The organism is Nonomuraea muscovyensis (genome assembly GCF_014207745.1).
In the GTDB taxonomy this organism is placed as follows: Bacteria; Actinomycetota; Actinomycetes; order Streptosporangiales; family Streptosporangiaceae; genus Nonomuraea; species Nonomuraea muscovyensis.
Genome location: NZ_JACHJB010000002.1, coordinates 958,588 through 1,016,258, shown reverse-complemented (window position 1 = coordinate 1,016,258; position 57,671 = coordinate 958,588). Strand labels below are relative to the sequence as shown.

The window sequence follows — 57,671 nt, the reverse complement described above, 5'->3', positions numbered from 1 at the left end:
ACCGGCGTCGAGGTCATGCGGGAGCTGGCCCGGGCCGACCCCGACGCCGGGCCCGTCGCGCCCGTCGTGTTCACCACCGCGATCAACCTCGGCGAGCTCTTCACCCAGGAGTTCCGCGACAGCTTCGGCACCCCCGGCTACACCATGTCCACCACCCCGCAGGTGTGGTTGGACTGTCAGGTGACTGAGCGTGGTGGTGGGTTGTTCGTGAACTGGGATGCGGTGGAGGAGTTGTTCCCGGCGGGTGTGTTGGATGGGATGTTCGAGGCGTATGTCGGGATCGTGCGCAAGTTGGTGGCGGGTGAGTGGTCGGAGCCGGTCGGGGGGCTGGTTCCGGCGGGTCAGTTGGCGGTGCGTGCGGGGGTGAATGCGACGGCTGGTGCGGTGTCGGGTCGGTTGTTGCATGCGGGGTTCTTCGAGTGGGCGGGGCGGGAGCCTGGGCGGGTGGCGTTGCTGTGGGATGGCGGTTCGCTGTCGTATGGCGAGTTGGCGGGTCGGGCGTTGGCGGTGGCGGGGTGGTTGCGCGGGGGTGGTGTGGCTCCTGGCGGGTTGGTGGGGGTGTCGGTTCGGCGGGGTCCGGATCAGGTGGCGGCTGTGTTGGGGGTGTTGGCGGCGGGGGCGGCGTATGTGCCGGTGGGGGTGGACCAGCCGGAGGTGCGGCGTGAGCGGATCTTCGCTTCGGCGGGTGTGTCGTGTGTGCTGACGGATGAGGTGATGGCCGAGGCGCTGGCGGCTTCGCCGGTTGGCGTTCCCGTGTGGGCTGACGGGCTGGCGTATGTGATTTATACGTCGGGGTCGACGGGGGAGCCGAAGGGTGTGGAGATCACGCATGCGGCGGCGGTGAACACGGTCGAGGACGTGGTGGGGCGGTTCGGGGTGTCGGGTGGGGATCGGGTGCTGGCGGTGTCGGCGCTGGATTTCGATCTGTCGGTGTTCGATGTGTTCGGGTTGTTGTCGGTGGGCGGTTCGCTGGTGCTGATCGGTGAGGAGGATCGGCGGGAGGCGGGTCGGTGGGCGCAGCTGTGTGAGCGGTTCGGGGTGTCGGTGTGGAATTCGGTGCCGGCGTTGCTGGACATGTTGTTGACGGTGGGTGGTGGCGGCGGGTTGCGGTTGGCGTTGGTGTCGGGCGATTGGGTGGGGTTGGATCTGTCTGCTCGGCTGGCTGCGGTGGCTCCGGGGGCTGAGTTGGTGGCGTTGGGTGGGGCGACGGAGGCGGCGATCTGGTCGAACTTCATGCCGGTGCCGGTGCGGGTGCCGCGGGGGTGGGTGTCGGTGCCGTATGGGCGGCCGCTGCGGAATCAGCGGTTCCGGGTGGTGGATGGTCGGGGTCGGGATTGTCCGGATTGGGTGCCGGGTGAGTTGTGGATTGGTGGGGCCGGGGTGGCCTTGGGGTATCGCAATGATCCGGAGCGGACGGCGGCGCAGTTCGTGACGGTGGGTGGGGAGCGCTGGTATCGGACTGGGGATGTGGGCCGGTATTGGCCGGATGGGGTGTTGGAGTTCCTGGGTCGGCGTGATTTCCAGGTGAAGGTGCGGGGGCATCGGATCGAGCTGGGTGAGGTGGAGGCGGTTTTGGAGGCCTGCCCGGGGGTGTCGCGGGCGGTGGCGGCTGCGGTGGAGGCGTCTGGGGGTCGTTCGCGCAGGTTGGCTGCTTTGGTGGTGGGCGGGCAGGCCGAGCGGGTGCGGGAGTTCGCGGCGTCGCGGTTGCCGGGGTACATGGTGCCTGAGCGGGTGGTGGTGGTGGAGGCGTTGCCGTTGAGTGGCAACGGCAAGATCGATCGGGCGGCGGCGTTGCGGTTGCTGGCCGAGGCGGACACGGGCGAGGCCGGTGGTGGTTCGTCGCCGCCGCGCGGGCCGGTGGAGACCGTGCTGGCCGGTTTGTGGGCCGACCTGCTGAGCGTGGCCGTGATCTCCCGGGAGGACAACTTCTTCGCCCTGGGCGGAGACAGCCTCCTCGCCACCAGACTGCTGGCCAAGCTCAGAGCCGCAGGGTACGAGGGCGCCAGCATGCGCTCCCTCTTCGCCAACCCCGTGCTCCAGGACTTCGCCGCCCTCCTCACCGCCGGCACGGCCGAGACCGCCGTCGTGCTCCGGCCCGATCCGGCGCACCGCCACGAGCCGTTCCCGCCGACGGACGTGCAACGCGCCTACTGGGTCGGCCGGACCGACACCTTCACCCTCGGCGGCGTCGGCTCGCACTGGTACTGGGAGGTCGACGGCACCGGCGTCGACCTGCCCGGGCTCGAAACGGCGTGGAACAGGCTCGTCGCCCGGCACGAGATGCTGCGCGCCGTCTTCGACGACGACGGTGACCAGCGCATCCTTCCTGAGGTGCCGCACACCGTCATCCAGGTCACCGACACCGCGGAACAGGACTACGAGCGGGAGCTCGACCGGCTCCGCGAGGACCTCTCCCACCGCATCGCCGACCCCGGCAGGTGGCCGCTGGTCGAGGTGCGCGCCGTACGCTCGGGCGGGCGCACCCGCCTGGCGTTCAGCTTCGACTACATGGTGCTCGACGCACTCAGCATCGTCACCGTCTTCAAGGAGCTGGCCGCCCTCTACCGCGAACCCGAGCTGGAACTGCCCGCCCTCGAGGTCTCCTTCCGCGACTACCTGTGCCAGGCCGTCCCCGGCGAGGCGGAACGGCGGGCGGCGGAGGACTACTGGCGCGAGCGGGCCGCGGCGCTGCCGCCCGCCCCCCGGCTCCCGCTCGCCAAGGACCCCGCGAAAGTCACCTCCCCGCGTTTCACCAGACGTGAGGCCAAGCTGGAGCCGCACGAGTGGGCCGCGCTCGTCGAGCAGGCCAGGGCACACGGGCTCACCCCGGCGGCGGTCCTGGCCACCGCCTACGCCGAGGTTCTCAGCGCGTGGTCGCAGGGCGACGGGCTCACGCTCAACCTGACCCTGTTCGACCGTCGAGAAGTCCACCCCCAGATCAACGAGGTCCTCGGCGACTTCACCTCGTTGCTGCTCGCCGCTTACGAACCGGGGCCCGGCGAGGACTTCGCCGCCGCCGCCCGCCGCTACCAGGAACGCATGTGGGCGGACATGGAGCACCGCGCCGTGTCGGCCATCTGGGTGCTGCGCGAGCGCGCACGCCAGACCGGAGCCGCCGACGTCTCCATGCCGGTCGTCTTCACCAGCGCGCTCGGCCTGCCCGCCGAGTTGGTCGAGCTCGACCTGCCGTTCGGCCGGCCCGGCTGGGGACTCTCCCAGACCCCGCAGGTGTGGTTGGACTGTCAGGTGACTGAGCGTGGTGGTGGGTTGTTCGTGAACTGGGATGCGGTGGAGGAGTTGTTCCCGGCGGGTGTGTTGGATGGGATGTTCGAGGCGTATGTCGGGATCGTGCGCAAGTTGGTGGCGGGTGAGTGGTCGGAGCCGGTCGGGGGGCTGGTTCCGGCGGGTCAGTTGGCGGTGCGTGCGGGGGTGAATGCGACGGCTGGTGCGGTGTCGGGTCGGTTGTTGCATGCGGGGTTCTTCGAGTGGGCGGGGCGGGAGCCTGGGCGGGTGGCGTTGCTGTGGGATGGCGGTTCGCTGTCGTATGGCGAGTTGGCGGGTCGGGCGTTGGCGGTGGCGGGGTGGTTGCGCGGGGGTGGTGTGGCTCCTGGCGGGTTGGTGGGGGTGTCGGTTCGGCGGGGTCCGGATCAGGTGGCGGCTGTGTTGGGGGTGTTGGCGGCGGGGGCGGCGTATGTGCCGGTGGGGGTGGACCAGCCGGAGGTGCGGCGTGAGCGGATCTTCGCTTCGGCGGGTGTGTCGTGTGTGCTGACGGATGAGGTGATGGCCGAGGCGCTGGCGGCTTCGCCGGTTGGCGTTCCCGTGTGGGCTGACGGGCTGGCGTATGTGATTTATACGTCGGGGTCGACGGGGGAGCCGAAGGGTGTGGAGATCACGCATGCGGCGGCGGTGAACACGGTCGAGGACGTGGTGGGGCGGTTCGGGGTGTCGGGTGGGGATCGGGTGCTGGCGGTGTCGGCGCTGGATTTCGATCTGTCGGTGTTCGATGTGTTCGGGTTGTTGTCGGTGGGCGGTTCGCTGGTGCTGATCGGTGAGGAGGATCGGCGGGAGGCGGGTCGGTGGGCGCAGCTGTGTGAGCGGTTCGGGGTGTCGGTGTGGAATTCGGTGCCGGCGTTGCTGGACATGTTGTTGACGGTGGGTGGTGGCGGCGGGTTGCGGTTGGCGTTGGTGTCGGGCGATTGGGTGGGGTTGGATCTGTCTGCTCGGCTGGCTGCGGTGGCTCCGGGGGCTGAGTTGGTGGCGTTGGGTGGGGCGACGGAGGCGGCGATCTGGTCGAACTTCATGCCGGTGCCGGTGCGGGTGCCGCGGGGGTGGGTGTCGGTGCCGTATGGGCGGCCGCTGCGGAATCAGCGGTTCCGGGTGGTGGATGGTCGGGGTCGGGATTGTCCGGATTGGGTGCCGGGTGAGTTGTGGATTGGTGGGGCCGGGGTGGCCTTGGGGTATCGCAATGATCCGGAGCGGACGGCGGCGCAGTTCGTGACGGTGGGTGGGGAGCGCTGGTATCGGACTGGGGATGTGGGCCGGTATTGGCCGGATGGGGTGTTGGAGTTCCTGGGTCGGCGTGATTTCCAGGTGAAGGTGCGGGGGCATCGGATCGAGCTGGGTGAGGTGGAGGCGGTTTTGGAGGCCTGCCCGGGGGTGTCGCGGGCGGTGGCGGCTGCGGTGGAGGCGTCTGGGGGTCGTTCGCGCAGGTTGGCTGCTTTGGTGGTGGGCGGGCAGGCCGAGCGGGTGCGGGAGTTCGCGGCGTCGCGGTTGCCGGGGTACATGGTGCCTGAGCGGGTGGTGGTGGTGGAGGCGTTGCCGTTGAGTGGCAACGGCAAGATCGATCGGGCGGCGGCGTTGCGGTTGCTGGCCGAGGCGGATACGGGCGAGGCCGGTGGTGGTTCGTCGCCGCCGCGCGGGCCGGTGGAGACCGTGCTGGCCGGTTTGTGGGCCGACCTGCTGAGCGTGGCCGTGATCTCCCGGGAGGACAACTTCTTCGCCCTGGGCGGAGACAGCCTCCTCGCCACCAGGCTCGTGGAGGCCGTCCGCCGGGAGTTCGGCGTGGTGATGACCCTGCGGCTCCTGCTCGGCGTGCCGACGCTCGCCGAGCTCGCCGCCCTGATCGAGGCACAGACGGCGGACGCCGTGGAGGAGGGCGAAGTATGAGTGCAGGTCGCCTGGTCGGCGAGCTGGAGAGTGCGGGGGTCACCCTCTGGGAGGACGACGGGCGACTCCGCTTCCGCGCCCCCAAGGGCACGATGACGGAGGAGCGCATCGCCGCCCTGCGCGAGCACCGCGACGAGGTGCTCGCCTACCTGCGCGACACCGCCGAGAACGCGCTCGTCCCGGCGCCCGGCGATCGCTACGAGCCGTTCCCCGTGACCGACGTGCAGTCCGCCTACCTGCTGGGCCGGCGCGACGTCTTCGCCTACGGCGGCGTCGGCTGCCACGGGTACGGCGAGCTCACCTATCCCGAACTCGACCCCGCCAGGCTCGAAGCGGCCTGGCGGCGGCTGATCGAGCGGCACGACATGCTGCGCGCCGTCGTCACCGTGGACGGCGCCCAGCAGGTACGGCCCTCCGTCCCCGACTACCACATCCACGTGGCCGACCTGCGAGGCAGCCCGCCCGAGCAGGTGGCGGCGGCCCTCGGCACCGCCCGGGAGGAGATGGGCCACAAGGTCTACCCGACCGACCAGTGGCCGCTGTTCGAGCTGCGGGTGACCCTCTCCGACCAGGCAGCGACCCTGCACTTCTCCATCGACTTCCTCATCGCCGACTTCGTCAGCCTCGAAGTCCTGCTCGACGAGCTGCACCGGCTCTACGCCGAGCCGAAGCGCCCGCTCCCGCCGCTCGAGGTCACCTACCGGGACTACCGCCTGGCCGAGCAGCGCATGCGCAGCGGTCCCCGCTACGAGCGCGACAAGGCGTACTGGCTGGACCGGATCGACGACCTGCCGGCCGCCCCCGATCTGCCGCTGCTCACCCGGCCGGCCGGGCAGGCCCGCTTCCGCCGCCTGGAGACCAGGCTCGACCCCGCCACGTGGGCCGCGCTGAAGGAACAGGCCGGACGGCACGGCCTCAGCCCCTCCACCGCCGTGCTCGCCGCGTACGCCGAGGTCATCGGCTCCTGGAGCCGCGCCGCCCGGTTCAGCCTCGACATCACCCTGCTCAACCGCCTGCCCGTCCACCCGCAGATCGGCAACCTCGTCGGCGACTTCACCTCGGTGAGCCTGCTCGCCGTGGACAAGGGCGCGGGCACGACCTTCGCCGAGCGCGCCGCCGCCGTACAGGCCCAGCTCTGGCAGGACCTCGACCACCGGCTCTTCACCGGCGTGGAGGTGATGCGCGAGCTCGGCCGCCGGCGCGGCCCGGACGCGGCGCTCATGCCGGTCGTGTTCACCAGCGCGATCGGGCTCGCCGACGAGGAGGAGGGGACGGGCCGGGGCGAGTTCACCCACGGCATCAGCCAGACCCCGCAGGTGTGGATCGACTGCCAGAACATCGAGCGGCGCGGCGGGCTGTCCACGAACTGGGACGTCCGTGAGGGCGTGCTCGCCGACGAGATGGTCGACGACGCCTTCGCCGCCTACGAGGAGCTGCTGCGCCGCCTGGCCGGCGACCCGGGGGCCTGGGCCGAACAGCGGCCCGTCGGCCTGCCGGCCGCCCAGCTCGCCCGCCGCGAGCAGGCCAACGCCACGGCGGGACCGCTGCCCGACAGCCTGCTCCAGGACGGCTTCCTGGAGCAGGCCGCGCGCCACCCCGGCAGGACCGCCGTCATCTCCGGCGACGACGTCCTCACCTACGCGGACCTCGCCGCCCGCTCGGCCACGGTGGCCGCACGGCTGGCCGAGCTCGGCCTGGCGGCGGGCGACCGGGTCGCCGTCGTGATGGACAAGGGCTGGGAACAGGTCGTCGCGGTCATCGCGGTGCTCCGGGCCGGAGGTGTCTACCTGCCGATCGACACCAACCAGCCGCAGGCCCGCCGCGAGCGCATCCTCGCCGACGCGGACGTGCGGCTCACGCTCACCCAGTCGTGGCTCCTGCCCGAACTCGGCGGAGCCAAGGCGCTGGCCGTCGACGAGATCCCGCCCGCCGCCGAGGCGGCCGGCCCACCCCCCACCCGTCCCGACGACCTCGCGTACGTGATCTACACCTCCGGTTCCACCGGATCGCCCAAGGGCGTCATGATCAGTCACCGCGCGGCGCGCAACACGATCGACGACATCAACGCCCGCTTCCAGGTCGGGCCGGACGACCGTGTGCTCGGCCTGGCCGCGCTCGGCTTCGACCTGTCCGTCTACGACCTGTTCGGGTTGCTCGCCGCCGGTGGTGCCCTCGTGCTGCCCGCCCCGGCGCGCCGGGGCGACCCCTCGCACTGGGCGGCGCTCGTCGCCCAGCACGGCGTGACGATCTGGAATTCCGTCCCGGCGCAGCTGCAGATGCTGAGCGACTACCTCGGGCAGGGGCAGCAGGACGCGCTCGGGTCGCTGCGGCTCGCCCTGCTGTCCGGCGACTGGATCCCCGTGGCGCTGCCCGACCAGGTCCGGCAGCAGCTGCCGGGCCTGCGGACGGTCAGCCTCGGCGGCGCGACAGAGGCCGCGATCTGGTCGATCTACCACGACATCGGCGAGGTGCCCGGCGACTGGCGGAGCATCCCGTACGGGCGCCCGCTGACCAACCAGACCTTCCACGTCCTGGACGCCGCGATGCGGCCGTGCCCCGACGGCGTCGCGGGAGAGCTTTACATCGGCGGCGCGGGGCTGGCCGCCGGATACCTCAACGACGAGCAACGCACCGCCGAGCGGTTCGTCCGGCACCCGGAGACCGGCGAACGCCTCTACCGCACCGGCGACCTGGGCAGGTACCTCCCCAACGGGGAGATCGAGTTCCTCGGCCGCGAAGACGCCCAGGTGAAGGTGCGCGGCCACCGGATCGAGCTGGCGGAGGTCGAGACCGTCCTCGCCGAGCACCCGGCCGTGGACGTCGCCGTGTGCGTGGCCGACGGGACGGGGCTGGAGCGCCGCCTGATCGGCTTCGTCGAACCGGCCGGACGCGCCGAGCCGGCCGAGGCGGCGAGCGGCGTGCTCGCGGAGGCGACCCGGTCGGGCGCCGCCGTGCTCGACGGCGTCGACCGCGAGCGCTACCTCGCCTACACCCGGGGGCTGGACGACATCGCCCTCACCACCATGCTCGCCGTCCTGACCGAGTCCGGGCTGTTCGCGCCGGGCAGCGGGCACACCGCGGAGGACGTGGCGGCCGTCGCGGGAGTCGCCGAACGGCACCACCGCCTCGTCCGCCGCTGGCTGCACGCGCTGACCGGCGCCGGCGTGCTCGCCGTGGACGGCGCGGGCGTGCACCGGCTGACCGGCACGGGGACGGCCCGCCTCCACACCGACCTGACCGCGGCCTGGCAGGAGGTGGTCGACCTCGGGACGGACGTGGACGACGTCCGGTTGATCGACTACTTCCGCACCTGCAGCGCCCGCCTCGGCGAACTGGTCAGAGGCGAGGCCGATCCGCTGGAGCTGCTGTTCCCCGAGGGCCGGGTCGACCTGTCGGACGACCTCTACTCCAAGGCGCTGTTCAACCGGTGGGCCAACGCCGTGACGGCGGCGGCCGTGCGGCGGATCGCCGGAGCCCACGACGGTCACGGACCGCTGCGCGTGCTGGAGGTCGGCGCGGGCGCGGGCGGCACCAGCGCGGGCGTGCTGGACGCCCTCACCGCGACGGGCGTGGACGTCGACTACCTCTACACCGACCTGTCGCAGTACTTCCTCAACGCCGCCCAGGACCGGTTCGCCGTTCACGAATGGCTCAGGTTCGGCGTGTTCGACCTAGACCGCGATCACCGGGCCCAGAGCCTGTCCGCGAACTCCTTCGACCTCATCATCGCCGGGGACGTTCTGCACGCCACCACCGACGTGAGCGCGACGCTGACCCGCCTGGCCGAGCTGGCCGCGCCCGGCGGCTGGCTGCTCGTGCAGGAGATGACCCGCGACCACTTCCAGATCATGACCTCGCTGGAACTGATGGTCCGGCTCGACGACACGGGTGACTTCGCCGACCTGCGGCGCGGCGCGCACCAGACGTTCCTGTCAGCCGAGCAGTGGCGCGACCTGCTCAGTCGCGCAGGGGCGCGCGAGGTGTGCGCCACGCACGGCGAGGATCTGCTCGAAGAGGTGGGGATGCGGGTCATGCTGGCCAGGTTCAAGACCGACCGCGCCAGGGTGACACCGGCCGAGCTGGCCCGCTTCGCCGCCCGGCGGCTGCCCGACTACATGGTGCCACCGGTCATCGAGGTGATCGACGCGGTGCCCGTCACCGGGAACGCCAAGGTCGACCGGGCCGGGCTACTGGCCCTGCTCCCCACCAGGGGCGGCGTGGAGGCGACGGCGCCGGACGAGGGCGGCAGCGACCTGGAGCGCAGGCTCGCCGAGATCTGGGCCCAGGTGCTCAAGCTCGACGCGGTCGGCCGGCACCAGAACTTCTACGACCTCGGCGGCGACTCCCTGCTGGCCGCGCAGCTCGCCGGGCGCGTCACCGAGGAGGTCCCCGAGGCCGGCCTGTTCTTCGACGAGCTGCTGCGGCTCATCCTCGAGCAGCCCACCATCGCCGCGGTGGCCGCCGCGCTGTCCGGCGGAACGGGAGGACAGACCGCCACGAGCGGCGGTGCGGCGTCCTCGGTCGTACCGCTCGGCGAGCAGGCGGGGCAGGCCGACGGGCCGGCCCTGATCGTGGTCCACGACGGCCACGGGCCGCTCCCCGCGCCGCCGGCGGACGTCCCCTCGTTCGCCCTGACCGGCGCAGCCGGGCTGGCGGTGGACGAGCTGGAGCCCGAGATACTCGTCGAGCGTCTCGCCGACCGCTACTGCGCCGAGCTCGCCGACCTCGGCCTGGCCGAGGTCCGGATGACCGGCTCCGGCGCCGCCGCCCTGCTCGCCATGGCCGTCGCCAGGCGGCTGGTCGAGATCGGCGTCCATGTCGACCGGCTCACCCTGGTCGGCCCGCTGACCCCCGGAGCCGAGGAGCCGCCCCCAGGCGCCGACGGTCTCCATCGCGCGCTGCTGGCGGCGGGAGACGCCGGCGACGAGCTCTACCTGGGCGACCTGACCCTGGTCGTGCCCGAGGGGACGCCGGTGGACTTCTGGACCGACCGCTGCCTCGGCGAGGTCACCGTCGAGGCAGCCGCCGAGCCCGGCGTCGGGCCCGACGCCGGGCCGGAGGTTGGGCCGGGCGCCGGGGGCAGGTCCTGATGGGTGACCTGACCGGCGGCCTGGTCGGCGTCGTCGGCGGATACGGAGGGGTGGGCGCCGTCGCCGCCGCGAGGCTGTCGGCCTGGGGCGTTGCACCGCTGCGGGTGGGCGGCCGCGACACGCGCCGTACCGCCGAGGCCGCCGCCCGGCTGGGCGCCCATGCCTGCCCGGTGGACGTGTCCAACCCCGAGAGCCTGGCGGCGTTCGTGCGCGGCTGCCGCGTCGTGATCAACTGCGCCGGCCCCGCCGTCGTCGTCGGCGACCTGGTGGCCAGGGCGGCCAGGGATGCGGGCGCCCGCTACGTCGACGCGGCGGGCGACGAGGAGTTCCACCGCCGGCTGGAGGCGCTGGACTGGCCGGGCACGGCTGTGATCTCCGCGGGGATGATGCCCGGGCTGACCGGCCTGCTGCCCCGGCTGCTGATCGACGGCGTCGAACGACCGCTGCGGCTCACCGGCTGGGTGGGCGGACGCGACCGGTTCACCGTGACGGCCGCGCTGGACTACCTGGCCGCCTTCGACCGTTTCGGCGAGACGTTCGCCGCCTGGCGCGGCGGGCGCCGGGTGTCGCGCGCCGCCGCGGTCGACCCCGCCGCCGGGGTGCCGTTCTTCCCCGGCCCGGTGGCGGCCACGCCGTACCTGAGCACCGAGACCGAGGCCCTGGCCCGCGGCCTCGGCGTGGCCGACGTGACCTGGTTCAGCGTCTTCGACGGCGAGCACCTGTGGCAGGCGCTCACCCGGCAGCCGGGAGGAGCGACGGTGGAGGAGCGCGCGGCCCGGCTGTCCAGGGCGGCCGAGCTGGACCTGTTCGGCCACGACCCGTACCAGCTGATCGTGGCCGAGCTGGCCGGGCCGTCCGCGGCCCGCACCCTCGTGGTCAGGGGTGCGGGCGCGAACGAGCTCACCGGCGCCACGGCGGCGATGGCCGCCATGGCCGTGCTGTCCGGCGACGTCCCGGCGGGCGTGCACCACGCGGCGGACGTGCTCGACCCGCGGTGGGCGGCCGGCCTGCTCGCCGGCGTCGAGGTGCTCGATGGGCCCGCCTGGGAGGCCGCCGTCGTGGAGGAGGGAGTCCTGTGAACCGCTGCACGGACACCGGCGAGGGGAGAGCGCCGTGAGCGAGCGCACGCGGGTCGTGGTCTGCGGCGCGCTCTTCGGTCAGGTGTACCTGCGCGCCTTCGCGCTGCCCGGCCTGCCGCTGGAGCTCGCCGGGATCCTGGCCCGGGGCAGCGACCGGTCCCGCGCCGTCGCCGCCCACCACGGCGTCCCCCTGTTCACCGACATCGACCAGATCCCCGGCGACGTGCGGATGGCCGCCGTCGTCGTGCGCGGCGGCCTGCTCGGCGGTCCCGGGGTGGAGCTCGCCAAGGCCCTCATGGCGCGCGGCATCCACGTCCTGCAGGAGCACCCGCTCCACCACGACGAGCTGGCCGACTGCCTGCGCGAGGCGCGCAGGAACAAGGTCACCTACCACCTCAACCCCTTCTACACCAACACCGCTCCGGTCAGGCGGTTCGTCGGCACCGTCGCCGAGCTGCTGCGCCGCCAGCGGCCGCGCTACGTCGACGCCGCCTGCGGCTTCCAGGTGGCCTACTCGTTGCTCGACATCCTCGGTCAGGCGCTCGGCGGGGTGCGGCCGTGGGCGCTGGGCGACCTGGCCGCCCCGCCGACCGGCCTCGGCGCGGCGACCAGCCTGGACGTGCCCTTCCGCAGCCTCGACGGGGTCATCGGCGGCGTGCCCGTCACCTTGCGCATCCAGAACCAGATGGACCCCGCCGACCCCGACAACTACGCCCACCTCATGCACCGGGTCGTCATCGGCACGGAGGCCGGAAACCTGGAGCTCGTCGGCACCCACGGCCCGGTCGTCTGGAGCCCCCGGCCCGACTTCCCGCGCGCCGTCCGCGACCCGGCCGCCCGGCCGCACTTCGACTACAGCGACACGGACGCCGAGGCGCTCCGCAGCCACCTCGACGTGCCCAGCGCCGGCGTGCTCGGGCCGGCGCAGGCGCCGAGCTACCGCCAGATCTTCGAGGAGGTGTGGCCGGCCGGAGTCGCGCACGCCCTGATGCGGCTGCGCCGCGACGCGCTGGCGGGCGACCCCGCGGCCAGGCGCGGCCAGTACCACCTGACGCTGTGCAAGCTCTGGCAGGAGATCACCACCCGGCTCGGCCCGCCTGAGCTGCTGAGTGCGCCGCCGCCGCGGCTGCTGGACGGCGCCGAGATCGCCGAGCTGGACAAGGCCGGACGCGAGGCGGAACAGGAGGCGCCATGACGGTGATCGCGGACACCACGACGTGGTTACGGAGGTTGCGGCCCGTGTCGGCGCCGTGGGTGCGCCTGCTGTGCTTTCCCCACGCCGGCGGCAACGCCTACTTCTACAACGCCTGGCGGGCCGAGCTGCCGCCCGACGTCGAGCTGTACGCCGTGCAGTACCCCGGACGCCTCGACCGGCTGGGCGACCCGTTCATGGAGGACATGGAACGCATGGCCGACGCGGTCGCGCAGGCCGCGTACCTGCTGACCGGCGTGCCGGTGGCGCTGTTCGGGCACAGCCTCGGCGCGGCCGTCGCCTACGAGACGGCACGCCGCATGCGCAGGCCGCCCGCCCACCTGTTCGTCTCCGGCCAGCCGGCGCCCGACCGGCACCGCGGCGGCACCAGACACCTGGTCGGCGACGAGGTGTTGTGGCAGGAGCTCTCCCGGCTCGGCGGTGCGTCGCCCGAGGTGATCGGCAACGCCGAGCTGCGGGAGGAGTTCCTGCCCGTGATGCGCAGCGACTACCGACTCGCCGAGACCTACCGGGCCAGGCCCGGCCCGCCGCTCGACTGCCCGGTGACCGCGGTGATCGGCGACCGGGACAGCGAGGTGGACGAGGACGAGGCGCGGTCCTGGGAGCGGTACACCAGCGCCTCCTTCGCTCTGCGGGTGTTCCCCGGCGGCCACTTCTACCTCAACCCGCCGGGCCCGCGGCTCATCGACGCGATCGTCACCCGGCTCGCGGAGGGCGCCCCGCCGCGCCGGATGGGATGGGCCGGGCCGTGATCCACAACGGTTTCACGCTTCACAGCCCCGCGACCCTCGCCGAGGCGCTGGCTCTGCTGGGGGACGGGGCCGTGGCCCTGGCCGGCGGCCAGTCCCTGATCCCGGAGCTCAAGACGGGTAGGGTACGGCCCGGGTCCGTCATCGACATCGGCGCGCTGGCCGAGCTCGACGGCGTCCGCGACGAGGGAGACGTACTCGCCGTCGGCGCGCTCACCCGCCACCACCGGCTCCACACGGCGCCGGCCGTACGCGCGAAGGCCCCGCTGCTCGCGCACGCCGCCGGCCGGATCGCCGACCCTCAGGTACGCCACATGGGCACCATCGGCGGTTCCATCGCCCACGCCGACCCCGCGGCCGACCTTCCGGTGGCGCTGCTCGCGCTCGACGCCCGCGTCGTCCTGGCCGGTCCGGACGGCCGCCGGGAGGAGCCGCTGGCACGTTTCGCCGGACCTGCCGATGGCGAGCTCATCACCGAAGTGCGAGTCCCCGACCAGCGCGGCCGCCCGTGGAGCTACCAGAAGTTCCACCGCGACGCGCTCGAATGGGCGGTCGTCGCTGTCGCCGCGGCCGGCGACAGGGTGGCCCTGGCCGGCATGGCGGACCGCCCGGTCCTGGCCGAGGCGGTGATGGCGGCCCTGCCGGACGACGGCGCCGCGCTGCTGGCCGACCAGGGCTGCGACCCGCCGGACGACCATCGGGCCTCCGCCGCCTACCGCAGGCACCTGGCACGGGTGCTGACCGCGCGCGCCCTGCGCGAGCTGAGGGGAGAGACATGCGCGTAGAGCTGACCGTCAACGGCGCCCGGCACGAGGCGGAGGTGCCCGACCACACCCTGCTCGTGGAGCTCGTCAGGGATGTCGCCGGGCTCACCGGCACGAACGTCGGCTGCGACACCACCTCGTGCGGCGCGTGCACTGTCCTGCTCGACGGCAGGTCGGTCAAATCGTGCACGGTCCTGGCCGCCCAGGCGCGGGGCCGCGACGTCGTCACCATCGAGGGGCTGGCCGGCGCCGACGGGCTGCACCCGGTGCAGCGGGAGTTCGCCCGGCACCACGCCGTGCAGTGCGGATTCTGCACGCCCGGCATGGTGCTCGCCGCCGTCTCGCTCATCGAGGAGTCGGCCGAGCTCGACGAGGAGGCCGTACGGCAGGGCCTCAAGGGCAACCTGTGCCGATGCACCGGCTATCACAACATCGTCAAGGCCGTCCTGGCCGCCGCTGAAGGGGATCGTCGATGACACGGTACGTGCTCGGGCTCAACATCGGCTTCCACGACGCCTCCGCGGCGCTGGTACGCGATGGCGAACTGGTCTTCCTCGTGGAGGAGGAACGGCTCACCCGGCGCAAGCACGCGCTCGCCCAGCCGCCGGTCATGGCCATCCAGGCCTGCCTCGACGCGGAGGGCGTCTCGATCGACTCCATCGACGAGATCGCGATCGGCTGGGACTTCAGGGGCACGCCGCTGGGCAACAACCGCCGCTTCACCGAGGCCGGACTGCGCCGCATGCTCTTTCCCGCCTCGCCGCCGGAGCGGATGCCGCCGGTCACGTGGGTGCCCCACCACGTCGCCCACGCCGCCAGCGCCTACTACAGCTGCGGCCGGGACGACGTGGCGATCCTGGTGGTGGACGGCGCGGGCGAGGACCAGTCCGCGACGATCGCCAGGGGCAGGGACGGCGAGATCGACATCCTCAGGCAGTGGCCGGTCTCCCAGTCGCTCGGCTTCTTCTACACGGCCGCCTCCAAGTGGGCCGGCTTCGGCGACTGGGGCACCGGCAAGCTGATGGGCCTGGCCGCCTACGGCCGCCCGAACCCGTCGGGGGTCGGTCTGCGCCGCAGCGCCGGCGGTTACGACTTCGCCTTCCCCGAGGCCGAGCTGCCGGAACTGGGCGACAGCCGGGCCGTCGCCGCGCTGGGGCCGCTGGCGGCCTACTACCCGACCTTCGAACGCAACATCACCCCCGCCTTCTGCGGCCACTTCCCCTACATGGCGCGGGAGGGGGAGGAGCCCATCGCCTACGCCGACTTCGCGGCCACCGTCCAGGAGGCGCTGGAGGAGGCCATGTTCGGGCTGGTCGAGCTGGCGAGGCAGGAGTACGGCCTGCCGTCCCTGGTGCTCGCCGGCGGCGTGGCGATGAACTGCACGATGGTCGGCCGGCTGGCCCGCAGCGGGCTTTTCGAGCACGTCTACGTCCCGCCCGTGCCGACCGACGCCGGCGTGTCCCTTGGCGCCGCCCTGGTCGCCGCGCGCAGGGGCGGTCACTTCGCGCCCATCACCATCGAGCACGCCTACTGGGGCCAGGACACCCCGCTCGACCCCGCCGTGGAGGCCGTGCGCGCCGAAGGGCTGGCCTTCCGGCGGCTGTCGGACGAGGAGCTGACCAAGCACGTCTCCCAGGCCCTGGCCGACGGGCGGATCGTCGGCTGGGCCCGCGGCCGGGGCGAGATCGGCCAGCGGGCGCTCGGCACCCGCAGCATCCTGGCCGACCCGCGTGACCGCCGGAACCTCGAACGCCTCAACCTGCTCAAGGGCAGGGAGATGTGGCGGCCCGTGGCCCCCAGCGTCCTCGGCGAGCATGTCGACGACGTGATGGCCACCCACGTCGGACATCCCGCGCGGTTCATGCTGGCGGCCGGCCAGGTGCGCGCCGGCCTGCGCACCCGCGTGCCCGCCGTCACGCACGTGGACGGCTCCGCCCGGCCGCAGTACGTGGACCGGGCCACCAACCCCGCCTACTGGTCGCTGATCGACGCCTTCCGCCAGGCCACCGGGGTGCCGCTGGTGGTCAACACCTCCTTCAACCTGGCCGGCGAGCCGATCGTGAACACCCCGGCCGAGGCGGTCTCCACCTACGTGCGCGGCGCGGCCATGGACCTGCTGGTGCTCGGCGACCTGGTGGTGGCGCGCAGCGAGGAGGCGCTGCCCTAGCGGGCCGCCCCGCACGCCGGGCGGTCCTAACGTTCCACGGGAGGCGCGGCCAGGAAGGAGGTCCAGTCGGACCTGCCGGCCCGGCGGGCCTCCCGCCAGCGCTGGCGCAGCCGATCGGCGAAGAAGCTCCGGTTCACCCAGTAGAACTCGATCCAGATGTTGTCGGGGTCGCGCAGCCACACCTGGGCGCCGGCTTCGTGGTTGGAGACGGTGATGCCGGAGTGCTCGACGCCGATGCCGTCGAGGTGCGCCGCCCACTCGTCCAGGTCGGCCCGCTCGGGCACGTGGTAGCCGAGGTGGTGCAGCCCCACCCGGTGCTCGTCGAAGACGTCTGGGCCGGCCCCCGCCGGCTGGCCGAGCACCACCGAGGCGAACGACTGCGGGTGCACCAGCGTCCGGAAGCGGAAGTCGTAGTCGGGCGGGGCGACGTCGTTGACCACGACGAAGCCGAACACCCTGGCGTACCACTCGGTGCTGCGTTCCAGGTCGGTCACCGTCAGGTTGATGTGGGTACTGCCGTCCAGTCGTGGCACGTGTCCGTTTCCCTCTCTCGGGCCGTCAGGCGGCGCGCAGGCGCACGGGCAGCGACTCGTGCGCGCGGAAGTTGGGGTGGTCGAGGCGGACCGCCGGGCCGGCGGGTTCGATGGCGGCGCAGCGGGACAGCACGCGGGCCACGACGGCCTCGCCCTCGACCCGGGCGAGGGCCCAGCCCGTGCAGTGGTGGGCGCCGCCGCCGAAGCTCACGTGCGGGTTGGGGTGGCGGCTCACGTCCAGCCGGTCCGGCTCGGCGAAGCGCCGCTCGTCGCGGTTGGCCGAGCCGAGCACGAGCAGCAGCAACCGGCCCGGCCGCAACACCCGGCCGCCCAGCTCGATCGGCTCGCGCACGATCCGCATCGTGTACTGGGTCGGCGCGTCGTAGCGCAGGAACTCCTCCACCGCCGTGCTCGTCAGGGAGGGGTCGGCGGCCAGCCGGGCCTGCTCCCCGGGGTGGGCGAGCAGGGCGGACAGGCCGTTGGCCACCATGTTCATGGTCGGCTCGAACCCGGCGAACAGCAGGAACACCAGGTTGTCGACGAGGTCGGCGCGGTCGAGCCCGTCGCGGCCCAGCCCGGACGCCAGGTGCGAGATCAGGTCGTCGCGCGGGTCGCGGGCCCGCTCGTCGAACCAACCGCTCACGCACTCGCGCAGGTGGGCCACGGCCCGGTCGGCCGCCGCCGCGGCCTCGGGGGTGGGCAAGCGGTAGGGGATGAAGGCGCGGCCCAGGTCGACGGCGGCGGGCCAGATCCGCTCCCGCTCGGCGGGAGGCAGGCCGAGCAGCTCGCACACGATCCTGGCCTGCAGAGGGAAGGCGAGGTCGGCGACCACGTCGAAGGGAGCGCCGTCCAGACCGGGCTCCAGGAGCTCGTCCACCAGCTCCTCCACCCGCGGCCGCCACCCCCGCGAGCGGGCGGCGGCCAGCGAGCGGGTGAGCAGGCCGCGCAGCGTCACGTGGTCCGGCCCCTCGCGGCCCGCGATGATCCGCTGCGACAGGGTGCCCGACGGCCCGGCGCCGAACAGCGGCGTGCTGCCGTCCTCGCCCGCCCTGCGGTTGCCCAGCCGCTTGTCGTTGAGCAGCGCCGACACGTCGGCGTAGCGCAGCACCATCCAGGTGCCGACCCCTGCCCGGCAGACCGGTCCCGCCTGCCGCAGGCGGGCGTAGAATGGGTAGGGGTCGGCGATCACCTCGGGATCGAGCGGGTCGAAGCGCGGCGGCAGCACGCCCGGGGGCCGGGACATCAGCGCCGCCCGGCCGCGGTCGTGCCGGCCAGCCAGCCCCACGTCATCGCGAAGCTCAGATGCATGCCGTTGGCGATCGCCCCGGGGCCGAACAGCGCCGCGGCGGCCGTGCCCGCCGCGAAGCAGCCGGGAACGGGCGTGTCGTCCCAGCGCAGCACCCGGGCCGCCCCGTCGGTCCTGGCGCCGCCCTTGGTGGCGATGGTGCCCCGGTGCAGCGGCAGAGCGAAGAATGGCGGCACCTCGACGGTGCCGAGCGTCGGATGCGGCGCCATCGGGTCGCCGGTGTAACGGTCGTAGACGCTCTCGCCCCTGCCGAAGTCCGGGTCGTGGCCCTCGCGCGCGCCCGCGTTGAACCTGGCGGCCGTCTCCTCCAGCGCCTTGGCGTCGACGCCCAGCAGGCCGGCCAGCTCGGCGAGGCTGTCGGCGGTGATCAGCCAGTCGGGGGCGGGCTGGCCGGGAGCCACGCCCGCCACGGCGTACCGCTCGCGGAACTGCGCGTCGCCGACGGCCCAGGCCGGGCCGTTGCGCGGCTGGTGGGTGCTCGGATCCGTCTCGGCCAGGGCCAGGCAGCAGTTGTGCGTGGCCTCGTTGACGAAGCGCCGGCCGTGCTGGTTGACCCAGAGGACGTGCGGCATGGTGCGTTCGCTGACGACCATGCGGGGGCGCGGTACCCCAGGCGCGAGCTCCCACGTCTCACCGGGCACCTGGACGGCCGGCCAGCACCAGCTCTCGCCCAGGTGGGCGGGCTCGGCGCCCGCGGCCAGCGCCATGCGCAGCGCGTCGCCGTCGTTGACCGGCGGCGCCAGCGGCACCGGCGCGGGGGAGCCGAGCTGCCGGCGGGACAGGCCGGTGTCGGCCTCGAAACCGCCGTTGGCCAGGACCACGCCCCGCCTGGCGGCGATCTCGCGCCGCTCGCCGCCGACCTCGGCGACCACGCCGGTGACGGTCCCGTCGGACGACTGGACGAGCTCACGGACCCGGGCCCCGCGCACCAGCTCGACGCCCGCCGCACGGCAGCCGTGCAGCAGCCCGACGACCAGGCCGAGGCCCATCGTCACCTCGTCGGCCGCCATCCGCCGCTGCAGCAGCTCGTACGGCAGCGCGCCGCCGCCGTGGACGCCGCCGCCGAAGACCTCGTCGTTGGTGAGGACCGAGGGGTAGGGCATGGGCCAGACCAGCTCGTTCCACGGCCCCAGCGCGCCGACCTTGAGCGGGGCGACCTCGAGGTGGCGGCCCGCGGCCCGGCCGCCGGGGGTCTCGGCGAAGGTGTCGGGATAGCGCATCGCGGTGAAGGTGATCGGGCTGTGCTCCTCGACGAACCGGGCCATCCGCGGCGCGGCCTCGACGAACGCCCTGACCAGCTCGGGATCGCGGCCGGGCGCGTGACGGGCGCAGTACGCGAGCGCGTCGTCGGCGCTGTCGCCGGCGGAGCGGTGGTTGACCGGCACCCAGACGGCGCCGCCGGAGATCCCGCTGGTGCCTCCCCACCGGTCGGCGGCCTCGAGCACCACTACGGACGCGCCCCCGGCGGCGGCCGCCAGGGCGGCGGTCAGCCCCGCCGCCCCCGAACCGGCGACGACGATGTCGTATGCGTTGTTGATGGTCATTTACCGTCGATCTCCAGGATCGGGAACATGGGCGTCGGGACGAGGCGGAGCAGCCGCAGGTCGGCCTCGTCCAGCAGGGCTTCGAGCTGCTCGATGGTGCGCAGGGCGCCGCCGGTGAACACCAGCATGATGACGTCGGTCAACCGGGCGACGTCGAAACGGTCGCCGGGGCGGCTGGTCGGCTCGAAGATGAGCAGGCGGCTGCCGGGCCGCATGGCCTGCCGCACCGACCGCAGGATGCGCACCGCCGACTCGGCGTCCCAGTTGTAGAGCGTGCGCTTGAGCAGGTAGGCGTCGTGGCCGGCGGGCACGCCATCGAAGAAGCTGCCGCCGACCACCTCGCACCGGTCGGCGACGCCGTGCTCGGCCAGGACCGGCTCCGACAGCTCGACCACGAACGGCAGGTCGAACAGCACGCCCCGGAGCCCGGGATGGCGTTGCAGAACCCCGGCGAGGAACGTGCCGTTGCCGCCGCCCACGTCCACGAGCGTGCCGAGAGCGCCCCAGTCGTAGCCTCGCAGCGCCGCCCGCAGCTCCAGCTGGGTCGCGCCCTGCTGGGAGGCGTCGAAGCGGGCGCTCTCCGCCGGCCTGCGCGCCAGGTACTCGTAGTAGGTCTCGCCGTGGACCCGGGGGAAGGCGGGCTCACCCGTCGCCAGCGTGTGGTCGAGCGCCGCCCACGCCTGCAGGTCGGCCTGCATCAGCGGCAGGCAGCCCTGGAGCGAGTGCGGCCGGTCCGCCCGCATGAGGTCGGACATGTCGCTGTTGGCGAACCGGCCCGGCGCCACCTCCGTGAAGACCCCGAGCGCCGCCAGGCCGCGCATCGCCCGCAGCAGCGAAGGCGCGTGGGCGCCCACGGCCTCGGCCAGCTCCTCGACGGTACGGTCGCCGTCGGCCAGCCGGTCGGCGACGCGCAGCTCGGCCAGCGCCCTGATGGTGGTGGGCACCGTGTAGTCGGCCAGCTCGGCCAGTCTGCGCAGGGAGTCGACGTCGATCGTGCCCTCGGTCATGCCCAGTCCTTTCCGCGGGCCTCGATGACGGTGAGCGTCGGCGTGCGCACCAGATGCACCGGACGCAGCCCCGCCGTGCGGAGCAGCGTGCACAGGGCGTCGTAGTCCCTGGCGGGGGAGCCGCGCAGCACGAGCTGCTCCACGTCCAGCATGCGGCCGAGCCTTCTGTCGTCGTCGGGGTCGGGCAGCGCCTCCAGCACCAGGAGGCGGGAGTCCGGGCGCATGGCCGCGCGGACGGAGGCCAGGATGCGGGCGGCCACGTCGTCGTCCCACTCCTTGAGCACGGCCTTGAGCAGGTAGGCGTCGGCGCCCTTGGGCACCTCGTCGAAGAAGTCGCCCGCCACCATGGCCGCGCGGTCGGCCACGCCGGCCCGCCGGACGGTTTCCGCCGCCGCGTCGATGACGTCGGGCCGGTCGAGCAGCGTGGCCGTCATCGCCGGGTTGGCCGACAGGAGCGCCGCGGTGAAGGCTCCCACGCCGCACCCCACGTCCACGAGGTGGGAGATCTGCTCCCAGGCGTAGGCGGGCAGCAGGGTGTGCGCGAGCAGGGCGTGCGGGGCCTGCACCCGGTCGGCGTGCGGCGCCGGGCCGCCGCAGTCGTGATAGCTGCGGCCGTGCACGTGGTCGAACGCGGCCGACCCGGTGCGCAGGCTGTGGATCACGTCGGCCCACGCCTGCACCTCCGCCGGTTCGAGCAGCGCCGACTCGCGCAGCGAGTGCGGGTGGTCGCTGCGCAGCGGCTCGGCCAGCGGGCTCAGCGCGAACACCCCCGGCTCCGGTTCCGCGAAGACGTCCTTGCACGTCAGCGCCCGCAGGAGGCGTTCGAGGGTGTCGCGGTGCAGCCCGGTGGCCGCCGCCAGCTCCGCGGAGGTCCGCGGTCCGGCGGCCAGGTGGTCCGCCACCCGGTGCTCGGCCATGGCGCGCAGCGCGAACGGGATCACGTAGTCCGCCAGTTCCATCAGCCGCAGCATCGCCGGCATGTTCATCCGGCGCCGTCCGCTCATGTGGCCTGCCACAGGTTGAAGACCAGCCCCTGGCTGTCGCGGCAGGCGGCGTCCCAGCCCGACTCGCGCAGCACGGGCTCGTCCGCCTCGCCGCCGAGCTCGCGGACCCGTTTGACGGCCTCGTGGATGTCATCCACGGTGAAGTAGAGGGTGGGCACACCGTCGCGGGCGCCGCCGACGCAGCCGAACGGCTCGGCGGTGTTGAGGATGTGGTGTCCGCCGTGTTCGCTCTCCTCGTCGAACTGCCAGCCGAACAGCCCGCCGTAGAAAACCATGCTGGCCTGCGGATCGTTGCTCGGCAGCGCGAAGTAGCCGAGTTGACCTGCCATGTGAACCTCCCTGAAGTGTCGGCTCTACCGCTATACCGCTTTGGCGAGGATGGGAATCTTCGCGTAGGAGCGGCAGAACGTCGAAGGCGGATGCCGCTCGGGCGCGGCCGCCGGTTCGAGCGCGGCGCAGGCGCGCAGCAAGCTGCCGACGGTCGCCTCGGCCAGGCGCGTCGCCAGGGAAGCGCCCAGGCATCGGTAGGGTCCGCCGCCGAAACTGAGGTGGGGGTTGTCTCGCCGGCCGAGGTCGAGCCGGGCGGGGTCGGTGAAGACCTGCTCGTCATGGTTGGCGGAGCCGAGCAGGAGGAACAGGATCCGGCCCGGCCGGACGGGCTGCCCGTCCACCTCGATCGGCTCGGTCACGAGCCGGGCCGTGCCCTGCGTCGGCGAGTCGAAGCGGAGCAGCTCGGCGATCGCCGTGGCGAGCCCGTCCGGGGTGCGGCGCAGCCACGCCAGCTCGCCGGGATGCCGGACCAGCACCGCGCAGCACGTCGCCAGCGCTCCGGCGATCATCTCGATCGCGGTGAAGCAGACGAAGACCAGGTTGTCCAGGGCGGCGTCGGCGTGCCCGGCGGGCGCGCCGGGCAGCTCCGGCAGCCTCGCCCGGAGCAGCTCACCGGCCCGCACGACGGCCGCGTCGGAGGCGGCCCGGTCGTCGTCCGACAGGCGCAGCGCGGTCAGGGCGCGGCCCAGTACGCCGGCGATGACGGCCACCTCGGCGCGGGCATCGCCGTCCAGCCCGAGCAGGTCGCAGACCAGGTCGACCGACAGTGGCGCGGCCAGGTCGGCCACCGCGTCGAAGCCGCCCTCCGACACGAGCGCCACCACCCGGTCGTCGACGTGGGCTGCCGCCTCGGCCCACCACCGCTCGGAGGCGAGCGTCGCGAGCAGGCCGGACAGCCAGGCGCGCACGGGGGCGTGCCCGGGGGGCCGCTGGCTCGACACGATGCGCTGCAGGAGAGCACAGGTGGGCCCGTCGCCCACCGCGAACCGGCGGAAGGAGTCGGGGAAGCGATGCGAGAGCCGTGGGTCGCGCAGCAGCTCCTCCACTTCGCGGTGCCGCGGCACCGCGAACGTGCCGGGCCCGGCCGGGACGAGCGGGCCGGCGGCCCGCATCCGGGCATACAGGGGGTAGGGGTCGTGCGCCAGCCCGAGCGCCAGCGCGTCCACCTTGAGACGCGTCACGGCCTGACCCGTACGGGGACGCTGTCGAGCGTGCGGAAGTTCGGGCTCGGGCGGCGCACGGCTGGAGCCGCGCGCTCGATGGAGGAGAAGCGCTCCAGCAGGCGGCCGAAGACGATCTCGCCCTCCAGCCGGGACAGCGCGGCCCCCAGGCACAGGTGCCAGCCGCCGCCGAAGCTGACGTGCGGGTTCGGGTCGCGCCCGACATCGAGCCGCGCCGGGTCGGCGAAGACCCGCTCGTCGTGGTTGGCCGCGCCGATGAGCAGGACCAGGGCGCGGCCCGGCCGCAGCACCCTGCCGCCGATCTCGACGGGCTCCAGCACCCGGCGCACGCCCGCCTGGATCGGCGCGTCGTAGCGCAGGAACTCCTCCACCGCCAGCGGCACCAGCGACGGGTCGTCCCGCAGCCTGCGCAGCTCGCCGGGGTGGTCCAGCAGCGCGTCGTAACCGGTCGCGATCATCCCGATGGAGGTCTCGAACCCGGCGCCGAACGTCATCAGCGTGTTGTCGACGATCTCCTCGTAGGTGAGCCGGTCACCGTCGGCCTCGGCCGCCAGCATGTCGGACAGCAGGTCCTCGGCGGGCTCGCGGCGGCGCACCTCGATCAGTTCCCTGATCAGCGCCCGCATCCACTCCAGCGCCTCGTCGGCCGCCTCCGCGCCGGCGTCCGGACGGTCGAAGATCCGGCCGGTGAACGCCAGCCCCAGGTCGGTGGCCTGGGGCATCTCGGGCCACCGCTCCGACGGGATGCCGATCAGCTCGCAGAGCAGCGTGGTGGTCAGCGGGAAGGCCAGGTCACGCACCGCGTCGAACTCGCCCCGTTCGAGTCCCGCCTCGATGTAGCCGTCGACCAGCTGCTCGATCCGCGGCCGGAGGTTGCGGATGACGTGCGGCCGGAACGCTACCGCGACCAGCCGGCGCAGGCGGGTGTGCTCGGGCGGGTCGGCCCCGGCCATGAGCCTGGGCAGCCACTCCGCGGTCGGGCCGTCGCCCACCGACAGGCGGTAGAAGTCCTTGGGGAAGGAGTGGCTGAGCCGTGGGTCCTTCTGGAGGGCGGCGACCTCGGCGTGCCGGACGACACCGTACGTGCCCGGGCCGATGCGGCACAGCGGGCCGGCGGCTCGCAGCCTGGCGAACTCCGGGTAGGGGTTGGCCACCACCTCGGGGTCGACCGCGTCGTATCGGGCCAGAAGCGCGGAGCCTGCGGCTTGCATAGAAACAAGTATGTAGAAGCGAGCGTTGGCCCGGCAAGATGTATCCGCTATCTTGGTTTTGCCGGACAAGAGGATACGGACGGGTGAGCAGATGAGCATCCAGGTGCAGATCGCGCTCGGCAAGTTGTTCGACCAGTCGGCGCGGCCCGACCCCTATCCGCTTCTGGCCACGCTGCGCGAGTCGAGCCCCTGCGTCATGCCCGCGGTGCAGACCGTCGTCGTGGGCAGGTACGCGGACACATCGAAGGTATTGCGGGATCGCACGGTCAGCAGCCTGCGCCCCGACTCGCCGTCCTTCTTCTCCCTGGACCCGCCCGAGCACACGCGGCTGCGCGGGCTGACCGCCAAGGCCTTCCCGCCCCGCGTCGTGGACGCGCTCGAACCACGCATCAGGCAGATCACCCACGACCTGCTCTCCGAGGTGGCCGACGCCGACGACTTCGACCTGCCGCAGCACATCGGCTACCAGGTCACCGGCCGCATCATCTGCGAGCTGTTCGGCCTGCCGCACTCCGACGTGGAGGTCTTCCGCGACTGGACGCGGCTGCTGACCCACCACATCGACCCGCAGATGTTCCCCGATCCCGAGTTCAACGCGGCGGTCGCCAAGGCGCGCAGCGACTTCGAGGACTACTTCCGCCCGTTCATCGAGGAACGCAGGAAGCGCCCGGGCGAGGACATGGTCTCCCGGCTCGTCCACGTCCGCGACGGCGACAACCGGCTCGGCGAGCAGGAGCTGCTCGACACCTGCGTGCTGCTCGCGGTCGCGGCCCACGAGAACCCGGTGGGGCTGATCGGCAACACCTTCCTGGCCCTGCTGCGCCACCCCGACCAGCTCGCGCAGGTCCAGCGGGACCCGTCCCTGGCCGGCGCCGCCGTGGAGGAGACCCTGCGCTACGACTCCCCGGCGCAGCTCACCGGGCGCACGGCGACGCGGCCCATCGAGCTGAACGGGACCGTCATCCCCGCCGGCTTCTCGGTTCTGCTGTTGCTCGCCGCCGCGAACCGGGACAGCGTCGCCTTCCCCGACGCCGACCGCTTCGACCTGCACCGCGGGGCGAACAACCACCTGGCGTACGCGGCGGGCCCGCACTTCTGCATGGGAGCCGACCTGGCCAGGCTGGAGGCCAGAGTGGTCATCGAGGTGCTCGCCGAACGGCTGGCCGAGCCGCACCTGGTGCCGGGCTCCCTGGAGTACAAGCCCAACGTCAGCATCAGAGGGCCGCTGCACCTGCGCGTCGCGGGCACGATCAAGTGAGCGCGCCCCTGGCCGACATGCGGCGGCTGGCCGAGATGGCCGACTACATCGTGCCGTTCGCGGTGCGGGTGGTCGGCGACTTCAAGATCGCTGACGAGTTCGCGGAGGGGCCGCGGCGGGCCACCGACGTGGCCGCGGCGCTCGGCCTCCACTCGGGCGCGGTCGAGCGCGTGCTACGCGCCCTGTCGGTCAAGGAGATCTTCGCCGAGGTCGAGCCGGGCGTCTTCGCGCTCACCCCGATGGCCGAGTTCATGCGCAGCGACCACCCGCACTCCCTGCAGGGCACCTTCCCGCTGATGCCCGACGACGTGCAGGCCTGGGCGCACACCGCGCACAGCATCCGCACCGGCCGGACCGGGTTCGAGCACGTGCACGGCGCCGAGTACTACGACTACTTCGTCGACTTCCCGGAGGAGTGCGCCCGCTTCGACAGGTCCGTGCAGACCCTCCACGTGCTGATGGTGCGCACCCTGCTGCCCGCCTACGACTGGGGGTCGCTGGAGACCCTCGTGGACGTCGGCAGCGGCAACGGAGCCTTCACCGCCGAGCTGCTGGCCAGGTACCCGAACATCAGGGCCACGCTGTTCGACCTACCGCACGTGATCGGCAGGGCGCGCGAGGAGCTGACGAAGGCAGGAGTGGCCGACCGGGCGGAGACCGTGGGCGGCGACTTCTTCGAACGGGTGCCGCCCGGCGCGGACGCCTACCTGCTCAAGACGATCCTGCACGACTGGGACGACACCAGGGCCAGGCGGATCGTCGAGGTCGTGGGCCGGGCGATGGCCCCGCACAGCCGCATCGTGGTGCTGGAGGCCGTCCCCCTGCCCGGCGACGCCTACGACATCGGCAAGGTCATGGACATCAAGCAGCTCGTGCTCTTCGGCGGGCACGCCCGCACCGAGGAGGAGTTCGCCGAGCTGTTCGCGGCCGGAGGGATCAGGCTGAACCGGGTGATCCGCACCCCCACCTTGGTGATCGTCGAGGGAGTGCCCGAAGGGGCCGCCGAGGGAGGCAGGGCATGAGGCGCTCCGGAGTGGACATCGCCGCCATGCTGCGGCTGATCGACCTGACCGACTACATCGTGCCGCACACCATCCGCTCCGCCGCCGAGCTGCGCGTCGCCGACCACCTGGCCGGAGGGCCGCGCCACGTGGACGAGCTGGCCAAGGAGACCGGCACCGACGCCTCGGCGCTGCTGCGCGCCCTGCGGGCGCTGGCCTGCAACGGCATCTTCACCGAGGTGTCCGAGCGGGTCTTCGGCCTGACGCCGCTGGCCGAGCTGCTGCGCTCCGACCACCCGTACTCGATGCGGGGACAGCTCTCCCTCATGCCCGCCGAACTGTACGCCTGGGCCGGCTACTTCGACGTGATGCGCACGGGTGAGCCCGCCTTCCCCAAGGTGCACGGCCAGGAATTCTGGGACTACCTCGCCACCCACCCCGACGACCTGCGGCGCTACGACACAGCGCAACGCGACGCGGGACGGGTCGAGCTGCGGGCGGCGCTGCGCGCCTATCCGTGGGCCGAACTCGGCACCGTGGTGGACGTCGGCGGCGGCAGCGGCGCCTTCCTCGCCGGGCTGCTGGCCGCCCACCCGGGGCTGCGCGGAGCGCTGGTGGACCTGCCCGCGGCCCTGGAGGGCGCCGAGGAGACGCTGGCCGGGGTGGCCGACCGGGTCACGGTCGTGGCCGGCGACGCCACGTCGGTCCCGCTCCCCGCCGGCTCCTACGTGCTCAAGCGGGTGCTATGCACCTTCCCCGACGACCGCGCGGCCGAGCTGCTGCAGGCCGTCGCCGCCGCGATGACCCCGTCGAGCCGCCTGCTGATCATGGAGCCGGACGGCGTCACCGACCTGCCGGGGATGTACGACCTGTTCCTCATGGTCTTCACCGGAGGGCGGGTGCGCACCCGCGCAGAGCTCACCGACCTGCTCGCCGCCGCAGGCCTGCGGGTGTCCGCGGTCCATCAGACGGCGGTCCACCCCATCGTCGAGGCTGTGCGGAAGGACGCTCATGTCGATAGCTGAAGGACAGGCCGATGTCATCGTGGTCGGCTCCGGCGGTGCCGGGCTGACAGCCGCGCTGGCCGCCGCGCGTTCCGGCGCGACGGTGATCGTGCTGGAGGCGCACCAGCGCTGGGGCGGCACGACCGGTATGTCGGGCGGGGCCATCTGGGTGCCCGCGAACCACCGGATGGCCGAGCAGGGCATCGAGGACAGCCTCGACGCGGCCCGCGAGTACTGCGCCGACCACGCCGACGGCCGCGATCCCGAGCTGGTCGAGGCCTACCTGCGGGCGGCCCCGGCCATGGCGCGTTTCGTGGAGAAGCACACGCCCATCGAGTTCGCGACGATGGCCTACCCGGACACGCTGGCCGAGTCGCCCGGAGGCCGCGAGCGCGGCCGCCACCTGGAGGTCAAACCGCTCGACATCGGGGACATCGGTCCCCAGGACGGCGTGGTGTGGACGGCGCCGTTCCCGATGGTGCTGACCAACGACGAGCTGTTCGGCGGGGCAGTCCACGGCGGCACCACCATCCCCGTCTCGCTCATCGGCAGGCGCATCGCAGCCGACGAGGTCACGCTCGGCCTGGGGCTGGTCCTCGGCCTCATCACCGGCTGCAGGGAGGCGGGCGTCGAGCTCGTCAACGAGTGCCGGGTCGTCGAGCTGCTGCGGACCGACGGCCGCGTGAGCGGCGTCGTCGCCGAGCGCGGCGGCGAGCGCGTCACGATGACCGTCCGGCGGGGCGTCATCCTGGCCGCCGGCGGGTTCGAGCACGACCGGGGCCTCATGGCCCGCCTGGTCGGCGGCCCGATGGGGGACCCGCTGTCGGCCCCCGTGTGCCGCGGTGACGGGCTGCGCCTGGCCGCCCGGGCGGGCGCCGAGATCGCCCACCCGTCGGAGTGCTGGACCGTGCCCGTCACGCCGGTCGAGGGCCGCATCTGGGACGACCCGGAGGCCACGCCCCGCCCGCTCATGCTGATGGCCGAGCGTTTCATGCCGCACACTCTCTGGGTCAACAGGCACGGCAGGCGTTTCGTCAACGAGGCCAGCCACAACATCGCGCTGGCCCTAGCCGAGGTCGACCCCGGTACGCACCGGCCGCGCCACCTGCCCGCCTGGGCCATCTGCGACGCCCAGTACCGCGAGGCGTACGTCTTCGCCGGGGTGAGCCCCGGCCAGAAGCTGCCCAAGCACGTGCTGGTCGCCGACACGCTCGCGGAGCTCGCCGAGCTGATCGACGTGGACCCCGGCACCCTCGAGGAGACCGTGGCCAGGTTCAACGGATTCGCCGCCGCCGGTCGCGACGAGGACTTCGGCCGGGGCGACGCCGCCTACGACCGATACAACGGCGACCACAAGGCCCCGCACCCCACGCTCGGCACGGTCGAGCAGCCCCCGTTCTTCGCCGTCGCCGCGCACCGGGGGGCGATCGGCAGCAAGGGCGGCCCGCGCATCGACGGGCGCGCCCGGGTGCTCGGCTGGGACGGGCAGCCGATCGCCGGGCTGTTCGCCGCCGGCAACACCGCGGCCTCGATCTTCGGGCCCGGCGCCATCGCCAACGGCATGCACCTCGGCACCGCCATGACCATGGGGTGGCTCGCGGGGGTGGCCGCCGCGGGCGCGGAGCCAGAGCTGTGACGAACCCCGGCACCCCCGCCCGCCAGGGGCGGTCCGCCGGTGACGGGGAGCCCCCCTCCAGGGAGGGGCGGGGCGGGCGGTTGGACATCGCCGCGTTCGTGCGGCTGACCGAGCTGGCCGACTACATCGTCCCCTTCGCACTGCGGGTGGTGTGCGACCTGCGCGTGGCCGACCACCTCGCCGGAGGGCCCCGCTCCACCGGCGAGTTGGCCGCGGCGACGGGCGCGCACGAGGACTCGCTGCGCCGCCTGCTGCGCGCGCTGGCCTCCCGCGGCGTGTTCGCCGAGGTGGCCGGTGACCGCTTCGAGCTGACGCCGCTCGCCCAGCCGCTGCGCTCCGACCACCCGCTCTCGCTCAGGGACGCCTTCCCGCTGCTGGCGGCCGAGGTCGAGGCCTGGGCGCACGCCGACCACAGCGTGTGGACGGGCAGGCCGGCGTTCGAACTGGTGCACGGCCGGCCGTACTGGGATCACTTCGGTGCGCATCCCGCGCAGGGCCGGCGCGTCGACGCGCTGCAGGCCGCCGCCACCGGGCTGCACCTGCGCACGCTCGTCCCCGCCTACGACTGGGCCGCGCTGGACAGCGTCGTGGACGTGGGCGGCGGCAACGGCACGTTCGTCGCCGGGCTGCTGGCCCGGTTCCCAGGCCTGCGCGCGACCCTGTTCGACCTGCCCGACGTGGTGGCGCAGGCGCCGGCCGTCCTGGCCGCCGCCGGCGTCGCGGACCGGTGCGAGATCGTCGGCGGGAGCTTCTTCGACGGTGTGCCCGCCGGGGCCGGCGGTTACGTGCTCAAGACCGTACTGCCTGGGTGGGACGACGAGCGGGCCGGCGCGCTGCTGCGCCGGGTGCGCGAGGCGATGCGCCCCGACAGCCGCCTGATCGCTCTGGAGGCCGTGCCGCCGCCGGGCGACGCGTTCGACGTGGCCAAGCTCTTCGACGTGCAGACGCTGGTCATGACGGGGACCGGCCACCGCACCCATGAGGAGCTGGCCGGCCTGCTGGAGGGCGCCGGACTGCGGCTGGTCGGGGTGACTCGGACGGCCACGCTGGCCGTGGTGGAGGCCGTGATGGGCGACGCGGGCCCGGCCGCGCCGGGCCGCTGAGTGGAGGGCTTTCCCGTGGAGGCGTTCAACCCGTTCGACCCGGTGGTCAACGAGAATCCGTACCCCTTCTACGCCTGGCTGCGCGAGCACGACCCGGCGCACTACTCCGACGTGCTCGACGCCTTCGTGCTGAGCCGCCACGCCGACGTCGCCGCCGCCTTCCGGGACGTGGAGAGCTACTCCTCGGCCCCGCGCGGCGGCACCCCGGACGGCGTGCGGTTCCTGCTGGGCTCCGACCCCCCGGAGCACACCGCGCTCCGCAAGATTCTCAACAGGCGCTTCACCCCCGGCGCGATCAGGGTGCTGGAGCCGGAGATCGAGCAGATCGTGGCCGAGCTCACGGACGAGCTGATGGCGGCCCGGGAGGGCGGGGTCGCCGACTACGTCGCGCACGTCGCCTACCCGCTGCCGGTGATCGTGATAGCCCGGCTCATGGGCATCCCGGCCGAGCGGCGCGCCGACTTCAAGCGGTGGGCGGACGCCATGGTGGGCGGCGTGGGGCTCGACCCGGCGGGCGCGGCCAGGGCGTTCGTGGAGATGCGCGCCTACTTCCTGGAGATCGTCGCCGAGCGGCGCGTACGCCCCGGCGAGGACCTGATCAGCCGGCTGGTGACCGGGAGCGAGCCGTTGAGCCCCGACGAGCTGTGGGGGTTCTGCACGCTGCTGCTCATCGGCGGCACGGAGACGACCACGAACCTCATCGGCAACGGGCTGGCGGCTCTGCTGGCCGACCCCGCCCTGCAGCGGGCCCTGCGCGAGCACCCGTCCCTGGCCGAGGCGTACGTGGAGGAGTCCCTGCGCTACGACGCGCCCGTGCAGGCGGTGTGGCGCATCACCCGGCGCGAGGCCGAGGCGGCCGGGACGCTGATCCCCGCCGACTCCAGGGTGCTGCTGCTCCAGGGGTCGGCCAACCGCGATCCGGGGCTGCACGACGAGCCCGACGCGTTCGTGCTGCGGCGCGCCGCGCGCGAGCATCTCGGTTTCGGGGTAGGCATCCACTTCTGCCTCGGCGCGCCGCTGGCCAGGATGGAGGCGCGGATCGCCGTCACGACCCTGCTGGCCGTGACCGAGCACCTGGAGCAGGCGGGCCCGGCCCGGCGGATCTGCCCGGTCACCGAGGCCGAGGAGGCGGCCCGGCGCGAGGGCCGGGTGCGCAGGCGGGCGCAGGCCGCCCGGCCGCGCGTGCGCCGCAACCCGGTGGTGCGCGGGCTGCGGAGCCTGCCGGTCGCCCTCACGCCTCGTTGACGGGGGCATGAGGGGGCCGCGGCTCAGCCAGGGCGCGGGCCTCGGCGGCTCACAACCGACGACGCGGGGCGCGGCCGGCGGCTCACCGCCAGCCGCGTCCGACGTCGCGGAAGAGCATCTGCTGGGCGCCGGTGCCGAGGAGCCGGCCGTCGGGGGACCAGATGCGGGCCCGCGCGCCGAGCAGGCCGCCTCCCGCGCCCGTCCCCTCGGCCTCCAGCAGCAGCCATTCGGCGTCCGACTCCCCGTGGAAGGACACATACAGGTCCATGCTGGGCGCGATGAACGTCAGCTCCTCGGTGTCGAAGGCCTGCACGACGGCCGGGAACTGGGCGATGTCGGCGGCGAAGGCGACCCGTCCGGCGGCCAGCCACGCGTCGGCGCCGGACGGCAGCGGCTCACGCATCCGCATCCAGCCCAGCACGGTCGGAACGCCCTGCTGCGGCGTCCACTCCCCCTGCTGCCACTCCGTCAGCCGCACCTCGTAACAGTGCACCCAGATGGGCAGCACCGGGATGCCGTCGCGGACCACCAGCTCGTTCAGCTCGGTCAGCTCCTCGGGCGGAGCCAGCTCGGCGGGAGCCATCCACGCCCGGTCCGGCCCGGGCAGCGCGGAGGAGACGGCCCAGACGTGCGCGTCCAGCACCGGCTTGCCGTACTGCGTCATGCGCACCCGCAGCGCGCTCGCCCGCCGGGTGGCCCGCACCCGCTCGACGGAGATGTCCACCTCGTCGAAGGCCGGCACGCCCGCGAACTGGCAGCTGACGCTGGCCGGCCGGGAGCCGTCCGGCGCGACGGCCCCGGCGGCCCGCAGCGCCATGGTGGCGAGATATCCCCCGTTGGCGCCCCACACCGACCACTCCTCGCGCAGTTTGGCGCGGAACGAGTCCGGACCCGTGGGTTCGATGACGGTGTCGTCGGCCAGGCTCGCCACAGGAACCTCCGCGAGAGTCGGGATGGTCTTCTACAGGCAAGATACAAGCCCTATTGTGTGCAGAGAAGCAAGAAACGCGATGGAGGTGCTGGACGTGCTGGATGTAACCGAGGCCCCGCCGGTGGAGGCCATCGCCCATATCACCAGGCTGGGTGACTACATCACCCCCATCGCGCTGCGGGTGGTGTGCGACCTCGGCATCCCCGACCTGCTCGCGGACGAGCCCAGGACAGCCGAGGAACTGGCGGAGCGGACCGGCACGCACGCCGACTCGCTCCACCGGATGCTGCGGGCGCTGTGCGGCCAGGGCCTGTTCGTGGAGGACCGGCAGGCCAGGTTCGCGCTGACCGAGGCGTCGCAGGTGCTGCGCAGCGACCATCCCTACACGGTGCGGCGCATGTTCCAGCTCATCCGCCCCGAGCTGGAGGCGTGGATCCGGTTCGACCACGCCGTGCGCACCGGGGAGGACACCTTCGCCCACGTGCACGGCGAGTCCTACTGGAAGCGGATGGAGCACGACGAGACCTTCCGCGCCCAGTTCGAGGCGGAGATCTGGTGCATGACCGAGCACGAACTGCGCGCGGTCCTGCCCGCCTACCGGTGGGGCGACGTCAAGACGCTCGTCGACCTCGGCGGCGGCACGGGCCAGATGCTCGCCGGCATCCTGCGCGCCAACCCCGGCATGCGTGCCGTGCTCTTCGACCTGCCGCACGTCGCGCCGCACGCCCTGCCGCTGCTCCAGGAGAACGGCGTGGCGGACCGGTGCGAGATCGTCAGCGGCGACTTCTTCGTCTCCGTGCCGGAGGGCGGCGACCTGTACCTGCTCAAGAGGGTCTTCTACGACTTCGACGACCAGCAGGCCGTGCGGATCCTGCGCAACGTGCGCGCGGCCATGCACGAGCACAGCCGCGTGGTGACGCTGGACGGGCTGGCCCGTTCGGACAACAGGTACGACGTCGGCAAACTGCACGACCTGTTCGTGCTCGGCCTCGGGCGGGGCCGGTGCCGCACCAGGCCGGAGATGGTCCGCATGTTCGCCGAGGCCGGGCTCCGCCTGCGCAGGGTCATCCCGACCGGGATCTTCCCGCTGGTCGAGGCCGAGCCGGTCTAGGGGGCCGCCCAGATGACACGGCAGACGCTGCCGCCGAAGTTCGACGCGTTCGACCCCGAGGTGCTCGACGACCCGTACCCCACCTACGCCAGGCTCCGCGAGGCGGGTGCGCTGTGCCGGGGCGGCCCGGCCACCTGGGTCGTCACCCGTCACGCCGAGGTGGCCGGGCTGCTGCGCGACGAGCGGGCGGGGCACACCTTCCCCGAGGGGTTCCGCACGCCGTTCGCCGCCGCGGGCGGCACGGCCGACCGGCTGCTGACCCGCATCGTGTCGAGCCTCGACCCTCCCGATCACACGCGCATCCGCAAGGAGGTCGGCCGGGCGCTCAACCCCACGGTCGTGCGCGGGCTGCGCGACCGCCTGACCGGCCTGGTCGACTCCCTGCTCGCCGGCCGCACGGCGTTCGACGCGGTCGGCGACCTGGCGCTGCCGCTGCAGATCGCCGTCGGCTGCGACCTGATCGGCGTGCCGGAGGGCGACCGCGAGGAGGTCTGGCCCAAGGCGATGGCGCTCGGCCGGGCCTTCATCCCGATGGCGGCCTCGGAGGAGGGCATGGCCGACGATGGGGCGGCCCGGTGGCTGGACCGGTACGTGCGGGAACTCCTGGCGGACAGGCGGCGCCGCCCGGGTGACGACGTGCTGTCCAGGCTCGCCGGACGGCTGCCCGACGACGAGATCGTGGACAACGCGATCTTCCTGCTGTTCGCCGGTTTCGAGACCGCCATGTACCTGGTCACCTCGGGACTGGCGCTGCTCACCCGGTTCCCCGGCCAGCTGGCCAGGCTCAAGGCCGACCGCTCGCTGCTGCCCACCGCCGTGGAGGAGATCGTCCGCTACGACGCGCCGATCCAGTCGATGGCCAGGATGGTGCGCGAGCCCATCTCGCTCGGCGGCCGTACCGTGAAGCCGGGCCGGGCGCTGCTGCTGCTCATCGGCTCGGCCAACCACGACGCGCTGGTCTTCCCCGACCCGGGGACCTTCGACGTCGGCCGCAGGCCCAACCCGCATCTCGCCTTCGGCGGCGGCGCGCACCACTGCCTGGGCGTGGCGCTGGCCCGGCTCGAGGGCCAGGTGGTCCTCGAGCGGCTCCTCACCCGCTTCGCCGAGATCGAGGCCGCCGGCCCACCGGTCCGGCGGCTGCACCCCAACCTGAGGGGCTACGCGTCCGTGCCGCTCACGGTGCGCCCCGCCTGAGCGATCGCCCGCCACACCCGCTCGGGCGTGGCGGGCAGGTCCACGTGGCGGACGCCGAGGTGCGCGAGCGCGTCCACCACGGCGTTCTGCACGGCGGCCGGGGCGCCGACCGCGCCCGACTCGGCGATGCCCTTGGCGCCCAGCTCGTTCACCGGGGTCGGCGTCTCCATCAGGATCGTCTCCAGGCTCGGCAGCTCCGCCGGGCTGACACACAGGTAGTCGGCCAGCGTGCCGGTGAGGGGACGGCCCTGCTCGTCGTAGCGCATGTGCTCGAACAGCGCCTGGGCCACGCCCTGCGCGACGCCGCCGTGCACCTGGCCCTCCGCGAGCACCGGGTCGAGGATCCGGCCCGCGTCGTCCACGGTGACCATGCGCCGCAGCCACACCCGTCCCGTCTCCGTGTCCACCTCGACGACGGCGAGGTAGGCGCCGTAGGGGAACGTGGCCGCCGACGCCTGATAGGAGACCTCGGCGCTGATCGGCGCGCCGTTGACCGCCACCACGTCGCTCCAGGTCAGCCCGCCGAACCCGCCGTCGAACTCGACGCTTTCCACGCCGAGCTCCTTGGCCGCCAGCTCGCGGGCCCGGTCCAGGACCGCCTGCGCCGCCCGGCTGACCGCGACCCCGCCGGTCTGCAGCGAGCGCGACCCGCCCGTCCCGCCGCCCTCGGCCAGCTCGTCGCTGTCGCCCTGCCGCACCTCGACCAGCTCACGTGCGATGCCGAGCCGCTGCCCGGCCAGCGCCGCGTAGGCGGTCACGTGGCCCTGGCCGTGGGCGAACGTGCCGCACGTGACCTCGGCCGTGCCGTCCGCGCGCACCTCCACCCGGGCGTGCTCGGGCCGCGTGTCCGCGTTGGACACCTTGACGAACACCGACAGGCCCACGCCGAGCTGGCGCACCCCGCCGCCGGCGCGTCGTGCCCGCTGCTCCTCGCGGAGCCGCTCGTACCCCGCCGCCTGCAGCACCCGTTCCAGCGCCGCCGGGTAGTCGCCCGCGTCATAGGTGACCCGGGTGAGCGTCCGGTGCGGGAAGGCGTCCGGCGGGATCAGGTTGCGCCGCCGTACCTCCGCCGGGTCCATCCCGATCTCCGCCGCGAACAGGTCGACCGCCCGCTCCAGCGCGCCGGTGGCCTCCGGCTGCCCCGCGCCCCGGTACGCGACCACGGGCGTGGTGTTGGTGACCACACTCGACGCGGTGAACTTGGCGCGCTCGATCCGGTAGACCCCGGTGAGCATGGTGCGCGTGGCGTAGGGCAGGAACGCCCCGATGCGGGGGTAGGCGCCGCAGTCCTGCAGGACGGTCAGCCGGTAGCCCAGGATCCGGCCGTCGCGGGTGCCGCCGATCTCCACGAGCTGGCGCTGCGCCCGTCCGTGGCCGAGGCCGACCATGCTCTCCGTGCGGGTCTCCGCCCAGCGCAGCGGCCGGTCGAGCGCGCGCGCCAGCCACGCCACCAGCACGTCCTCCGGGTACGGCAGGCCCTTGGCCCCGAAGGCGCCGCCGACGTCGGGGGAAAGCACCCGGACCTCGGCGGCGTCGACGCCGAGGGACTTGGCCAGGGCCGCGCGCCACAGGTGCACCCCCTGCGTCGACCCCCAGTAGGTGAGCCGCCCGCCCTCCCACCGGGCCGCCCCCGCGCGCACCTCCAGCGGGCAGGGGGCCAGCCGCTGGTTGTCCATCTCCTGCGCCACCACGACCTCGCACCCGTCGAAGGTGTCGCCGCGCCCGGCCGGCCTGGCGAAGGCGAGCTTGAAGGCGACGTTGGTGCCCGCCTCGGCGTGCAGCAGCACCTCGTCGCCGGCGGCCCGGGCGGGATCCGTGACCACGGGGAGCGGCTCGTAGTTCACCCTCACGGCGGCGGCCGCCCGGCCGGCCTGCGCCCGCGTCTCGGCCACGACCACCGCGACGGGCTCGCCCGCGAACCTGGCCACCTCGGTCAGGATCGGCTGCGCCATCGCCTGGTTGAGCATCGGCGGGTCGGGCGCGAGCGGCGCCAGGTCCACCTCGGCCGCCCGCCGTACGGCGAGCACGCCCGGCATGGCCGCGGCCGCGGCGGCGTCCACGTCCGTGACCCGCGCGTGGGCGTGTGCGGAGCGGACGAACACCACGTGCGCCGCGCCAGGCAGCGGGAGGTCGTCGAGATAGGAGCCACCGGCCGTCAGCAGGCGGTGGTCTTCTAGGCGCATGGTTCCTCCAGGGCGATCGCGGTGAGAACGAGCCCGCCGCGCACGGCGAAGCGGCCCGTGAAACCGGTGACGGGACCGCCGACGCCGATGGTCGCGGTGAAGGCCCCCGCGGCCGGGTCGATGACCAGTGCGGCGTCGGCGAAGCCCAGCCACGTGCGGGCCAGGGGGTGCCAGGCCTTGTAGACGCTCTCCTTGGCGGAGAACAGCACGGTGTCCCAGGGGACGCCCGGCGGCAGGGACGCCAGGTGAGCCCGCTCCCGCGCGTCGGCGACCTTGGCCAGCACGCCGCGCGGCAACGGGCGGCACGGCTCGGCGTCGATGCCCACGGTCCGGAAGCCGCTGCGCGGCGCCACCGCCGCCGCCGTGTAGCCGCGGCAGTGCGTGAGGCTGCCCACCAGCCCGCCGGGCCAGACCGGCGCGCGGTCCGGCCCCGGCGGCAGCGGCCCGGGGACCAGGCCGAGGGCGCGCACCGCCTCGCGGGCGCAGCGGCGGGCGGCGGCGAACTCCCGGCGGCGCTGCTCGCTCACCGGGCCGAGCGCCGCGCGTTCCTCCGGCAGCAGCGGGCCGCCGGCCGGCTCGCCCACGAGGTCGCGGACGCTCACGCCGACCGGCAGCAGGTCAGGCATCAGGCCGGAGTGAGTCGGACGTTCAGCTCGTGCAACCCCCGGAAGTTGCTCTCCCGCCACTTGAGCTCCTCGTCCAGCACCTCGATCTTGCTGAACCTGCTCAGCAACCCCTGGTAGGCGAGCTGCAGCTCCATCCTGGCCAGGTGGATGCCCAGGCAGTGGTGCGGGCCCCAGGCGAAGGACAGCGTCTGGGCCGGCGGTTCCGGCACGGCGAAGCGGCCCAGGTCGAGCCGCTCCGGGTCGTCGAACCTGGCCGGGTCGCGGTTGGCCGCGCCCAGCATGATGAGCAGGTGCTGGCCCGCTTTCAGCTCGGTGCCGTCGGGCCACACGGTGTCGTCGTGGACGTACCTGCCGAGCAGGTGCGGCGGGTTCTCGTAGCGCAGCAGCTCCTCCGTCGCCGACTTGAGCAACTCGGGGTGCTCGCGCAGCCGCCGCTCCTGGTCAGGGTTGGCGGCCAGCGCGGTCACGCCGTTGCCGATGGCATCGGTGGCGGTCTGGAAGCCCGCCCCGAACAGCAGCACGGTGACCGCGGTGATCTCGCTCGCGGCCAGCCTCTCGCCGTTCTCCTCGACGTGGGCCAGCGCGGACATCAGATCGTCGCGCGGCTCGGCCTGGCGCTTGCGCAGCAGGTCGCCGAAGTAGTCCTCCATCTCCTGCAACGCCTCGTCGGAGGCGCGCAGCACGTCCGGAGGGGCCAGCATCTCCAGCGAGGCGGAGGCCCGCCTGGTGAGCGTGCGCAGCATCTCCCAGTCGGTGTCGGGCACGCCCACCAGCCTGCCGATGACGGCGACCGGCAGCCGGAAGGTGAAGGCGTCGACCAGCTCCACCTCGCCGCCGCCCGGCCCGATCCGCTTCTCCAGCCCGTCGAGCAGCTCGTCGACCAGGGCGGCCACGCTGTCCTTGAGCGCGCCGACCCGGCGCGGCGTCAGCGCCTTGGCGACCAGGCCGCGCTGCCGGGCGTGCGGCTCGCCGTCCATGTACATCATCGTGCGCGGCTTGCCCTGGCCCCGGTGATCGCCCAGCCGCGGCCGCTGCTCGCCGTGCGTCATGTGCGGGCTGGTCAGCGCGAAATGGCAGTCGTCGTACGAGGTCAGCATCAGGGCGACGCCCTGGTCGAAGGTGAGCCGGCACCGCGGGGCGAGCTCGCGCAGCCTGCGGTAGTACGGATAGGGGTCGGTCACCGCGTTGGGCGCCTTGAACACGATCTCCATGGCCAGCTTCGTGGGATTGCTGCTCAAAGCCGTGGAGGTAGCTCTGGTCATCCCTGCGTCTCCTCTGTCCTTACCTCAACGATCGGCAGCATCATCGTGTCCACCACGCGTTCGACCCGGAGCCCGGCTCGGGCGCACAGCGCGCCGATCTCGTCGGCGCCGCGCACCCGGCCCCCCGCCATCGCGAACAGCAGCAGGTCGTAGGTCTTGCCCACGTCGAACTCGTTGCCCGGCTTGCGCACCGGCTCCAGGACCAGGAGCCTGCTGCGCGGCTTCATGGCGGCCGCGACCGTGCGCAGCAGCTGCACCGCGCGCTCGTCGTCCCAGCCGTAGAGGATCCGCTTGAGCAGGTACGCGTCGGCGCCCGGCGGCACCTCGTCGAAGAAGCTGCCGCCGACGACCTCGCAGCGGCCGGCGACCTCGGCCGCTGCGAGCACCTCGTGGGCCTGCGCCGCCATGTCCGGCTGGTCGAGCAGCGTGCCGTGCAGGCGCGGGAACTTGGCCAGCAGCCCGGCCAGGAACGCCCCGTTGCCTCCGCCCACGTCCACCACCGTCTCCAGCGACCCCCAGTCGTAGGCCGGCAGCAGGGTGCGCAGCTCCAGCCTGGTGGCCGCCTGCTGGGAGGCGTTGAAGGCGCGCAGCTCGTCGGGGCGCTGCGCCAGGTAGTCCCAGTAGCTCTGCCCGTGCGCCTGATCGAAGGCCGGCTCGCCCGTCCTGACGCTGTGGTCGAAATGGGCCCACGCCTTCACGTCGCCGGGCAGCAGCGGGTACGCCTCACGCAGGGACAGGGGGTGGTCGCTGCGCAGCGGCTCGGCCAGCGGCGTCAGCGCGAAGCGGTCCTCGCTCACCTCGGTGAAGATGCCCCTGCAGGCCAGCGCCCGCATGACGCGCCGCAGCGACGGCGCGTGGGACCCCGTCGACTCGGCGAGCCGGTCGACGGAGAGCGGCCCGTCGACGAGGTGGTCGGCGACGCCCAGGTCGCACACCACCCGTAACGCGAACGGCACGATGTAGTCGGCGAGCTCGGTCAACCGCACGTACGACGCGATGTCGATCCGTGTGCGCATTGCCTCAGCGTATTGACCAGATACAAGAAGAGGCAAGAGGTGTGATATCTCGGGTTTGCGCGCTAGCGTCGAAAGATACGAGATTCTCATCCCGGAGGACGGCCGACATGCACCTCAACGTCTTCACCCAGTGCTCGCCTTCTCCCCAGTTCAAGGGCCTGTGGCGATATCCCGGCGACCGGACGGCCACCGGCTACCGGTCCCTTTCGCACTGGACGGACATCGCCAGGCGGCTGGAGGCGGCCTGCATCGACGCGCTGTTCTTCGCCGACGTGCACGGCGTCTACGACGTCTACCAGGGCTCCTGGCGGCCCGCCGTACGGCACGCCGTGCAGATCCCCTCGATCGACCCGGCGCTGCTGCTGCCGGCGCTGGCCGCGGCGACCGAGAACCTGGGCTTCGCCGTCACCTACTCCACGACCTACCACCAGCCCTACGAGTGCGCCCGGCTGTTCACCTCGCTCGACCACCTCACCGGCGGGCGGGTGGCGTGGAACATCGTCACCTCCTATCTGCGCTCGGCCACCGCCAACGGGCTCGGCGAGTACCTGGACCACGACGTCCGTTACGACCGCGCGGACGAGTACGTCGCCGTGGTCCGAGCGCTGTGGGAACGCAGCTGGGAGGACGGCGCCGTGGTGCTCGACGCCGACGCCGACATGTTCACCGACCCGGACAAGGTCCACCAGATCGACCACAAGGGGGAGTGGTTCGAGGTGCGCGGGCCGCACCAGTGCGAGCCGTCCCCGCAGCGCACGCCCGTCCTCTACCAGGCGGGCGCCTCACCGCGGGGCACCGCGTTCGCGGCCAGGCACGCCGAGGTGGTGTTCCTGACCATGTCGGATCCGGCGGCCGGCGCGCCCCAGGTCTCCGGCCTGCGCGAACAGGTGGCCGCGGCCGGCCGCGACCCGGCCGCCGTGAAGGTGCTGCAGGGCGGCATGGTCATGGTCGGCGCCACCAGAGCCGAGGCCAAGGAGAAGGCGCGGCTCTACAACGAACTGTGGAGCGGCGAGGGCCAGCTGGCCAAGTGGTGCGGGTGGATGGACGTCGACCTGGCCGCCTGCCCGGATGACACGCCGGTGGCCGAGATCGCGGCCGAGGGCAGCAAGTCCTTCGTCGGCTTCCTGCGCCGGCTCGGCCCCGAGCGCACCTGGACCGTCGGCGATGTCCGCTATCTCGTCTCCCGGCCGCGCCGGCCCCGCCGGGAGGCGCCCGTCACCCTGTACGGCACGCCGTCCGAGGTGGCCGACCGCATGGAGGAGTGGCTGGAGGTGGCCGGGGTGGACGGCTTCAACCTCATCCCGTGCCCGCCGTCCGCGGGGGTTGACGACATCTGCGACCTGCTGGTGCCGGAGCTCCAGCGGCGCGGACTGTTCCGCACCTCCTACGCGGCGGAGGAGCGCACGCTGCGCGAACGCTACTTCGGCGCGGGCCGCTCCCGCTGCGAGGTGCCCTGACGGCGCCTACGCCGCGGGGCACGGCCAGGGCGCGGTGGGGGAGCGGACCGCTACGGCAGCGCCGGGTCCACCTCCGCGCCCACGAGCAGCGCGCCGAGGACTCCGTAGTAGTCTCGGCCGTTCACGAAGTGCTGGGTCGAGGTGCGCATGTCGCGCAGCCGGCGCTGCAACGGCGAGCTCTCGTAGACGGCCGACCCGCCGGCGAGGGCGTGCGCCGTGTCGACCACCGAGGCGGTCAGCGAGGCGACCCGTGCCGACGTGGCGCGCAGCCTGGACCGTTCGAGCGGCCCCGGCGTCCCCGCGGCGGCGACCGCCCCGGCCTCCTCGCGCAGCAGCGCCCGCGCGGCGGCGCAGGTCATCTGCGCCTCCCCGAGCCGGTCCTGGAACAGCGGCGACTCGGCCAGCCTGCGCCTGCTGAACGCGGGCCGCTTGCCGTCGGTGGCCAGCTCGATCACCTCGTCGAGCGCCCCCTGGGCCAGCCCGACGTTGACCGCCGAGATGAGCAGCCCGGCCTGTGCCACCCTGAACCGGTTGGCGTCGCCGGACAGGGCGGAGCTGCGCACGTCGGGGCAGCGGACGCCGGACACGCGCACGTCATGGCTCGCCGTGCCGCGGAGCCCCATGACGTGCCAGGTGTCGACGATCTCGAGCTCGCCGGCCGGGAGGACCACCATGCGCGTCACCGGCGCCCCGCCGGGTCCCGTCCGCACGGCGCGGCCGTCCACGACGACGCAGGTCAGGTAGACCCAGGCGGCGTGGGGGCAGCCCGTGACGAACGGCCACTGGCCCGTGACGCGCCAGTGGCCGTCCTCGTCGGCCGCCCTGCCCTTGGGCGCGACGGCCCCGGCGCCGAGTGTGTCGGGGCCCGAGGCGTAGATCTCCTCCCGCGCCGCCTCCGGGAAGGACGAGAAGATCAGCTGGGCGAGCGTGACCTGCCCGACCGTCCAGCCGACGGACCCGTCCGCCCGAGCCAGCTCCTCGATCACGGCCAGCGCGTCGGGCAGGTGCATGGCGGGCCCGCCGTGCTTCGCCGGCACCAGCATCCGCATGGCGCCCGCGCCGGTGAGATCCTTGATCACGTCATCGGGCAGGCGGCGGGCGGACTCGAACTCCGCGGCCCTGGCTTTCAGCGTCGCCGACATGCTCCGGATCCGGCCGAGTGTCTCTGTCACCGTGCCTCCTTGAGACTGTGTAGCGATTCTATGATCTGGTATCTCTCGAAAAGCCAGATCCTCGTCTATGCTTTCCACATCGGCGTCGAGTTGGAGCGCAATGACGATGAAAGCTTCTTGGGTTTGCGGGCCGACGGGTGGCCGTTGATGGGCCCGCGTCCGCTGCTGTCCTGGCTCGAGGACCCGGCGACCGGCAGGGGCATCCGCTTCGCGGCCGCCGACGACGCGTGGGAGTCCTGGTCGTACGCCGACCTCGCCTCGCTCAGCCTCCGCGTCGCCGCCGGGCTGGCGGAGATGGCGGTTCCGCGGGGGTCCGTCGTCAGCATCGTGCAGCAGTCGAGCCCCCGGTTCGTCGCAACCCTCTTCGGCGCCATGGTCGCCGGGTGCGTGCCGTCGCCTGTCGCCCCGCCGCTCACCTTCCAGGACCCGGAGGCGTACGCGGCCCACGTCAGGGGTTTGCTGGGCTCCGCCGCGCCGCACCTGGTCGTGGCCGACGAGGACCTGGTCGAGACGCTCCAGCCGATCGCACGGACGAGCGGCGTGGCGCCGCGCCTGGTCGGCGTCGAGGGCCTGCTCGCGGCGGGCCCGGACGAGCCGCGGGCCCGCGCCCCGCGGGCGGAGCTCGCGCTGCTCCAGTTCACCTCCGGCTCGAGCGGCGCGGCCCGCGGCATCCGCGTGCCGTACGGCTCGCTCGAGGCCAACATCGACGCCATCCGCGGCTGGCTGCGGATGACGCCCGACGATCCCACCGCGTCATGGCTGCCCGTCCACCATGACATGGGCCTGATCGGGTGCCTGCTGACCCCGGTCGTCAACCAGAGCGACATCTGGCTGATGAAACCCGAGCAGTTCATCCACACACCGCTGCGCTACCTGCAGTGTTTCGGCACGCACGGCGCCCGCCTGACCGCCATGCCCAACTTCGGGCTGTCCTACATCGCCCGGCGGGTCAAGCCCGCGCAGGTGGAGGGGCTGGACTTCAGCCATCTGCGCACGGTCATCGTGGGAGCCGAACGGCTCGACCCGGTGGCCTTCGAGGGCTTCCACGGGCTGCTCGGGCCACGCGGGCTCACCCGGCTCGCCGTGTTGCCGGCGTACGGGCTGGCCGAGTCGACGCTCGCGGTCACCGGGCTCGCCCTGGAGGAGGAGTGGACGAGCCTGTCCGTGGAGCCGGGCAGCCTGGCCCTGGGCCGCAAGGTCGCACTGGCGGCACCCGGCGAGGACGCCCAGCAGCTCATCGGCTGCGGCCGACCACTCGGCGGGGCCCACGTGGCCATCCACGATCCCGACGGGGGAGAGTTGCCCGAGGGCGCGGTCGGCGAGATCGTGGTCACCGGGCCCAGCGTCGCCGCCGGATACGTCACGCGCGACGCCCCCGCCGCCCCGGTCGGAGAAGGCGCGGGGGCACCGTCGAGCTTCGCCGGCGGCGCCCTCCACACCGGAGACGCCGGCTTCCTCATGGACGGCCGGCTCTACGTCCTCGGCAGGCTGGGAGACAGCATGAAGGTGCGCGGGCGCGCGATCTTCGCCGAGGACCTGGAGGCCGCGCTCGGCGTGGCCGGGGTCCCCCCGTTGCGGGTCGCCGCGCTCCTCGGGGTGCGCGACGGCACGCCCACCGCCGTCGCCCTCTTCGAGCAGGCCGCCCCCGAATGGCTCGAGACCTGCCGGACCCTGCTCGCGCAGAGAACGCAGGGCGCCCGCGTGGTCGTGGTCAACGCGCCGCGCGGCTCCATCGCGCGTACCTCCAGCGGGAAGCCGAAACGGCGCCTGCTGTGGCGGCGCTTCCTCGACGACATGCTGCCGGGCGACGTGGTCGTCGACAGCGGCGACCAGACGAACACCTTGAGAGGACTGTCATGACCGAATCGACGACCTCCACCATGACCGAGGCCGACGCCCGCGCGTCCGTGCGCGCCGTGGTGCTGGAGCTCGCGCCCAACGGGGACGAGTCGGCCGCTCCCGACGCCCACCTGGTCGACGACCTCGGCTTCCACTCGCTGGCGTTGCTGGAGCTGGCGTTCACGCTGGAGGACGAGTTCGACCTGCCGCCGATCGACGAGGCCACGGCGCGGCAGATCACCACGATCCTGGCCGTGGAGAACCACGTCGTGCGCGAGCTGACGGAGCGCGGCGAGATCGTCGCCGGCTGACATGCCGGCTCCCACGTCCCCCGAGGCGGCCGCGCGGGCGCTGTCCGTGCGGCTCTTCCTCGCCACCCTGGCCACCCAGGAGTCGCTGGCCGCCTACCTCGGCGTCAAGCTCGGACTGTACGACGCGCTGCGGGAACACGGCCAGGCCAGCGCGGACGCGCTCGCCGAGCACACTGGCCTGGACGCCAGATACCTGCGGGAGTGGCTGGAACAGCAGGCCGTGTGCGGGCTGCTCGCTGCCGAGGGCACGGGAGAGCGGCGCGTCTTCCGCCTGCCGCCGGGTCACGAGCGGGTGCTGACCGCGTCCGACGACCCGCTGTCGCTGGTCTCGACGGCGCTGCTGCCGCTCGGCGGGGTGGCGCGCGCCCTGCCCGACCTGCTCGCGGCGTTCGCGTCCGGCGGCGGCGTCCCCGACGACGTCTACGGCGAGGACTGGCGGCAGGGCCACGGCGGCGCCAACAGGGCGGTCTTCACGCGCCAGCTCGTCCCGTGGCTGCGCCGTCACGTGCCCGACGTGCACGCCCGGCTGTCCGCGGCGCCGGCCCGCGTGGTCGACGTGGGCTCGGGCGCGGGATGGGCCAGCCTCGCGCTGGCCACGGCCTATCCCTCGGCGCGCGTCGTCGGCCTGGACGTCGACGCCGAGGCCGTCGCGGAGGCCAACGCCCGCGCCAAGGAGGCAGGGCTCGCGGAGCGGGTGAGTTTCGAGGTCGCCGACGCCTTCGCGGCGCGGGGCCGCGTCTATGACGTGGTATGCCTCTTCGACACCCTCCACGAGGTGCCGCGCCCCGTGGAGGCGCTGGCCGCCTGCCGCGGCATGCGGGCCGAGGGGGGTGCCGTCCTGGTGATGGACGCCAGGGTCGCGGACGCCTTCACCGCGCCGGGTGACGAGATCGAGCGTTTCCAGTACGCGACGAGCCTGCTCCACTGCCTGCCCGCCGGCCGCGCGGCGGAGGACTCCGCGGCCACCGGCACCGTCATGCGGGCCTCGCACGTCGAGGCGATGGCCCGGGCGGCCGGGTTCACCCGGGTACGGAGCTTCGACCTCACGGACCGCTTCCACCGGCTGTACCGCCTCGACGGCTGAGCCGCCGCACGCCCGCGGCGTCCGCTGGAGGCGTCGCGGGGCGGGGGCTAGGCGACGCGCTCCGCAAGTGCGCGGCGGTCCACCTTGCCGACGCCGGTGAGCGGCAGCGCGTCGATCGTCTCCAAGCGGTCGGGCAGCTTGAACTCCGCCAGGCCGCGTTCGCTCAGGAACTCCTTGAGCTCGGCCAGCGAGGGCGCCGCCCGGCCGTCCGCGACGACGAACGCGCACGTCTTCTCGCCCAGCGTGGCGTCCGGTACGGGGACCACGGTGGCGGCCCGGACCGCCGGGTGCGCCGTCAGATGCGACTCGACCTCCTCCGCCGACACCTTCTCGCCGCCCCGGTTGATGACGCTCTTGGCGCGGCCCTCGACGACGAGCCTGCCCGCCTCGTCGAAGCGGGCCAGGTCACCGGTGCGCAGGAAGCCGTCGGCGGTGAAGGCCGTCGCGTTGTGCTCGGGCACGTCGTAGTAGCCGCGCAGGGTGCACGGGCCGCGCGCGATCAGGTGGCCCACCTGCCCGGCCGGCAGTTCCATGTCGGAGTCGTCCACGATCTTCAGCTCGTCCGCCGCGCACAGGGGCGTGCCCTGGGAGGTCGCCGGCACCTCGGGCGGGTCGTCGCGGCGAGTGAAGCACAGCACCCCTTCGGCCATGCCGAACCAGTGGGTGAGGGTCGCCCCCAGCGTGGGACGCACCTGGCGCGCCACCTCGGGATCCAGCCGGGCGCCGCCGACCTCGATGGTCAGACCCGACAGGTCGGCGTCGAACAGCTCGGCCGTCTCCATCCACAGCGGCAGGAACGCGGGCATGAGCGTGGTGAGCGTCGCGCCCTCCCGCCCGGCGAGCGGCAGCGCCTCGTCCGGGGCCGGGCTGGCGGCCATGACGGCCTTCCCTCCGGCCCGCAGGGCCCCCAGCACCCCGGGGCAGCCGAGCGCGGCGTTGTGCCCGACCGGCAGCACCGCGAGGTAGACGCCCCGCTCGTCGAAGCCCATCGCCTCGGCGGTGGCCCGCAGCTGGAAGGCGTAGTCGTCGTGCGTCCGGGGGATCAGCTTCGGCAGGCCGGTCGTGCCGCCGGACAGCAGGAAGAACGCCGGGTCCGCGGGATCGGGCGGCGGGAGCTCGCGTACCTCTCCCGAGACGTCGGCGAGCGCGATGAGGTCGGAATGGGGCGGCAGCGGCTCCTCGGCGGTCCGCGCGGAGCCGGGGGCGACCAGGATGTGCTTGACCGAGGGCACCCGCTCGCGCACCTCCTGCGCGAGTAGCCGGTGGTCGGTGCCCTGCACCACGTCGGGCACGACGAGTGCGACGGCCCCGGCGTACTCGCTGAGGTAGGTGAGCTCGGCCCGGCGGTGGGCGGGCAGCGCGAGGACGGGCAGCGCGCCCAGCCGGAAGAGCGCGACGCAGGTGACCACGAACTCCACCGAGTTCGGCAACTGGACGACGACCCGGTCGTGATGTCCGATGCCGAGGTCGGCGAGCCCTGCTGCCAGCCGGTCGGCCCACCCGTCCAGCTCGGCGTAGCCGTACCGACGGCCGCGGGCGATCACGGCGATCCTGTCGGGATGGGTGCGCGCCCACGGGCGCAGCAGGTCGCCGAGCACCTCGCCCCGCCAGTAGCCCTCGCGGTGGTAGCGGGCGGCCAGGCCCTCGGGCCAGGGTACGAAGCCAGTCAACACGGGCGCGATCCTCCGTTTCAGGACACGAGTCTCGTCAACACATGCCATCGTGGTTATCCTGCTTCTAGCCAAGCCTAAATCCAAGACACAAGATAGCGGGCGGTCTGGATGCGAGTATCCGTCGATTACGACCTGTGCGACAGCCATGGAGAGTGCATGACCGTGGCGCCGGAGGTGTTCGAGGTCCGCGACGACGACATGCTCTACGTGCTGGACGAGCAGCCGTCTTTCGAACTGCACGCCAAGGTCGAGGCGGCCGCGCGGCGGTGCCCCAAGCTGGCGATCACCCTCGAGAGGTGACGGCCGGCCAGCGAGTCGTCGTGGTGGGTGCGTCCCTGGCCGGCGTCAACGCGGTGCACGGCCTGCGCGCCGCGGGGTTCGCCGGACGCGTGAGCGTCGTCGGGGCGGAGCCGCACGTGCCCTACGACCGTCCCCCTCTGTCCAAGCAGTCGCTGCTTGGCACGGAGCCGCGTGCCCTGGACGTTCACGACGACGCCGAATGGTTGCTCGGCAGGCGCGCGATGAGCGTGGATCTCGCCTCCCGGGTCGTCGAGCTGGACGGGGGGGCCGGGCTCGGGTTCGACGGTCTGGTGATCGCCACGGGCGCGGAGGCGGTCCGCCCGCCGTGGCGCGACGTCGTCGCGCTGCGGACGCTGGACGACTGCCGTGCGCTGCGGGCGGCCCTCGACGGGGGAGCCGGGCACGTGGTCGTCGTGGGCGCGGGGTTCGTCGGCGCCGAGGTGGCCGCGTCGTGCCGGGCGCAGGGCGTCGCCGTCACCGTGGCCGACGAGCTCGACCTGCCGCTGGCCAGGAGCTGCGGGCCGCTGGTGGGCGAGGTGCTCGCCGCGCTCCACCGCGAGCACGGCGCGCGCCTGGAACTGGGCGTCAAGGTGGCCGCCGTGCACGAAGGCGGACGGGCCGGCCGGCACGAGGTCGAGCTGGCCGACGGGCGGGTGCTGGCCGCCGACGTGGTGGTCGCGGGGCTCGGCGCTCGCCCGGCCACCGGTTGGCTGTCCGGCTCTGGACTGGCGCTCGACGACGGTGTGCTGTGCGACGAGACCCTCCTCGCCGCGCCGGGCGTGGTGGCGGCCGGTGACGTGTGCCGACGGCCCAGCCGAGCGTTCGGCACGAGCCTGCGTGTGGAGCACTGGACGAACGCGGTGGAGCAGGGCGAGTACGCGGGGCGGCGGCTGCACGCCGCGCTCTCGGGCGGGCCGGCGCCGGAACCCTTCGACGCGGTGCCGTACCTGTGGACGGAGCAGTACGGCCACACCGTGCAGATGTTCGGCTGCCCCGAGCCGGGCGACGAGATCCACGTGGTGCACGGCGACCCGGCCGCGCGCCGGTTCGCGGCCGTGCACGTCCGGGGCGGCGTGGTACGCGCCGTGACCGGCATGGACTGCCCGGCCCGGGTACGCCGGCTGCGCCCGCTGGTGGCCGGAGCCCAACGGTGGACCACCAGCGCGACAGGAACGGAGACGACATGCTGGAACCGGTGATCGTGGCGGCGGCCCGCACCCCGATCGGACGCAGGGGCGGCGCGCTGGCCGGGCTGAAGGCGGTGGAGTTGCTCCGGCACGTGCAGGCCGAGGTCATCCGGCGGGCCGGGATCGACCCCGGCGAGGTGGACCAGGTGATCGGCGGCTGCGTCACGCAGGCCGGCGAGCAGAGCCTGAACGTCACCCGCAACGCCTGGCTCAACTCCGGCATGGACCACGAAGTGGGCGCGACGACCGTCGACACCTCCTGCGGGTCGGCGCAGCAGGCCAACCACCTGGCGGCGGCGCTGATCGCGGTGGGCGCGGCCGACTGCGTGATCGCCTGCGGGGTCGAGTCGATGAGCCGCGTGCCGATCGGCGTCAACCTCTACAACGGGCCGGGCCACTACAAGACGCGCGACTACCCGTGGGACGACCCGCCGCACAGCCAGTTCGGCGGGGCCGAGCGCATCGCGAGCCGGGAGGGCTTCACCCGGGCCGAGCTCGACGCCTACGGGGTGCGCTCGCAGCGCCTGGCTGCCCGGGCGTGGGAGCGCGGCGCCTTCGCCGGGGAGGTCGCCCCGCTCACCGCTCCCGTCCTGGACGAGGAGGGGAAGCCGACGGGGCGGGAACGCCTGGTGGACCGCGACGAGGGGCTGCGCGAGACCACCCCGGAGGGCCTGGCGGGCCTGCGCCCCAACGTCGCGGGCGGCCTGCACACCGCGGGCACCACCTCCCAGGTTTCCGACGGGGCGGCCGCGGTGCTGTGGATGTCGGGTGAGCGGGCCAGGGCGCTGGGGCTGCGGTCCCGGGCCAGGCTGGCGCACCAGGTGGTGACGGGCGCGGACCCGTACTTCCTCCTCGACGGCCCGATCGTGGCGACCCGGAAGATCCTCAAACGGTCGGGCATGAGCCTTTCGGATATCGACCTGTACGAGGTCAACGAGGCGTTCGCCGCGGTCGTCCTGGCCTGGCGGGCGGCGCACGACGCCGACGAGGACCGGCTCAACGTCAACGGCGGCGCCATCTCCCTGGGCCACCCGCTCGGCGCCACCGGCGCGCGGCTGCTGGTGAGCGCACTGCACGAGCTGGAACGGACGGACGGCGAGTTCGCCCTGGTCACCATGTGCTGCGGCGGATCGCTGGGCACCGCGTCGATCCTGCAGCGGCTGTGAGGCACCGATGAACCGCGAGGAGTTCTTCCGCGACGCCCGTTCCGACCTGACCGGCCCGCTGGACGGCGTCCGCGTCCTGGACGTGACGAAGGTCTGGTCGGGGCCGATGGCCACATGCGTGCTCGCCGACCTGGGCGCCGACGTCGTTCGGGTCGAACTGCCCGGCGGCCTCGACGGCGAGGTACCGCCGAAGATCCCCGGGACCGGGCTGTCCTGGTTCCGGCAGACCGTCAACCGCAACAAGCGCAGCGTCGGTCTCGACCTGCGCGAGAAGGACGGCCGGGAGACCTTCCTGCGGATGGTCGCCGTCAGCGACGTCGTGGTCGAGAACTACCGGCCGGGCACCCTGGACGGCTGGGGCGCCGGCTACGCGGCCTGCCGCGCGGCCCAGGCGGACATCGTCTTCGTCTCCATCTCCGGCTACGGCCAGTACGGGCCCCGCTCGTCCCTGCCCGGATACGACCCCGTCCTGCAGGCGTACGGCGGGTGGATGTCGCTCAACGGCGAGCCCGGCGGCGGGCCGGTGCGGGCGCAGACGTTCATCGCGGACGAGATGGCGGGCCTGCACGGCGCGATCGGCGCGCTGGCCGCGCTGCGGCACCGCGACCGTACCGGCGAGGGGCAGCACGTGGACGTGGCCATGCTCGACGCCCTCCTCGCGGGCAGTTCGGGCCTGCTCACCCTGGCCGCCACGGGCCGCCCGCCGGCACGCAACGGCAACGAGACCGACTTCGTCGTCCCGGCCAACGTGTACGCCTGCGCCGACGGTTCGATCTACCTGGCGGTGGCGCTCAACCGGCAGTGGCGGGCGCTGGCCGCCGCGATCGGCAGGCCGGAGCTGGCCACGGCGCCCGGCTTCGGCACGGCGGCGGAGCGGCTGGCCAACCGCGCCGCGGTCAACGAGGCGGTGGCGGCCTGGTGTGCCGAGCGCGGCGTCGAGCAGGTCCTGAAGGCGCTGGACGCGTGCGCGGTGCCCGCCGCGCAGGTGCGCGACCTGGCGGACGTGGCGGCCGACCCCCAGGTCGCCGAGCGCGAGATGCTCCAGGACGTCACGCTGCACGACGGCACGACGGCGCCGCTGACCGGCCCCCCAGCGAAGTTCTCCCGCACGCCGACCCGCATCAGGCGCGCCGCGCCGCGGGCCGGAAACGACACCGAGGACGTGCTCCGCGAGTGGGGACTGGCTTAAAAACAAGAATCTTGTACACCCTTGCGAAGACACGAGAGCCTCGGTCAGTATTGAGGACATACAAGAAGCCAGGAGGCTGAAATGTCAGCACAGCGCCGAGCTCTGGTGACCGGCGCGTCACGGGGGATCGGCCGCGCGGTGGCGATCCGGCTGGCGCAGCAGGGTTACGCGGTCGCCGGGTGCTACAGCGCCGGGAGCGACGCGGCGGCCAAGACCGAGGCCGAGGTACGCGCCCTGGACGTGCCGTCCTACTTCGGCGTCTGCGACGTGACGGACCTGGCGGCCGTGGAACGTTTCGTGCGCGAGGCCGAGGAGGCCATCGGCCCCATCGACGCGCTGGTCAACAACGCCGGGATCACCCGCGACAGCCCGCTGGTGCTGACGCGGCCCGAGGACTGGCACCTGGTCATCCAGACGAACCTGACCGGCACCTGGCATCTCTGCCGCACGCTGGCCTTCCGCTTCATGAAGCGCAGGAGCGGCTGCATCGTCAATATGTCGTCCGTCGCCGGCGTGTACGGCAACGCCGGCCAGACCGCCTACTCGGCCAGCAAGGCCGGCATCATCGGCCTGACCAAGTCCCTGGCCAAGGAGGTCGCCGGGCACGGTGTCAGGGTCAACGTGGTCGCGCCGGGCTTCATCGAGACCGACATGACCGACGCCCTGCCCGGCAAGGTCCGCGACCAGGCGCTGACCCAGATACCGCTGCGCCGGTGGGGCAGCGCGGACGAGGTGGCCGACCTGGTCGCGTATCTCGTTTCTGACGGGGCCTCGTATGTGACCGGGCAGGTGTTCCAGGTGGACGGGGGCATCCGGCTGTGACGTCCGTCGCCGACTGGACCCTGGCGCCGCCGCCCGGCCGGGCCGCGCCCCTCGCGGCGGTGGACGCCTACCGGGTCACCCAAGGGGACGACGAGGTGCGGGTGGAGGCCAGGTTCGCGATCCGCCACGATGAGGAGACGCTGCGCGGGCACTTCCCCGGCCTGCCCATCTACCCCGGCGTGTTCGTCGTCGAGAGCGTCCTGCAGGCCGTCGCCCTGGCGTACGGCAGGCCCGCGCGGCTGCGCGAGCTGCGCTCGATCCGCTTCCTCGCCCCGCTGCTGGCCGGCGACGAGCTGCGCCTCGACGTCAGGATCCGCGGCGAGGTCGCCAAGGGCGGATGCGCCCGGCAGGACGGCGCCACCGCCGTGCAGCTGACGGCGGTGGTGGATGTCTGAGCGCCCGCCCGAGCTGTCCGAGCATCACCGGATCAAGGCGCTGCTGCCGCAGCGCCACCCGCTCCTCCTCGTCGACAGGGTCGTGAGCGTGCGGCCGGGCCACTCGCTCAGCGCGGTCAAGGCCGTCACCGCCGCGGAGCCCTGCTACCGCGACGTCCCCGACGGCGCTCCCGCGAGCGCGTACGCCTACCCCGCCTCGCTGCTGCTGGAGTCCCTCGGCCAGGCGGCCGCGCTGCTATGGCTGGCCGAGGCGGGGGCGATCGGCCCGGACCACGTGCTGATGTTCGCCGGCGCGCGTGGCTACCGCCTGCTGGGCGAGGCCCACCCCGGCGACGTCCTGCGTCACGACGTCGAGATGACGCAGGTCAAGGCCGACACCGTCTTCGCGACAGGGCAGACCTACGCAGGCTCCACCTTGATCGCGACCGCGGACACCCTCATCGCGGTGCGCCGCCCGAGGTCCGTCCTGGAACCAGCAACGATCAGTCAGTAGGAGGCAGTCCCATGACCATGGCCGAGCAGCGGATGGAGGAGCTCAGGGAAATCGTCGCCGAGGTCCTGGAGATGGAGCCGGAAGAGATCAGCGACACCGGTGACTTCATGGACGACTACGACGCCGACTCCCTGCGCGCCATCGAGATCCTGGCCCGGCTCGACAAGAAGTACAGAGTCGAGATCCCCCAGTCCGAGTTGCCGGAGATGCGCAACCTGAAGGCCGTCTACGAAGCCGTCGCCAAGTATGCGGGCTGGCAGGACTGACGTGCCCCGCGTGGTGGTCACCGGGCTCGGCCCGGTCTCGAGCATCGGCACGGGGATCGAGGAGTTCGCCCGGGGGCTGCGCGCCGGCCGTTCGGGCATCTCCGAGATCACCGGTTTCGATGTGAGCGGCTTCCCGCACCGGCGCGGCGGGGAGGTGCACGACTTCGCGCCCGAGGCCACCCTGCGCCGGCTGACCCCGGCCGAGTGGGGCCGCTCCAGCCAGTTCGCCGCGGTGGCCGCCCGCCTGGCGGCCACCGACGGCGGCTTCGACCCCGCCGGGGACGAGCCGGGCAGGGCGGGCGCGGTGATCGGCACCACCAGCGGCGAGTCGGTGGTCATGGAGGCGCTCACCGAACAGATCGTCACCACCGGGTTCGACGGCATGAGCCCCGGCCTGCTGGAACAGCTGCCCGCCAACAGGCTGGCCCACGCGGTCAGCGCCGAGCTGGGGCTGACCGGCGAGTCCCTGACGCTGGCCACCGCCTGCTCGGCGAGCAACTACGCCATCGGCTACGCCTACGACCTCGTCCACTCCGGCCAGGCGGACGTGATGTTCGCCGGCGGCGCCGACTCGGTCTGCCGGTGGGCCCACGCGGGCTTCTTCCGGCTCGGCGCGCTGACCAAGGACGCCTGCACGCCCTTCGACCGCGACAGGTCCGGCATCCTCACAGGTGAGGGCGGGGCCATCCTCATGCTGGAGAGCCTGGAACACGCCCGCCGCAGGGGCGCGCGGATCTACGCCGAGGTTCTCGGCTACGGGCTCAACTGCGACGCCAACCACCCCGTGGCCCCCGACGCCGCCAGCATCGCCGACTGCATGCGCACCGCCCAGCGCAACGCCGGTGTGAAGCCGTCGGAGGTGGACTACGTGTGCGCCCACGGCACCGGCACGCCCGCCAACGACACCGTCGAGGCTCGCGCCATCTTCGAGGTCTTCGGGCCGAAGCCGCCTCCGGTCAGCTCCATCAAGTCCATGATCGGCCACACCATGGGGGCGGCGAGCGGGTTCGGCGCGATCGCCGCCATCTTCGCGATCGACCGGGGCTTCCTGCCGCCGACCATCAACTGGACCACGCCCGACCCGGCGTTCGCCGACCTCGACCCGGTGCCCAACACCGCCCGGCAGGCCCGGGTCCGCGTGGTGCAGAACAACGGGTTCGCCTTCGGCGGCAACAACGCCATCACCCTCTTCGGAGCACTCGCATGACCGGCCTCGTCGTCACCGGCTGGAGCTCCATCACGGCGGCGGGCGTCGGGGAGGCGCCGCCGCTGGAGCCTCTCCCGGCCGCGCGGGTCACGGATCTGTTCGAGGAGGCGCTGCCCGAGGAGTCGGCGCCGGTCCTGACCGGTTTCGACGTCCGCGCCCACCTCGGCCGCAAGGGCACCGGCTCCTACGACCGCGCGACCGCGCTGGCCACCACGGCCTGCGGTGAAGCCCTCAAGGCAGGCTCGGTCGAGGTGAACGACGCGACCCGCGGCCGGATCGGCGTGGTCCTCGGAACGACCGTGGGCAGCTTCAGATCGACCAGCGACTACAGCAGGGACACCCTGGTCCAGGAGAAGCCGTACCTGGTGAATCCGCTGCTGTTCCCCAACACGGTGATGAACTGCGCCGCCGGCCAGGCCGCCATCCGCCACGGCCTGAAGGGCGTCAACTCCACCGTCGCCGGCGGGCCGCTCGCCTTCCACCAGGCGCTGCGCTACGCGGCCAACGCGCTCGAGCGTGGTTACGCCGACGTCATGCTGGTGGGCTGCGTCGAGGAGTACAGCCCGCACCGCGCCTGGCAGACGGCCGCGGCGCGACGCTCCGGCCCGACGGGTGAGGGCACGGCGGTCTTCGTCGTCGAGCGCGCCGACGCCGCGCGCCGCCCCGGCAGCACCGTCCAGGCCGAGGTCCTCGCGGTGGCGACCGCCTTCGGCTGGGGCGACGCGGCCGCCGACGCGCTCGCCGGATGCGTCCTGCGGGTGCTGCGCGAGGCCGGAGTGACCGCCGGTGAGGTGACCGCCGTCGCCACGGGGGACGCGCAGGAGTACGAGCCGGCCGCGCGGGCCCTCGGTCACCGCCCGGAGCGGGTCACGGTCAGCGAGCTGTACGGCCAGTGCGACGCCGCGACGGGCGGGCTCTCCCTTGGCGCGCTGCTGGGGCGGCGCCTCGGCGGCGTCGCCCTGCTGACCGCCCGGACCCGGGACGGCGGCGTCGGGGCCGCGCTCGTGCGGGGACCCTCGTGACGGCGCTGATCCTCGGCGGTGCGACGCTCACCAGCCTGGGCGACGGGGCGGCGACCTTCACGGCGCTGCTCGCGGGTGACGCCGGCCCGGTCCCGCTGGCGCACGGCGACCCCGGACGGCTGCGGGTCACCCGGGGCCACCATGTCCCGGACGGCGACCCGAACACGCCCTTCCGCGCGAGCGGGTGGCTGACCAGGTGCGTGCGGGAGGCGCTCGACGCCTCCGCGGTGGACCCGGCACGGACCAGGGTGGCCTGCGTGGTCGGCTCGGGACTGCGCGAGCTCGCCGCCGTCGAGCTGCTGGACCCGCGCGCCGTCCCGGTGCAGAGGCTGCACTTCGCGCACGCCGTACGGCGGGCCGCCCCCGAGATCGGCGAGGTGGTCACCGTCTCCAACGCCTGCAGTGCGGGCGGCCACGCGCTGGCCCTCGCCCAGGACATGGTGGAGCTGGGCGACGCCGACGCCGTCGTGGTGGCGGCGACCGACGCGATGACCGAGTCCATGCTCGCGATGATCGGCCGGGTCGCCGACGAGCCCACCGACCGGGTCAGGCCGTTCGACGCCGGCCGCACGGGCGTGCTGCTCGGCGAGGGCGCCGCGGCGTTCGTGATCGTGGCCGAGGGATCGCACCGCCCGGATCAGCGTGGCGCGGCCCTGGCCAGGGTGCTGGCCACCGGCCTGTCGTGCGACGCGCACCACGAGACGGCCCCGTCCGCCGAGGGGATCGGCAGGGCGATGCGTGACGCCTACCACCGGGCCGGCCGCCGGCCTCGCGAGACGGGGCTGGTGCTGGCCCACGGCACCGGCACGGCACTGAACGACCCCACGGAGTGCGCGGCGCTACGCGACGTGCTCGTCGCCGACGGGGGCGACCCGTTGATCACCGGGGTCAAGGGCGCCGTCGGCCACACGTCCGGCGTCGCGGCGCTGACCAGCCTCGACGTCGCCCTGCGCTGTCTGCGGACCGGGCGGGTGCCGCCGATCACCGGCCTGCGCACGCCGCTGCCCGAGGGCAAGGACCTGCGTCTGCTGATTGGTGAGCCCGCCCCGACGCCCGGCGGGCTCGTCCAGCTCGACGCGTTCGGCTTCGGCGGCGTCAACGCCGTCACCCTGCTGGAGCGGCCATGACGGCGGCAGCGGCGGTGGTGGGCACCGCCGTCCACGATCCCGGCCTCGACGCCCGTCAGGTGCTGGGCCGCAAGGGACTGCTCTACAAGGAGCCGGCCACCCGGCTGGCCCTGTGCGCGGTACACCAGGCGCTGGCTCTGGAGCCGGGCGAGCGCCCGGACTGGCCGCTGCGGCCGCGCACCGCCGTCGTCGCCTGTTCCAACCTCGGAAACGTGCAGACGGTGTCCGAGGTGACCAGGGCGGTGCGCGCGGGCGGCGTCAGGGAGGTCAGCCCGATGGCCGCGCCCAACGCCTCCAGCAACGTCATCGCGAGCACGGTCGCGCTCTGGTTCCGCCTCGGCGGGCCCAACCTCATGATCTGCTCGGGCGCGACGGCCGGCCTGGACGGGCTGGCCATGGCGCTCAGACTGCTCCGCGCCGGACGCGCCGACCAGGTGGTGCTCGTGGGCGCCGAGCCGGCGGACGAGGTGGCCACCGCCCTGTACGGTCCGTCGTTGCGTGCGGGCGCGGCCTGCGTGCTGCTGGAGGCGGAAGGGGACGTGCTGGTCGAGGCCCCGACTGCGGGCGAGCCGTCCCCGGGCGGGCCGTCCCCGAGCGGGTCCGTGGCGCAGGAGCCGGCCGGCGACCTGTACGGCGCGCACGGCGTGGCGGCGGTCGCGCTGGCCGCGCGCGCGGTGGTGGCGGGGCACACCGAGACGGTGACCGTCACCTGCGGCTCCGCCGAGGACGGCTGGCGCTCGGCGCTCGTCCGGCGACGGCGGGAGGCCCCGCGATGAACTGCCCGATCGACGTCCACGTGCTGCGCCACGGCGCACCCCGGGTGCTCCTCGTGCACGGCCTCGAGGACGGCTGGGCGAGCTGGCGGGAACTCGCCGGCCAGCTGCCCTCCGGCTGGGGCGTCGCCGCACTCGACCTGCCATGGCGGGCGGGCAACGACTACCGGTGGCGGCAGAGCGCCACCCCGTCGCAGTGGCTGCGTGCCGGGCTCGACCTGCTGGGCGAGCCCGTCGACGCGGTCGTCGCGCACTCCTTCGGCGCCAACGCGGC

48 protein-coding genes (2 of these 48 only partly in view) are annotated in these 57,671 nt (G+C 73.4%); 33 read left to right on the top strand and 15 right to left on the bottom strand.

Annotated elements, in window-relative coordinates; all coding sequences use genetic code 11:
* The 8 genes in view from FHU36_RS21305 to FHU36_RS21270 are tightly spaced (at most 34 nt apart) and all read left to right on the top strand, a layout consistent with a single transcriptional unit that may run on beyond the window.
* On the top strand, positions 1–5,166 hold the 3' portion of the coding sequence (locus tag FHU36_RS21305) for a non-ribosomal peptide synthetase (RefSeq protein WP_221496499.1). 1,233 nt of this gene lie to the left of the window's left edge; only the last 5,166 of its 6,399 coding nucleotides appear in the window; its start codon lies off the left edge, out of view; the stop codon is at positions 5,164–5,166.
* On the top strand, positions 5,163–10,256 hold the full coding sequence (locus FHU36_RS21300; RefSeq protein WP_185085690.1) for a non-ribosomal peptide synthetase: 5,094 nt from the start codon (positions 5,163–5,165) through the stop codon (positions 10,254–10,256). Before FHU36_RS21305 ends, FHU36_RS21300 begins: the two co-directional genes overlap by 4 nt.
* On the top strand, positions 10,256–11,335 hold the full coding sequence (locus FHU36_RS21295) for a saccharopine dehydrogenase NADP-binding domain-containing protein (RefSeq protein ID WP_185085689.1): 1,080 nt from the start codon (positions 10,256–10,258) through the stop codon (positions 11,333–11,335). The genes FHU36_RS21300 and FHU36_RS21295 overlap by 1 nt, the downstream gene beginning before the upstream one ends.
* A 34-nt stretch (positions 11,336–11,369) precedes the next feature.
* On the top strand, positions 11,370–12,530 hold the full coding sequence (locus FHU36_RS21290) for a Gfo/Idh/MocA family oxidoreductase (protein WP_185085688.1): 1,161 nt from the start codon (positions 11,370–11,372) through the stop codon (positions 12,528–12,530).
* Positions 12,527–13,300, top strand: coding sequence for a thioesterase II family protein (locus tag FHU36_RS21285; protein ID WP_185085687.1), 774 nt, complete (start codon positions 12,527–12,529; stop codon positions 13,298–13,300). Before FHU36_RS21290 ends, FHU36_RS21285 begins: the two co-directional genes overlap by 4 nt.
* Complete coding sequence (locus tag FHU36_RS21280; protein ID WP_312891725.1) at positions 13,297–14,082, top strand: FAD binding domain-containing protein; 786 nt, start codon at positions 13,297–13,299, stop codon at positions 14,080–14,082. The genes FHU36_RS21285 and FHU36_RS21280 overlap by 4 nt, the downstream gene beginning before the upstream one ends.
* A complete protein-coding gene (locus FHU36_RS21275; protein WP_185085685.1) occupies positions 14,073–14,537 on the top strand; it encodes a (2Fe-2S)-binding protein in 465 nt (154 codons plus the stop codon). The genes FHU36_RS21280 and FHU36_RS21275 overlap by 10 nt, the downstream gene beginning before the upstream one ends.
* Entirely contained in the window at positions 14,534–16,228 is a 1,695-nt protein-coding gene (locus FHU36_RS21270; protein ID WP_185085684.1) for a carbamoyltransferase family protein, read from the top strand. Before FHU36_RS21275 ends, FHU36_RS21270 begins: the two co-directional genes overlap by 4 nt.
* A 26-nt stretch (positions 16,229–16,254) precedes the next feature.
* Here FHU36_RS21270 and FHU36_RS21265 read toward each other — a convergent pair whose 3' ends face one another.
* The 8 genes from FHU36_RS21265 to FHU36_RS21230 are packed head-to-tail and all read right to left on the bottom strand — an operon-like array spanning position 16,255 to position 24,344.
* Entirely contained in the window at positions 16,255–16,761 is a 507-nt protein-coding gene (locus FHU36_RS21265; protein WP_185085683.1) for a VOC family protein, read from the bottom strand.
* Positions 16,762–16,786: 25 nt separating this feature from the next.
* Positions 16,787–18,004: a cytochrome P450 gene (locus FHU36_RS21260; protein ID WP_185085682.1), complete on the bottom strand. Its 1,218-nt coding sequence runs from the start codon at positions 18,002–18,004 to the stop codon at positions 16,787–16,789.
* Positions 18,004–19,611 carry an FAD-dependent oxidoreductase gene (locus FHU36_RS21255; protein WP_185085681.1) on the bottom strand — a complete coding sequence of 536 codons (1,608 nt, stop codon included), beginning with the start codon at positions 19,609–19,611 and terminating at the stop codon, positions 18,004–18,006. The genes FHU36_RS21260 and FHU36_RS21255 overlap by 1 nt, the downstream gene beginning before the upstream one ends.
* On the bottom strand, positions 19,608–20,618 hold the full coding sequence (locus FHU36_RS21250) for a methyltransferase (RefSeq protein ID WP_185085680.1): 1,011 nt from the start codon (positions 20,616–20,618) through the stop codon (positions 19,608–19,610). Before FHU36_RS21250 ends, FHU36_RS21255 begins: the two co-directional genes overlap by 4 nt.
* A complete protein-coding gene (locus tag FHU36_RS21245; protein ID WP_185085679.1) occupies positions 20,615–21,622 on the bottom strand; it encodes a methyltransferase in 1,008 nt (335 codons plus the stop codon). The genes FHU36_RS21250 and FHU36_RS21245 overlap by 4 nt, the downstream gene beginning before the upstream one ends.
* Positions 21,619–21,951 (bottom strand): VOC family protein, encoded by a 333-nt coding sequence (locus tag FHU36_RS21240; protein WP_185085678.1) that lies wholly within the window; start codon positions 21,949–21,951, stop codon positions 21,619–21,621. Before FHU36_RS21240 ends, FHU36_RS21245 begins: the two co-directional genes overlap by 4 nt.
* Positions 21,952–21,981: 30 nt before the next feature.
* Positions 21,982–23,133 carry a cytochrome P450 gene (locus FHU36_RS46455; protein ID WP_185085677.1) on the bottom strand — a complete coding sequence of 384 codons (1,152 nt, stop codon included), beginning with the start codon at positions 23,131–23,133 and terminating at the stop codon, positions 21,982–21,984.
* Complete coding sequence (locus FHU36_RS21230; RefSeq protein WP_185085676.1) at positions 23,130–24,344, bottom strand: cytochrome P450; 1,215 nt, start codon at positions 24,342–24,344, stop codon at positions 23,130–23,132. The genes FHU36_RS46455 and FHU36_RS21230 overlap by 4 nt, the downstream gene beginning before the upstream one ends.
* Positions 24,345–24,435: 91 nt before the next feature.
* On the opposite strand from FHU36_RS21230, the gene FHU36_RS21225 reads away from it, so the two are divergent.
* Genes FHU36_RS21225 through FHU36_RS46450 form a run of 6 tightly spaced genes read left to right on the top strand, consistent with a single transcriptional unit; the run spans position 24,436 to position 31,591 of the window.
* Positions 24,436–25,602, top strand: a complete 1,167-nt coding sequence (locus tag FHU36_RS21225) for a cytochrome P450 (protein ID WP_185085675.1) — start codon at positions 24,436–24,438, stop codon at positions 25,600–25,602.
* Complete coding sequence (locus FHU36_RS21220; RefSeq protein ID WP_221496497.1) at positions 25,599–26,624, top strand: methyltransferase; 1,026 nt, start codon at positions 25,599–25,601, stop codon at positions 26,622–26,624. The genes FHU36_RS21225 and FHU36_RS21220 overlap by 4 nt, the downstream gene beginning before the upstream one ends.
* Positions 26,621–27,628 carry a methyltransferase gene (locus tag FHU36_RS21215; protein ID WP_185085674.1) on the top strand — a complete coding sequence of 336 codons (1,008 nt, stop codon included), beginning with the start codon at positions 26,621–26,623 and terminating at the stop codon, positions 27,626–27,628. Before FHU36_RS21220 ends, FHU36_RS21215 begins: the two co-directional genes overlap by 4 nt.
* A complete protein-coding gene (locus tag FHU36_RS21210) occupies positions 27,615–29,243 on the top strand; it encodes an FAD-dependent oxidoreductase (RefSeq protein WP_185085673.1) in 1,629 nt (542 codons plus the stop codon). Before FHU36_RS21215 ends, FHU36_RS21210 begins: the two co-directional genes overlap by 14 nt.
* A complete protein-coding gene (locus tag FHU36_RS21205) occupies positions 29,240–30,346 on the top strand; it encodes a methyltransferase (protein ID WP_221496496.1) in 1,107 nt (368 codons plus the stop codon). Before FHU36_RS21210 ends, FHU36_RS21205 begins: the two co-directional genes overlap by 4 nt.
* A 15-nt stretch (positions 30,347–30,361) precedes the next feature.
* Positions 30,362–31,591: a cytochrome P450 gene (locus tag FHU36_RS46450; protein ID WP_185085672.1), complete on the top strand. Its 1,230-nt coding sequence runs from the start codon at positions 30,362–30,364 to the stop codon at positions 31,589–31,591.
* An 82-nt stretch (positions 31,592–31,673) separates the two neighbouring features.
* On the opposite strand, the gene FHU36_RS21195 is transcribed toward FHU36_RS46450, so the two are convergent.
* Positions 31,674–32,522: an acyl-CoA thioesterase gene (locus FHU36_RS21195; protein WP_185085671.1), complete on the bottom strand. Its 849-nt coding sequence runs from the start codon at positions 32,520–32,522 to the stop codon at positions 31,674–31,676.
* Positions 32,523–32,616: 94 nt separating this feature from the next.
* On the opposite strand from FHU36_RS21195, the gene FHU36_RS21190 reads away from it, so the two are divergent.
* Positions 32,617–33,633 (top strand): methyltransferase, encoded by a 1,017-nt coding sequence (locus FHU36_RS21190; protein WP_185085670.1) that lies wholly within the window; start codon positions 32,617–32,619, stop codon positions 33,631–33,633.
* 12 nt (positions 33,634–33,645) lie between these two features.
* Positions 33,646–34,827 carry a cytochrome P450 gene (locus FHU36_RS21185; protein WP_185085669.1) on the top strand — a complete coding sequence of 394 codons (1,182 nt, stop codon included), beginning with the start codon at positions 33,646–33,648 and terminating at the stop codon, positions 34,825–34,827.
* Here FHU36_RS21185 and FHU36_RS21180 read toward each other — a convergent pair.
* Genes FHU36_RS21180 through FHU36_RS21165 form a run of 4 tightly spaced genes read right to left on the bottom strand, consistent with a single transcriptional unit; the run spans position 34,791 to position 39,914 of the window.
* The gene (locus FHU36_RS21180; RefSeq protein ID WP_185085668.1) at positions 34,791–37,010 is read right to left on the bottom strand and encodes a xanthine dehydrogenase family protein molybdopterin-binding subunit; all 2,220 of its coding nucleotides are present in this window, start codon (positions 37,008–37,010) and stop codon (positions 34,791–34,793) included. The two genes, FHU36_RS21185 and FHU36_RS21180, sit on opposite strands and share 37 nt — an antisense overlap.
* Positions 37,001–37,636: a 4'-phosphopantetheinyl transferase family protein gene (locus FHU36_RS21175; RefSeq protein WP_185085667.1), complete on the bottom strand. Its 636-nt coding sequence runs from the start codon at positions 37,634–37,636 to the stop codon at positions 37,001–37,003. Before FHU36_RS21175 ends, FHU36_RS21180 begins: the two co-directional genes overlap by 10 nt.
* Entirely contained in the window at positions 37,636–38,898 is a 1,263-nt protein-coding gene (locus FHU36_RS21170; protein WP_185085666.1) for a cytochrome P450, read from the bottom strand. Before FHU36_RS21170 ends, FHU36_RS21175 begins: the two co-directional genes overlap by 1 nt.
* Positions 38,895–39,914 carry a methyltransferase gene (locus FHU36_RS21165; RefSeq protein WP_185085665.1) on the bottom strand — a complete coding sequence of 340 codons (1,020 nt, stop codon included), beginning with the start codon at positions 39,912–39,914 and terminating at the stop codon, positions 38,895–38,897. Before FHU36_RS21165 ends, FHU36_RS21170 begins: the two co-directional genes overlap by 4 nt.
* Before the next feature lie 107 nt (positions 39,915–40,021).
* Here FHU36_RS21165 and FHU36_RS21160 point away from each other — a divergent pair, with 107 nt between their 5' ends.
* The gene (locus tag FHU36_RS21160) at positions 40,022–41,371 is read left to right on the top strand and encodes an LLM class flavin-dependent oxidoreductase (protein WP_185085664.1); all 1,350 of its coding nucleotides are present in this window, start codon (positions 40,022–40,024) and stop codon (positions 41,369–41,371) included.
* Between the two features lie 50 nt (positions 41,372–41,421).
* On the opposite strand, the gene FHU36_RS21155 is transcribed toward FHU36_RS21160, so the two are convergent.
* A complete protein-coding gene (locus tag FHU36_RS21155) occupies positions 41,422–42,543 on the bottom strand; it encodes an acyl-CoA dehydrogenase family protein (RefSeq protein WP_221496495.1) in 1,122 nt (373 codons plus the stop codon).
* Positions 42,544–42,690: 147 nt separating this feature from the next.
* Between FHU36_RS21155 and FHU36_RS21150 the strand changes: the two genes are divergently transcribed.
* From FHU36_RS21150 to FHU36_RS21140, 3 genes are read left to right on the top strand one after another with little or no spacing between them, the layout of a single operon-like run.
* A complete protein-coding gene (locus tag FHU36_RS21150; protein WP_185085663.1) occupies positions 42,691–44,403 on the top strand; it encodes an AMP-binding protein in 1,713 nt (570 codons plus the stop codon).
* On the top strand, positions 44,400–44,693 hold the full coding sequence (locus FHU36_RS21145; protein ID WP_185085662.1) for a phosphopantetheine-binding protein: 294 nt from the start codon (positions 44,400–44,402) through the stop codon (positions 44,691–44,693). The genes FHU36_RS21150 and FHU36_RS21145 overlap by 4 nt, the downstream gene beginning before the upstream one ends.
* 1 nt (position 44,694) lies before the next feature.
* Positions 44,695–45,777, top strand: a complete 1,083-nt coding sequence (locus FHU36_RS21140) for a class I SAM-dependent methyltransferase (RefSeq protein ID WP_185085661.1) — start codon at positions 44,695–44,697, stop codon at positions 45,775–45,777.
* A 47-nt stretch (positions 45,778–45,824) separates the two neighbouring features.
* Here the strand turns inward: FHU36_RS21140 and FHU36_RS21135 are convergent, their stop codons facing one another.
* Positions 45,825–47,450: a (2,3-dihydroxybenzoyl)adenylate synthase gene (locus FHU36_RS21135; RefSeq protein WP_185085660.1), complete on the bottom strand. Its 1,626-nt coding sequence runs from the start codon at positions 47,448–47,450 to the stop codon at positions 45,825–45,827.
* A 108-nt stretch (positions 47,451–47,558) separates the two neighbouring features.
* Here FHU36_RS21135 and FHU36_RS21130 point away from each other — a divergent pair, with 108 nt between their 5' ends.
* From FHU36_RS21130 to FHU36_RS21070, 13 genes are all read left to right on the top strand, one after another.
* Positions 47,559–47,750 (top strand): ferredoxin, encoded by a 192-nt coding sequence (locus FHU36_RS21130; protein WP_185085659.1) that lies wholly within the window; start codon positions 47,559–47,561, stop codon positions 47,748–47,750.
* Complete coding sequence (locus tag FHU36_RS21125; protein ID WP_185085658.1) at positions 47,747–48,949, top strand: NAD(P)/FAD-dependent oxidoreductase; 1,203 nt, start codon at positions 47,747–47,749, stop codon at positions 48,947–48,949. Before FHU36_RS21130 ends, FHU36_RS21125 begins: the two co-directional genes overlap by 4 nt.
* Entirely contained in the window at positions 48,934–50,103 is a 1,170-nt protein-coding gene (locus FHU36_RS21120) for a steroid 3-ketoacyl-CoA thiolase (RefSeq protein ID WP_185085657.1), read from the top strand. The genes FHU36_RS21125 and FHU36_RS21120 overlap by 16 nt, the downstream gene beginning before the upstream one ends.
* A 7-nt stretch (positions 50,104–50,110) precedes the next feature.
* Positions 50,111–51,292, top strand: coding sequence for a CaiB/BaiF CoA transferase family protein (locus tag FHU36_RS21115; RefSeq protein ID WP_185085656.1), 1,182 nt, complete (start codon positions 50,111–50,113; stop codon positions 51,290–51,292).
* An 81-nt stretch (positions 51,293–51,373) separates the two neighbouring features.
* Entirely contained in the window at positions 51,374–52,114 is a 741-nt protein-coding gene (gene fabG / locus FHU36_RS21110) for a 3-oxoacyl-[acyl-carrier-protein] reductase (protein ID WP_185085655.1), read from the top strand.
* Positions 52,111–52,509, top strand: coding sequence for a 3-hydroxyacyl-ACP dehydratase FabZ family protein (locus FHU36_RS44660; RefSeq protein ID WP_221496493.1), 399 nt, complete (start codon positions 52,111–52,113; stop codon positions 52,507–52,509). Before fabG ends, FHU36_RS44660 begins: the two co-directional genes overlap by 4 nt.
* Positions 52,502–53,002 carry a 3-hydroxyacyl-ACP dehydratase FabZ family protein gene (locus tag FHU36_RS21100; RefSeq protein ID WP_221496492.1) on the top strand — a complete coding sequence of 167 codons (501 nt, stop codon included), beginning with the start codon at positions 52,502–52,504 and terminating at the stop codon, positions 53,000–53,002. The genes FHU36_RS44660 and FHU36_RS21100 overlap by 8 nt, the downstream gene beginning before the upstream one ends.
* An 11-nt stretch (positions 53,003–53,013) precedes the next feature.
* The gene (locus FHU36_RS21095) at positions 53,014–53,268 is read left to right on the top strand and encodes an acyl carrier protein (protein WP_185085654.1); all 255 of its coding nucleotides are present in this window, start codon (positions 53,014–53,016) and stop codon (positions 53,266–53,268) included.
* 1 nt (position 53,269) lies between these two features.
* Positions 53,270–54,475 (top strand): beta-ketoacyl-[acyl-carrier-protein] synthase family protein, encoded by a 1,206-nt coding sequence (locus tag FHU36_RS21090; protein ID WP_185085653.1) that lies wholly within the window; start codon positions 53,270–53,272, stop codon positions 54,473–54,475.
* A complete protein-coding gene (locus FHU36_RS21085) occupies positions 54,472–55,497 on the top strand; it encodes a beta-ketoacyl synthase N-terminal-like domain-containing protein (protein ID WP_185085652.1) in 1,026 nt (341 codons plus the stop codon). Before FHU36_RS21090 ends, FHU36_RS21085 begins: the two co-directional genes overlap by 4 nt.
* Positions 55,494–56,624 (top strand): beta-ketoacyl synthase N-terminal-like domain-containing protein, encoded by a 1,131-nt coding sequence (locus tag FHU36_RS21080; RefSeq protein WP_185085651.1) that lies wholly within the window; start codon positions 55,494–55,496, stop codon positions 56,622–56,624. Before FHU36_RS21085 ends, FHU36_RS21080 begins: the two co-directional genes overlap by 4 nt.
* Entirely contained in the window at positions 56,621–57,400 is a 780-nt protein-coding gene (locus tag FHU36_RS21075) for a beta-ketoacyl synthase N-terminal-like domain-containing protein (protein ID WP_185085650.1), read from the top strand. Before FHU36_RS21080 ends, FHU36_RS21075 begins: the two co-directional genes overlap by 4 nt.
* Positions 57,397–57,671 carry the 5' portion of an alpha/beta fold hydrolase gene (locus tag FHU36_RS21070; protein WP_185085649.1) on the top strand. 550 nt of this gene lie beyond the right edge of the window, so only the first 275 of its 825 coding nucleotides appear in the window; the start codon lies at positions 57,397–57,399; its stop codon lies off the right edge, out of view. The genes FHU36_RS21075 and FHU36_RS21070 overlap by 4 nt, the downstream gene beginning before the upstream one ends.

Coding starts and splice junctions, on each gene's coding strand:
- FHU36_RS21300 (WP_185085690.1), top strand. CDS start 5,163: ATGAGTGCAGGTCGCCTGGTCGGCGAGCTGGAGAGTGCGGGGGTCACC.
- FHU36_RS21295 (WP_185085689.1), top strand. CDS start 10,256: ATGGGTGACCTGACCGGCGGCCTGGTCGGCGTCGTCGGCGGATACGGA.
- FHU36_RS21285 (WP_185085687.1), top strand. CDS start 12,527: ATGACGGTGATCGCGGACACCACGACGTGGTTACGGAGGTTGCGGCCC.
- FHU36_RS21275 (WP_185085685.1), top strand. CDS start 14,073: ATGCGCGTAGAGCTGACCGTCAACGGCGCCCGGCACGAGGCGGAGGTG.
- FHU36_RS21270 (WP_185085684.1), top strand. CDS start 14,534: ATGACACGGTACGTGCTCGGGCTCAACATCGGCTTCCACGACGCCTCC.
- FHU36_RS21260 (WP_185085682.1), bottom strand. CDS start 18,004: ATGTCCCGGCCCCCGGGCGTGCTGCCGCCGCGCTTCGACCCGCTCGAT.
- FHU36_RS21255 (WP_185085681.1), bottom strand. CDS start 19,611: ATGACCATCAACAACGCATACGACATCGTCGTCGCCGGTTCGGGGGCG.
- FHU36_RS21250 (WP_185085680.1), bottom strand. CDS start 20,618: ATGACCGAGGGCACGATCGACGTCGACTCCCTGCGCAGACTGGCCGAG.
- FHU36_RS21245 (WP_185085679.1), bottom strand. CDS start 21,622: ATGAGCGGACGGCGCCGGATGAACATGCCGGCGATGCTGCGGCTGATG.
- FHU36_RS21240 (WP_185085678.1), bottom strand. CDS start 21,951: ATGGCAGGTCAACTCGGCTACTTCGCGCTGCCGAGCAACGATCCGCAG.
- FHU36_RS21230 (WP_185085676.1), bottom strand. CDS start 24,344: ATGCAAGCCGCAGGCTCCGCGCTTCTGGCCCGATACGACGCGGTCGAC.
- FHU36_RS21225 (WP_185085675.1), top strand. CDS start 24,436: ATGAGCATCCAGGTGCAGATCGCGCTCGGCAAGTTGTTCGACCAGTCG.
- FHU36_RS21215 (WP_185085674.1), top strand. CDS start 26,621: ATGAGGCGCTCCGGAGTGGACATCGCCGCCATGCTGCGGCTGATCGAC.
- FHU36_RS21210 (WP_185085673.1), top strand. CDS start 27,615: ATGTCGATAGCTGAAGGACAGGCCGATGTCATCGTGGTCGGCTCCGGC.
- FHU36_RS21185 (WP_185085669.1), top strand. CDS start 33,646: ATGACACGGCAGACGCTGCCGCCGAAGTTCGACGCGTTCGACCCCGAG.
- FHU36_RS21180 (WP_185085668.1), bottom strand. CDS start 37,010: ATGCGCCTAGAAGACCACCGCCTGCTGACGGCCGGTGGCTCCTATCTC.
- FHU36_RS21175 (WP_185085667.1), bottom strand. CDS start 37,636: ATGCCTGACCTGCTGCCGGTCGGCGTGAGCGTCCGCGACCTCGTGGGC.
- FHU36_RS21170 (WP_185085666.1), bottom strand. CDS start 38,898: ATGACCAGAGCTACCTCCACGGCTTTGAGCAGCAATCCCACGAAGCTG.
- FHU36_RS21165 (WP_185085665.1), bottom strand. CDS start 39,914: ATGCGCACACGGATCGACATCGCGTCGTACGTGCGGTTGACCGAGCTC.
- FHU36_RS21160 (WP_185085664.1), top strand. CDS start 40,022: ATGCACCTCAACGTCTTCACCCAGTGCTCGCCTTCTCCCCAGTTCAAG.
- FHU36_RS21150 (WP_185085663.1), top strand. CDS start 42,691: ATGGGCCCGCGTCCGCTGCTGTCCTGGCTCGAGGACCCGGCGACCGGC.
- FHU36_RS21145 (WP_185085662.1), top strand. CDS start 44,400: ATGACCGAATCGACGACCTCCACCATGACCGAGGCCGACGCCCGCGCG.
- FHU36_RS21140 (WP_185085661.1), top strand. CDS start 44,695: ATGCCGGCTCCCACGTCCCCCGAGGCGGCCGCGCGGGCGCTGTCCGTG.
- FHU36_RS21130 (WP_185085659.1), top strand. CDS start 47,559: ATGCGAGTATCCGTCGATTACGACCTGTGCGACAGCCATGGAGAGTGC.
- FHU36_RS21120 (WP_185085657.1), top strand. CDS start 48,934: ATGCTGGAACCGGTGATCGTGGCGGCGGCCCGCACCCCGATCGGACGC.
- FHU36_RS21115 (WP_185085656.1), top strand. CDS start 50,111: ATGAACCGCGAGGAGTTCTTCCGCGACGCCCGTTCCGACCTGACCGGC.
- fabG (WP_185085655.1), top strand. CDS start 51,374: ATGTCAGCACAGCGCCGAGCTCTGGTGACCGGCGCGTCACGGGGGATC.
- FHU36_RS21100 (WP_221496492.1), top strand. CDS start 52,502: ATGTCTGAGCGCCCGCCCGAGCTGTCCGAGCATCACCGGATCAAGGCG.
- FHU36_RS21095 (WP_185085654.1), top strand. CDS start 53,014: ATGACCATGGCCGAGCAGCGGATGGAGGAGCTCAGGGAAATCGTCGCC.
- FHU36_RS21085 (WP_185085652.1), top strand. CDS start 54,472: ATGACCGGCCTCGTCGTCACCGGCTGGAGCTCCATCACGGCGGCGGGC.
- FHU36_RS21075 (WP_185085650.1), top strand. CDS start 56,621: ATGACGGCGGCAGCGGCGGTGGTGGGCACCGCCGTCCACGATCCCGGC.